General features: G+C 65.8%; 63 protein-coding genes, 5 tRNA genes and 1 pseudogene (1 of these 69 only partly in view). 34 read left to right on the forward strand and 35 right to left on the reverse strand.

Annotation, left to right across the window (positions count from 1 at the left end):
• Positions 1–2 precede the first annotated feature (2 nt).
• The 4 genes from HWX25_RS09120 to HWX25_RS09135 all read right to left on the reverse strand — a co-directional run bounded on the left by HWX25_RS09120 (position 3) and on the right by HWX25_RS09135 (position 4,286).
• Positions 3–1,040 carry a ribose ABC transporter permease gene (locus tag HWX25_RS09120; protein ID WP_175908287.1) on the reverse strand — a complete coding sequence of 346 codons (1,038 nt, stop codon included), beginning with the start codon at positions 1,038–1,040 and terminating at the stop codon, positions 3–5.
• A 40-nt stretch (positions 1,041–1,080) separates the two neighbouring features.
• Positions 1,081–2,634: a sugar ABC transporter ATP-binding protein gene (locus HWX25_RS09125; protein WP_059818103.1), complete on the reverse strand. Its 1,554-nt coding sequence runs from the start codon at positions 2,632–2,634 to the stop codon at positions 1,081–1,083.
• Positions 2,621–3,868, reverse strand: coding sequence for an ROK family protein (locus HWX25_RS09130; RefSeq protein WP_059818284.1), 1,248 nt, complete (start codon positions 3,866–3,868; stop codon positions 2,621–2,623). Before HWX25_RS09130 ends, HWX25_RS09125 begins: the two co-directional genes overlap by 14 nt.
• Before the next feature lie 331 nt (positions 3,869–4,199).
• A tRNA-Leu gene (locus tag HWX25_RS09135) sits at positions 4,200–4,286 on the reverse strand.
• A 417-nt stretch (positions 4,287–4,703) separates the two neighbouring features.
• Here HWX25_RS09135 and HWX25_RS09140 point away from each other — a divergent pair.
• Positions 4,704–5,267, forward strand: coding sequence for a flavodoxin family protein (locus tag HWX25_RS09140; RefSeq protein ID WP_059532936.1), 564 nt, complete (start codon positions 4,704–4,706; stop codon positions 5,265–5,267).
• Between the two features lie 132 nt (positions 5,268–5,399).
• Here HWX25_RS09140 and HWX25_RS09145 read toward each other — a convergent pair.
• A tRNA-Leu gene (locus HWX25_RS09145) sits at positions 5,400–5,486 on the reverse strand.
• A gap of 110 nt (positions 5,487–5,596) precedes the next feature.
• Positions 5,597–5,737: pseudogene (locus HWX25_RS33890) on the reverse strand (aliphatic sulfonate ABC transporter substrate-binding protein); the annotation flags it as partial.
• Between HWX25_RS33890 and HWX25_RS09150 the strand changes: the two are divergent.
• The gene (locus HWX25_RS09150; protein WP_175908289.1) at positions 5,669–5,992 is read left to right on the forward strand and encodes a hypothetical protein; all 324 of its coding nucleotides are present in this window, start codon (positions 5,669–5,671) and stop codon (positions 5,990–5,992) included. The pseudogene HWX25_RS33890 and the gene HWX25_RS09150 overlap by 69 nt on opposite strands.
• Before the next feature lie 55 nt (positions 5,993–6,047).
• Here the strand turns inward: HWX25_RS09150 and HWX25_RS09155 are convergent.
• Positions 6,048–6,134: transfer RNA gene (locus tag HWX25_RS09155), tRNA-Leu, on the reverse strand.
• Positions 6,135–6,383: 249 nt separating this feature from the next.
• Here HWX25_RS09155 and rnr point away from each other — a divergent pair.
• From rnr to HWX25_RS09185, 6 genes are all read left to right on the forward strand, one after another.
• Positions 6,384–8,846, forward strand: coding sequence for a ribonuclease R (gene rnr, locus HWX25_RS09160; RefSeq protein ID WP_059691787.1), 2,463 nt, complete (start codon positions 6,384–6,386; stop codon positions 8,844–8,846).
• Between the two features lie 151 nt (positions 8,847–8,997).
• Positions 8,998–9,741, forward strand: a complete 744-nt coding sequence (rlmB, locus tag HWX25_RS09165) for a 23S rRNA (guanosine(2251)-2'-O)-methyltransferase RlmB (protein ID WP_059818106.1) — start codon at positions 8,998–9,000, stop codon at positions 9,739–9,741.
• A gap of 103 nt (positions 9,742–9,844) precedes the next feature.
• Entirely contained in the window at positions 9,845–10,717 is an 873-nt protein-coding gene (locus HWX25_RS09170) for an N-acetylmuramoyl-L-alanine amidase (RefSeq protein ID WP_175908291.1), read from the forward strand.
• A gap of 107 nt (positions 10,718–10,824) precedes the next feature.
• Complete coding sequence (rpiA, locus tag HWX25_RS09175; RefSeq protein ID WP_175908293.1) at positions 10,825–11,517, forward strand: ribose-5-phosphate isomerase RpiA; 693 nt, start codon at positions 10,825–10,827, stop codon at positions 11,515–11,517.
• A gap of 283 nt (positions 11,518–11,800) precedes the next feature.
• Positions 11,801–12,517, forward strand: a complete 717-nt coding sequence (locus HWX25_RS09180; RefSeq protein WP_059691784.1) for a FadR/GntR family transcriptional regulator — start codon at positions 11,801–11,803, stop codon at positions 12,515–12,517.
• 101 nt (positions 12,518–12,618) lie between these two features.
• Positions 12,619–13,605 carry a Gfo/Idh/MocA family oxidoreductase gene (locus HWX25_RS09185; protein WP_175908294.1) on the forward strand — a complete coding sequence of 329 codons (987 nt, stop codon included), beginning with the start codon at positions 12,619–12,621 and terminating at the stop codon, positions 13,603–13,605.
• A 62-nt stretch (positions 13,606–13,667) separates the two neighbouring features.
• Here the strand turns inward: HWX25_RS09185 and HWX25_RS09190 are convergent, their stop codons facing one another.
• From HWX25_RS09190 to HWX25_RS09220, 7 genes are all read right to left on the reverse strand, one after another.
• Entirely contained in the window at positions 13,668–14,360 is a 693-nt protein-coding gene (locus HWX25_RS09190) for an amino acid ABC transporter permease (RefSeq protein ID WP_175908295.1), read from the reverse strand.
• A gap of 122 nt (positions 14,361–14,482) precedes the next feature.
• On the reverse strand, positions 14,483–15,277 hold the full coding sequence (locus tag HWX25_RS09195; RefSeq protein ID WP_059691782.1) for a cystine ABC transporter substrate-binding protein: 795 nt from the start codon (positions 15,275–15,277) through the stop codon (positions 14,483–14,485).
• Positions 15,278–15,379: 102 nt separating this feature from the next.
• Positions 15,380–16,417 carry a quinone-dependent dihydroorotate dehydrogenase gene (locus HWX25_RS09200; RefSeq protein WP_059532916.1) on the reverse strand — a complete coding sequence of 346 codons (1,038 nt, stop codon included), beginning with the start codon at positions 16,415–16,417 and terminating at the stop codon, positions 15,380–15,382.
• Positions 16,418–16,595: 178 nt separating this feature from the next.
• The gene (locus HWX25_RS09205) at positions 16,596–17,426 is read right to left on the reverse strand and encodes an arginyltransferase (protein WP_059532913.1); all 831 of its coding nucleotides are present in this window, start codon (positions 17,424–17,426) and stop codon (positions 16,596–16,598) included.
• A 33-nt stretch (positions 17,427–17,459) separates the two neighbouring features.
• Complete coding sequence (aat, locus tag HWX25_RS09210) at positions 17,460–18,224, reverse strand: leucyl/phenylalanyl-tRNA--protein transferase (RefSeq protein WP_059532910.1); 765 nt, start codon at positions 18,222–18,224, stop codon at positions 17,460–17,462.
• An 11-nt stretch (positions 18,225–18,235) separates the two neighbouring features.
• Positions 18,236–18,781, reverse strand: a complete 546-nt coding sequence (locus HWX25_RS09215) for an NUDIX hydrolase (protein ID WP_059532907.1) — start codon at positions 18,779–18,781, stop codon at positions 18,236–18,238.
• A gap of 172 nt (positions 18,782–18,953) precedes the next feature.
• A tRNA-Met gene (locus tag HWX25_RS09220) sits at positions 18,954–19,030 on the reverse strand.
• A 215-nt stretch (positions 19,031–19,245) separates the two neighbouring features.
• Between HWX25_RS09220 and HWX25_RS09225 the strand changes: the two genes are divergently transcribed.
• The 3 genes from HWX25_RS09225 to HWX25_RS09235 are packed head-to-tail and all read left to right on the forward strand — an operon-like array spanning position 19,246 to position 21,265.
• Positions 19,246–19,743: a heme-degrading domain-containing protein gene (locus tag HWX25_RS09225; RefSeq protein ID WP_059524536.1), complete on the forward strand. Its 498-nt coding sequence runs from the start codon at positions 19,246–19,248 to the stop codon at positions 19,741–19,743.
• Between the two features lie 3 nt (positions 19,744–19,746).
• A complete protein-coding gene (locus HWX25_RS09230) occupies positions 19,747–20,085 on the forward strand; it encodes a multidrug efflux SMR transporter (RefSeq protein WP_034186989.1) in 339 nt (112 codons plus the stop codon).
• A 31-nt stretch (positions 20,086–20,116) separates the two neighbouring features.
• The gene (locus HWX25_RS09235) at positions 20,117–21,265 is read left to right on the forward strand and encodes an enoyl-CoA hydratase/isomerase family protein (RefSeq protein ID WP_175908296.1); all 1,149 of its coding nucleotides are present in this window, start codon (positions 20,117–20,119) and stop codon (positions 21,263–21,265) included.
• A gap of 125 nt (positions 21,266–21,390) precedes the next feature.
• On the opposite strand, the gene HWX25_RS09240 is transcribed toward HWX25_RS09235, so the two are convergent.
• Positions 21,391–21,819 carry a hypothetical protein gene (locus HWX25_RS09240; RefSeq protein ID WP_059524561.1) on the reverse strand — a complete coding sequence of 143 codons (429 nt, stop codon included), beginning with the start codon at positions 21,817–21,819 and terminating at the stop codon, positions 21,391–21,393.
• A 340-nt stretch (positions 21,820–22,159) separates the two neighbouring features.
• Here HWX25_RS09240 and ssuD point away from each other — a divergent pair, with 340 nt between their 5' ends.
• The 8 genes from ssuD to HWX25_RS09280 all read left to right on the forward strand — a co-directional run bounded on the left by ssuD (position 22,160) and on the right by HWX25_RS09280 (position 27,270).
• Entirely contained in the window at positions 22,160–23,317 is a 1,158-nt protein-coding gene (gene ssuD / locus HWX25_RS09245) for an FMNH2-dependent alkanesulfonate monooxygenase (RefSeq protein ID WP_059818122.1), read from the forward strand.
• A gap of 16 nt (positions 23,318–23,333) precedes the next feature.
• Entirely contained in the window at positions 23,334–24,146 is an 813-nt protein-coding gene (gene ssuC / locus HWX25_RS09250; protein WP_175908297.1) for an aliphatic sulfonate ABC transporter permease SsuC, read from the forward strand.
• On the forward strand, positions 24,143–25,102 hold the full coding sequence (locus HWX25_RS09255) for an ATP-binding cassette domain-containing protein (RefSeq protein ID WP_175908298.1): 960 nt from the start codon (positions 24,143–24,145) through the stop codon (positions 25,100–25,102). The genes ssuC and HWX25_RS09255 overlap by 4 nt, the downstream gene beginning before the upstream one ends.
• A gap of 57 nt (positions 25,103–25,159) precedes the next feature.
• Entirely contained in the window at positions 25,160–25,375 is a 216-nt protein-coding gene (locus HWX25_RS09260; protein WP_006400187.1) for a molybdopterin-binding protein, read from the forward strand.
• A 140-nt stretch (positions 25,376–25,515) separates the two neighbouring features.
• A complete protein-coding gene (locus HWX25_RS09265) occupies positions 25,516–25,713 on the forward strand; it encodes a hypothetical protein (protein ID WP_059467585.1) in 198 nt (65 codons plus the stop codon).
• Between the two features lie 54 nt (positions 25,714–25,767).
• The gene (locus HWX25_RS09270) at positions 25,768–26,022 is read left to right on the forward strand and encodes a hypothetical protein (RefSeq protein WP_059524526.1); all 255 of its coding nucleotides are present in this window, start codon (positions 25,768–25,770) and stop codon (positions 26,020–26,022) included.
• 126 nt (positions 26,023–26,148) lie between these two features.
• The gene (dusA, locus tag HWX25_RS09275; RefSeq protein ID WP_244135225.1) at positions 26,149–27,135 is read left to right on the forward strand and encodes a tRNA dihydrouridine(20/20a) synthase DusA; all 987 of its coding nucleotides are present in this window, start codon (positions 26,149–26,151) and stop codon (positions 27,133–27,135) included.
• Positions 27,136–27,194: 59 nt separating this feature from the next.
• Positions 27,195–27,270: transfer RNA gene (locus HWX25_RS09280), tRNA-His, on the forward strand.
• 87 nt (positions 27,271–27,357) lie between these two features.
• On the opposite strand, the gene HWX25_RS09285 is transcribed toward HWX25_RS09280, so the two are convergent.
• From HWX25_RS09285 to HWX25_RS09365, 17 genes are all read right to left on the reverse strand, one after another.
• The gene (locus tag HWX25_RS09285; protein WP_244138749.1) at positions 27,358–28,383 is read right to left on the reverse strand and encodes a tyrosine-type recombinase/integrase; all 1,026 of its coding nucleotides are present in this window, start codon (positions 28,381–28,383) and stop codon (positions 27,358–27,360) included.
• Positions 28,380–28,586 carry a DUF4224 domain-containing protein gene (locus HWX25_RS09290; RefSeq protein ID WP_175908303.1) on the reverse strand — a complete coding sequence of 69 codons (207 nt, stop codon included), beginning with the start codon at positions 28,584–28,586 and terminating at the stop codon, positions 28,380–28,382. The genes HWX25_RS09285 and HWX25_RS09290 overlap by 4 nt, the downstream gene beginning before the upstream one ends.
• Before the next feature lies 1 nt (position 28,587).
• Positions 28,588–29,235 (reverse strand): hypothetical protein, encoded by a 648-nt coding sequence (locus HWX25_RS09295; protein ID WP_175908305.1) that lies wholly within the window; start codon positions 29,233–29,235, stop codon positions 28,588–28,590.
• Positions 29,232–29,519, reverse strand: coding sequence for a hypothetical protein (locus HWX25_RS09300; RefSeq protein WP_175908307.1), 288 nt, complete (start codon positions 29,517–29,519; stop codon positions 29,232–29,234). The genes HWX25_RS09295 and HWX25_RS09300 overlap by 4 nt, the downstream gene beginning before the upstream one ends.
• A gap of 10 nt (positions 29,520–29,529) precedes the next feature.
• Positions 29,530–30,114, reverse strand: a complete 585-nt coding sequence (locus HWX25_RS33395) for a hypothetical protein (RefSeq protein WP_244138750.1) — start codon at positions 30,112–30,114, stop codon at positions 29,530–29,532.
• A gap of 13 nt (positions 30,115–30,127) precedes the next feature.
• Complete coding sequence (locus tag HWX25_RS09310; protein ID WP_175908309.1) at positions 30,128–31,807, reverse strand: DNA cytosine methyltransferase; 1,680 nt, start codon at positions 31,805–31,807, stop codon at positions 30,128–30,130.
• Positions 31,808–32,037: 230 nt separating this feature from the next.
• Positions 32,038–32,862 (reverse strand): DUF2303 family protein, encoded by an 825-nt coding sequence (locus tag HWX25_RS09315; protein ID WP_175908310.1) that lies wholly within the window; start codon positions 32,860–32,862, stop codon positions 32,038–32,040.
• 33 nt (positions 32,863–32,895) lie between these two features.
• Positions 32,896–33,219 (reverse strand): hypothetical protein, encoded by a 324-nt coding sequence (locus tag HWX25_RS09320; protein ID WP_089460785.1) that lies wholly within the window; start codon positions 33,217–33,219, stop codon positions 32,896–32,898.
• A gap of 140 nt (positions 33,220–33,359) precedes the next feature.
• The gene (locus tag HWX25_RS09325) at positions 33,360–33,926 is read right to left on the reverse strand and encodes a 1-pyrroline-5-carboxylate dehydrogenase (RefSeq protein WP_244138751.1); all 567 of its coding nucleotides are present in this window, start codon (positions 33,924–33,926) and stop codon (positions 33,360–33,362) included.
• A gap of 25 nt (positions 33,927–33,951) precedes the next feature.
• A complete protein-coding gene (locus tag HWX25_RS09330) occupies positions 33,952–35,751 on the reverse strand; it encodes an AAA family ATPase (RefSeq protein ID WP_175908312.1) in 1,800 nt (599 codons plus the stop codon).
• A 12-nt stretch (positions 35,752–35,763) separates the two neighbouring features.
• Positions 35,764–36,960, reverse strand: coding sequence for a hypothetical protein (locus HWX25_RS09335; RefSeq protein ID WP_175908313.1), 1,197 nt, complete (start codon positions 36,958–36,960; stop codon positions 35,764–35,766).
• A 14-nt stretch (positions 36,961–36,974) separates the two neighbouring features.
• Positions 36,975–37,784: a PD-(D/E)XK nuclease family protein gene (locus tag HWX25_RS09340; RefSeq protein WP_175908314.1), complete on the reverse strand. Its 810-nt coding sequence runs from the start codon at positions 37,782–37,784 to the stop codon at positions 36,975–36,977.
• Positions 37,781–37,924 (reverse strand): hypothetical protein, encoded by a 144-nt coding sequence (locus HWX25_RS09345; protein ID WP_175908315.1) that lies wholly within the window; start codon positions 37,922–37,924, stop codon positions 37,781–37,783. Before HWX25_RS09345 ends, HWX25_RS09340 begins: the two co-directional genes overlap by 4 nt.
• Positions 37,921–38,088 carry a hypothetical protein gene (locus HWX25_RS09350; protein WP_175908316.1) on the reverse strand — a complete coding sequence of 56 codons (168 nt, stop codon included), beginning with the start codon at positions 38,086–38,088 and terminating at the stop codon, positions 37,921–37,923. The genes HWX25_RS09345 and HWX25_RS09350 overlap by 4 nt, the downstream gene beginning before the upstream one ends.
• A 420-nt stretch (positions 38,089–38,508) precedes the next feature.
• Positions 38,509–38,835: a hypothetical protein gene (locus HWX25_RS09355; protein ID WP_175908317.1), complete on the reverse strand. Its 327-nt coding sequence runs from the start codon at positions 38,833–38,835 to the stop codon at positions 38,509–38,511.
• A 29-nt stretch (positions 38,836–38,864) separates the two neighbouring features.
• Positions 38,865–39,281, reverse strand: coding sequence for a hypothetical protein (locus HWX25_RS09360; protein ID WP_175908318.1), 417 nt, complete (start codon positions 39,279–39,281; stop codon positions 38,865–38,867).
• A gap of 825 nt (positions 39,282–40,106) precedes the next feature.
• A complete protein-coding gene (locus HWX25_RS09365; protein WP_175908319.1) occupies positions 40,107–40,451 on the reverse strand; it encodes a helix-turn-helix domain-containing protein in 345 nt (114 codons plus the stop codon).
• Positions 40,452–40,535: 84 nt separating this feature from the next.
• Between HWX25_RS09365 and HWX25_RS09370 the strand changes: the two genes are divergently transcribed.
• From HWX25_RS09370 to HWX25_RS09380, 3 genes are all read left to right on the forward strand, one after another.
• Positions 40,536–40,790, forward strand: a complete 255-nt coding sequence (locus HWX25_RS09370) for a YdaS family helix-turn-helix protein (RefSeq protein WP_175908320.1) — start codon at positions 40,536–40,538, stop codon at positions 40,788–40,790.
• Between the two features lie 72 nt (positions 40,791–40,862).
• Complete coding sequence (locus HWX25_RS09375; protein WP_244138752.1) at positions 40,863–41,057, forward strand: hypothetical protein; 195 nt, start codon at positions 40,863–40,865, stop codon at positions 41,055–41,057.
• The gene (locus tag HWX25_RS09380; protein WP_175908322.1) at positions 41,054–41,275 is read left to right on the forward strand and encodes a hypothetical protein; all 222 of its coding nucleotides are present in this window, start codon (positions 41,054–41,056) and stop codon (positions 41,273–41,275) included. Before HWX25_RS09375 ends, HWX25_RS09380 begins: the two co-directional genes overlap by 4 nt.
• A gap of 164 nt (positions 41,276–41,439) precedes the next feature.
• Here HWX25_RS09380 and HWX25_RS09385 read toward each other — a convergent pair whose 3' ends face one another.
• Complete coding sequence (locus HWX25_RS09385; RefSeq protein ID WP_175908323.1) at positions 41,440–41,940, reverse strand: hypothetical protein; 501 nt, start codon at positions 41,938–41,940, stop codon at positions 41,440–41,442.
• 92 nt (positions 41,941–42,032) lie between these two features.
• Between HWX25_RS09385 and HWX25_RS33400 the strand changes: the two genes are divergently transcribed.
• Genes HWX25_RS33400 through HWX25_RS09410 form a run of 4 tightly spaced genes read left to right on the forward strand, consistent with a single transcriptional unit; the run spans position 42,033 to position 44,376 of the window.
• Positions 42,033–43,136, forward strand: a complete 1,104-nt coding sequence (locus tag HWX25_RS33400; RefSeq protein ID WP_244138753.1) for a DUF1376 domain-containing protein — start codon at positions 42,033–42,035, stop codon at positions 43,134–43,136.
• The gene (locus tag HWX25_RS09400) at positions 43,133–43,609 is read left to right on the forward strand and encodes a RusA family crossover junction endodeoxyribonuclease (protein ID WP_175908324.1); all 477 of its coding nucleotides are present in this window, start codon (positions 43,133–43,135) and stop codon (positions 43,607–43,609) included. Before HWX25_RS33400 ends, HWX25_RS09400 begins: the two co-directional genes overlap by 4 nt.
• Positions 43,610–43,618: 9 nt before the next feature.
• Entirely contained in the window at positions 43,619–43,948 is a 330-nt protein-coding gene (locus HWX25_RS09405; protein ID WP_175908325.1) for a hypothetical protein, read from the forward strand.
• Positions 43,945–44,376, forward strand: coding sequence for a hypothetical protein (locus HWX25_RS09410; RefSeq protein WP_175908326.1), 432 nt, complete (start codon positions 43,945–43,947; stop codon positions 44,374–44,376). Before HWX25_RS09405 ends, HWX25_RS09410 begins: the two co-directional genes overlap by 4 nt.
• Positions 44,377–44,639: 263 nt before the next feature.
• On the opposite strand, the gene HWX25_RS09415 is transcribed toward HWX25_RS09410, so the two are convergent.
• Together HWX25_RS09415 and HWX25_RS09420 are read right to left on the reverse strand one after the other, a co-directional pair.
• Complete coding sequence (locus HWX25_RS09415) at positions 44,640–44,822, reverse strand: hypothetical protein (RefSeq protein WP_175908327.1); 183 nt, start codon at positions 44,820–44,822, stop codon at positions 44,640–44,642.
• Positions 44,823–44,884: 62 nt separating this feature from the next.
• The gene (locus HWX25_RS09420) at positions 44,885–45,169 is read right to left on the reverse strand and encodes a type V toxin-antitoxin system endoribonuclease antitoxin GhoS (RefSeq protein ID WP_175908328.1); all 285 of its coding nucleotides are present in this window, start codon (positions 45,167–45,169) and stop codon (positions 44,885–44,887) included.
• Between the two features lie 99 nt (positions 45,170–45,268).
• Between HWX25_RS09420 and HWX25_RS09425 the strand changes: the two genes are divergently transcribed.
• The 8 genes in view from HWX25_RS09425 to HWX25_RS09460 are tightly spaced (at most 18 nt apart) and all read left to right on the forward strand, a layout consistent with a single transcriptional unit that may run on beyond the window.
• Positions 45,269–45,925, forward strand: coding sequence for a putative metallopeptidase (locus HWX25_RS09425; RefSeq protein ID WP_175908329.1), 657 nt, complete (start codon positions 45,269–45,271; stop codon positions 45,923–45,925).
• 18 nt (positions 45,926–45,943) lie between these two features.
• Positions 45,944–46,423 carry a DUF2280 domain-containing protein gene (locus HWX25_RS09430; RefSeq protein WP_175908330.1) on the forward strand — a complete coding sequence of 160 codons (480 nt, stop codon included), beginning with the start codon at positions 45,944–45,946 and terminating at the stop codon, positions 46,421–46,423.
• A 1-nt stretch (position 46,424) separates the two neighbouring features.
• Positions 46,425–48,020 (forward strand): TerL protein, encoded by a 1,596-nt coding sequence (locus HWX25_RS09435; RefSeq protein WP_175908331.1) that lies wholly within the window; start codon positions 46,425–46,427, stop codon positions 48,018–48,020.
• Entirely contained in the window at positions 48,017–49,600 is a 1,584-nt protein-coding gene (locus HWX25_RS09440; RefSeq protein ID WP_175908332.1) for a DUF1073 domain-containing protein, read from the forward strand. The genes HWX25_RS09435 and HWX25_RS09440 overlap by 4 nt, the downstream gene beginning before the upstream one ends.
• Entirely contained in the window at positions 49,539–50,183 is a 645-nt protein-coding gene (locus HWX25_RS09445; RefSeq protein WP_244138754.1) for a phage minor head protein, read from the forward strand. Before HWX25_RS09440 ends, HWX25_RS09445 begins: the two co-directional genes overlap by 62 nt.
• Position 50,184: 1 nt before the next feature.
• The gene (locus HWX25_RS09450) at positions 50,185–51,465 is read left to right on the forward strand and encodes a DUF2213 domain-containing protein (RefSeq protein ID WP_175908334.1); all 1,281 of its coding nucleotides are present in this window, start codon (positions 50,185–50,187) and stop codon (positions 51,463–51,465) included.
• 13 nt (positions 51,466–51,478) lie between these two features.
• Positions 51,479–51,967 carry a hypothetical protein gene (locus HWX25_RS09455; RefSeq protein ID WP_175908335.1) on the forward strand — a complete coding sequence of 163 codons (489 nt, stop codon included), beginning with the start codon at positions 51,479–51,481 and terminating at the stop codon, positions 51,965–51,967.
• A gap of 10 nt (positions 51,968–51,977) precedes the next feature.
• Positions 51,978–52,952, forward strand: the 5' portion of a protein-coding gene (locus tag HWX25_RS09460) for a DUF2184 domain-containing protein (protein WP_175908336.1). It continues 63 nt past the right edge of the window; 975 of the gene's 1,038 nt are visible here — the first part of the coding sequence; the start codon lies at positions 51,978–51,980; its stop codon lies off the right edge, out of view.

A 52,952-nucleotide genomic window follows, 5' to 3' on the forward strand; every position in this document is an offset into this window, starting at 1 on the left:
TGTCAGGTACGGGCCGAGTCGCGCTGGCGATAGCGATCGAGCGCGACGGCGCCGATGATCACGAGCCCCTTGATGATGTATTGCCAGATGTCGGACACGCCGAGCAGCACGAGACCGTTGGTCAGAACCGCGATGATCAGCGCACCGATCAGCGTGCCGACGATCGAGCCGACGCCGCCGACGAAGCTCGTGCCGCCGAGGATCACCGCGGCGATCGCATCGAGTTCGTACGACTGGCCGAGCTGCAGGCCGTTGGCCGCATAGAGCCGCGCGGCCGACATCACCGCGCCGAGACCCGCGAGCAGACCCGACGCGGCATACACGAACAGCTGGATCGCCCGCACGTTGATGCCCGACAGGCGCGCGGCTTCAGGGTTGCCGCCGACCGAATAGATCCGCATCCCGAGCACCGTGCGACGCAGGATGAACCACGACAGCGCGATCACCGCGCACGCGATCACGACGAGCCACGGCACGCCGAAGATCGTGCCGTTGCCGATGAACGCGAACGGCAGTTGCGGATTGAAGATAGTCGTGTCGTTGCCGATCAGGCGGGCGACCCCGCGCACGGCCGTCATCGCGCCGAGCGTGACGATGAACGGCGGCAGGCGCAGGAACGAGATCAGGCCGCCGTTGATCGCGCCGAACACGAGGCCGACCGCGAGCGCGATCGGCACGCCGAGCCAGCCCCAGCCGGGGATGGTCGACGCGAGCAGCGCGGCGACGGCCGATGCGGCGAGCACCGAGCCGACCGACAGGTCGATGCCGCCCGTCAGGATCACGAAGGTCATGCCGGCGGCGAGCACGATGTTGATCGAGGCCTGCTGCGTGACGATCGACAGGTTCTGCAGCGTGAAGAAGCCGTCGGTCAGGAATCCGAAGCCGATGCACAGAACCAGCAGCACCGGCAGCATGCCGGCGGTGCGCATCAGCGATTGCATGCGCGCGCGATGATCGGCGCCGCGCATCAGCGGCGTACGGTTGGCCACCGGATGGGCCGTCGCGGAAGCGAGGTTCCGCTGCTTGGTCGGGTTGATCATGTCGGTACCTGGACGTAAGAGGGAGATGAAGGGGCCGTGGTCAGTGCGCGTCGGCGAGTTCGGCCTGCGAGCCGGTGGCGAGCGCGATGATCGCTTCCTGCGTGATGGGCGTGTGCATGTGGCCGCCGAGTTGGCCGGCGATCTCGCCTTCGCGCATCACGAGCACGCGATCGGCGACGCCGATGATTTCCGGCAGCTCGCTCGAGATCACGATCACGCCGACGCCCGCACGGGCCAGTTCGTTGATGATCCGGTAGATCTCGGATTTCGCGCCGATGTCGACGCCGCGCGTCGGTTCGTCGAGGATCAGCACGCGCGGCTTCGTCTCGAGCAGGCGCGACAGCAGCACTTTCTGCTGGTTGCCGCCCGACAGCGCGCCGACGTTCACGTTCGCGTTCGGCACGCGGATCGACAGCGAGGCGATCGCATCGCGCGCGCGTTCGGCGCCGCGTGCGAGATCGAGCGCGCCGAGCCGTGCGTCGCGGTTGCACACGGAGATGTTGATGTTGTCGCGCACGCTCATGTCCAGGAACAGGCCCTGGCGCTTGCGGTCCTCCGTCAGGTAGACGAGGCCCGCGTCGATCGCGTCGCGCGGCGAATGCGCGCCGAACGTCCGATCGCCCAGCTTCACGTCGCCGCGCGTGCGCGGTTCCGCGCCGAAGATCAGCCGCGCGAGCTCGGTGCGGCCCGCGCCGACGAGCCCGGCGATGCCGAGCACCTCGCCCGCATGCAGGTCGAGGCTGCAGCCGCGCACGCGGTCGCCGTCGGCGATGTCGCGTACCGACAGCAGCAGGTGGCCGGGGTCGTACGGCGCATGTTCCTTCTTGTAGAAGCCGGAGATGTCGCGGCCCACCATCATCGCGACGAGCCGCTCGGCCGACAGCGATTCGCGCTCGAGCGTGCCGACGTACGCTCCGTCGCGCAGCACCGACACGCGGTCGGACAATTCATAGATCTCGGCCATCCGGTGGCTGATGTAGATGATCGCGAGACCTTCCTCGCGCAACTGGCGGATCAGGCCGAACAGGTGCTCGGTCTCGCGCGACGACAGCGGTGTCGTCGGTTCGTCCATCACGAGGATGCGTGCGCGGGTGTGCACGGCGCGCGCGATTTCGACGAGTTGCTGCTCGGCGATCGACAGCGTGCCGACGAGCGTGTCGGGCCCGAACGGGGCGCCGAGACGCGTGAGCACGTCCTGGCAGCCGCGCGCCATCGCCGCGCGGTCGATGGTGCCCCAGCGCCGGTTGCCGCGCCGCAGTTCGCGGCCGACGTAGATGTTTTCCGCCACCGTCAGGTTCGGCGCGAGGCACAGCTCCTGGTAGATCACCGCGACGCCTGCATCGCGCGCGGCAAGCGGGCCGTCGACGTCGATGCGCTCGCCGTCGATCAGGATTTCGCCGCCGGCGTCGGCGCGGTACGCACCCGACAGGATCTTCATCAGCGTCGATTTGCCCGCGCCGTTCTCGCCCATCAGCGAGTGGATCTCGCCCGGATAGACGGTCAGGCTGACGTTGTCGAGCGCGCGCACGGCCGGGAACGTCTTGCTGATCCGGCGCATCTCGAGCAGCGGCCGGGGCGACTCAGAACGCGACATGGTTGACCTCCTGCGATTCGGTGCGGGCGCCCTTGAGGATGCCGGCCCGCGGGGAGAAGTTGAAGAACATCGGCAGCGTTGCGGCGCCGATCGCGCCGGCGTCGGCGCCGAACGTGCCGCGCACGAGCGTTGGCGTGCCGCGCGCTTCCGGCGCGGTGGCGACGAGCGCCGCGCGCAGGCGGGTCGTCAGCGCATCGAGCAGGCCGGCGTCGGTATCGGCATCGAGCACGACCACCGGCGCATCGACGACGCACAGCACCGCGCGCAACGCCGGGGCGAGTGCGTCGACGCAGTCGTCGATCCATTCGTCGACCGCCGGCAGGCCGCGCGCGATGCAGGCCTCGAGATCGGCGCGGTTCTCGACCGTCTCGCCGTGATGGCGCAGGTGGCGCACCAGCGCATGCAGCGATGCGCGGGCGAGCAGGATGTCCCACGGGCCGCGCGGCGGCGGCGCGGAGGCCAGCCGGCTCGGCGGAACGGGAATCACGGCGATGTCGCCGGCATTGCCGGTCACGCCGCGCAGGCAGTCGCCGTCGATCGCGATGCCGCCGCCGATCGCCGGACCGATGAACAGGTAGACGAAGTCGTCGCACTGCCGGCCGTACCCGTAGAACAGTTCGGCGATCGCGGCCGCGTTGCCGTCGTTTTCGCCGAACACGGGCAGCGACAGCGTGCGCCCGAGGTCGCTCGCGAAGTCGACGTCTTCCCATGCGCGGAACGTGTCGGGCGCGAGGCCGAGCTCGCGCATCCATGCGCCGAGGTTGTACGGTTGCGCGACGCCGACGCCCGCCAGGCGCGCGCGCTCATGCGCGGGAAGCAGATCCTGCATCGCATCGATGTCGCGTCGCACGATGTCGAGCACGTCGGCGGGCGGGGGGAGCAGCGTGTCGTGGGAGCGGCGGCCGAGCACGTCGCCCGCGAAATTGACGAGCGCCGTCTCGATGCGCATCCGGTCGAGATGAACGCCGATGCCGAACGCGCCGCGCGGATCGAGGCGGATTAGCGATGCCGGCTGGCCGCGCTGGCCTTCGGTGCGGCCGGCGAACGCAATCAGCTTCGCATCGGCGAGCGACGCGATGATGCTGCCGACCGCCGTGCCCGTCATGTTCGCGAGACGGGCGAGATCGGCCTTCGATGCGCTACCCGCACGGCGCAGCGTCTTCAACAGCAGGCGCTCGTTGTAACGGCGCACGTTGGCCGAGTTGCTTCCCTGGCCGATGTGCGGGCTTCTCATGGCGTCTCCTTCCATGGGCGCGTCGGTTGCGACGCATTAAATAAATCACGTTGATTTATTTAACCGCGTGAGCGGCGGCGTGTCAGCCTAGGGAAATCCCGGTTTTGCCTCTGGGGTGGGGATGGATGCTGGTGGGCAAGGCTGGGGGCGAATCACGGGTGGCGAAGTGATTGTCCCCGCGCACGAGGGCTGGCGTGGAGTCGGCACTCGGTGCGAGTGGCGGGCTGGGGTAAGTTGCGCTGCCGCGGTGAATGCGCAAGCGCGCCCGCAGGGATCCTGGAGCCGGAAATAAAAAAAGGCCGGCATAAAGCCGACCTTTTCAAAAAACAGATGGTGCCCAGGAGAGGACTCGAACCTCCACGATGTTGCCACCGCTAGGACCTGAACCTAGTGCGTCTACCAATTCCGCCACCTGGGCACGTTTCGCTTTGCTGCATCGCGAAAGACCGCAATTATAGCGTGACTGAAGGGCGTGTCAACAGATTTTTGCGCGATCGTTTGGACCGGTGAGAAAAAGGGCGCGCCTGATTCGACGCGTCTGAAGACATTGACCGGTCGATGCCGGTGCGAGGAATTACTGCGGGAAAGGATCGAGCGAATTTCCTGAATGCGCCTTCACGTCTGTCGCCGGAGAAATTATTGTCGACGGCATTCTGTCGTGCGCGCTGCCCCGCGGCTGCAGGATGCGATCGCAACGATCGCCCGTGTGCATCGCGCAACGCCGACACGCAATGGCGCGTGCGGCACCCGTGGGTGAAGTCGCTTGTATCGCGACTTTTTATGTTACCGTAACGGTAACGTTTATTGCGGAACGGTCCGCGTCAAGGAGTTCGTCATGTCTGAAATTGCAGTGGTTTTTCACAGCGGCTACGGCCACGCAGCCGTTATTGCGGACGCAGTTGCTCGCGGCGTCGAGAAAGTCGACGGCGCGTCGGTCAAGTTGATCCCCGTCGACGCGATCGACGAACACTGGGAGTACCTGGAGCGCGATGCGAAGGCGATCATCTTTGGCTCGCCGACGTACATGGGCAGTGCGTCCGCTCAGTTCAAGGGCTTCATGGATGCATCGTCGAAGCATTGGGGCAAGTGGCGTGACAAGCTGGCGGCCGGTTTCACGGTGTCGGCTTCGCAAAGCGGCGACAAGCTCTCGACGCTGCAGCAACTGGCGGTTTTCGCTGCCCAGCATCAGATGCTGTGGGTCAGCCTCGGCCTGATGCCCGGCAACAACAGCAGTGCGGGTTCGGTCAACGATCTGAATCGGCTCGGGTCGTTCCTCGGTGCGATGGCGCAGGCAAATGCGGACGAGGGCGGCGATGCGATTCTCGAGAGCGATCGCAAGACGGCGGAAGTGCTGGGCGAGCGTGTCGCGATTGCCGCGAAACGCTGGAACGGCGCCTGACGTCGACAGCCGGGCGGGTCTTGATGGGTCGTCCGTTTCTGGAAAGCGGAGGGGGTGCTTGGTAACGCGGGCGGTGCCCCCCGAGCCTGAAAAAGAAAAAGGCCGGCTAAAAGCCGGCCTTTCTTAAATAAGTGGTGCCCAGGAGAGGACTCGAACCTCCACGGTGTTGCCACCGCTAGGACCTGAACCTAGTGCGTCTACCAATTCCGCCACCTGGGCACGTTTCGCTTACTGCGATGCGAAGACCGCTATTCTAGCGTGTATTGAAAGCCTGTCAATACAATTTATGCGACGGCCATAAAAATTTCGCGTGTCGCATGTTCGGGGCGTCACGCGCGGATCGGATTCGCACGCGTTGCCGCGAAATTCCTGCGCAGCGCGTCAGCTGTGTCGACGCAGGTATGCAGCAAACCTGCTGCGCGAAACGTATCGGCGATCTTCTGCTGCTTACCGACGTTCTGAGGGACTACGGAATCCTCACGGCGGGATTCGCATCGACCGATGCGCAGCGTGTATGGCGAATTCTCGGCGTGCGCCGGGATGCCGGCGGCCGGCATCGCGCGTGCGAACGTGCGGCGGGTGCATCGACGTCATGGATCGCGTTCCTCGCTGGATTCGTTGAAAGCAAGACGGCTAACGTAGTACCAACGGGGAGGGCAATCGATCACCGATCAATTCTGCTATCGATCGGCGTGACGGGCATATGGCGTGGCCAGCGCGCGTAATGCGGGGCTTGAAATGAAAAAAGGCCGGCATAAAGCCGACCTTTTCAAAAACAGATGGTGCCCAGGAGAGGACTCGAACCTCCACGATGTTGCCACCGCTAGGACCTGAACCTAGTGCGTCTACCAATTCCGCCACCTGGGCACGTTTTGCAGTAGCTGCTTGCTGCAAAGAAGGAAAATTATAGCGCCCCAATTAATTGTGTCAACACTTTTTTGCGATGCACCGCAAACCGGCCGCTGCGGCGCCCGCACGCGGCATTCGCGTCATTTGGCGGCACAGGCGGGTGATAGAATGATCCGCCGCCGTCACTATAGAACTGTCTGACGGACACTTCTATGTTGATGCCGTGCACCATCAGTCAACGCAACGAGAACAATCATCGACAAACCCTTGAGCAAATATCCGTACCCCATTCCGAGCCGTGAAGAAATTCTCGGCGTGCTGCGTACGAGCGACGCGCCGCTGGCAGCCAACGACATCGCCGAAGCGTTGTCGATCAAGCGCCAGGAGCGCGAAGGGTTCTTCCGGCGTGTCGCCGCGATGGAACGCGACGGCCAGATCCGCCTCGACAAGCGCGGCCACTATCAGCTTACCCATCCGTCGAATTTCGTCGCCGGCCGCGTGCAGGGACATCGCGACGGCTACGGGTTCGTGATCCGCGACGACGGCCAGGACGACCTGTTCCTGCCGAACGGCGAAATGCAGAAGGTCATGCACAACGACCGCGTGCTCGCGCGAATCGTCGGCTACGATCGCCGCGGCCGCCCGGAAGGCCATGTCGTCGAAGTCACCGAGCGCGCGAACAAGCGCGTGATCGGCCGCCTGCTCAACGAGAACGGCGCGCTGATCGTCGCACCCGAAGACAAGCGCATCGGCCACGACATCCTGATCACGCAGAACGTGAAGAAGGCAAAGGTCGGGCAGGTCGTCGTCGTCGAATTGACCGATTTCCCGAGCCGCCATTCGCAACCGCTCGGCCGTGTCGTCGAAGTGCTCGGCGACATCGACGATCCGGGCATGGAAATCGAGATCGCGGTGCGCAAGTACGGCGTGCCGCATGAGTTCAGCCAGCCGGCGCTCGATGAAGCCGCCGCGCTGCCCGACAAGGTGCGGCCGGCCGACCTGCGGTTCCGCGTCGATCTGCGCGACGTGCCGCTCGTGACGATCGACGGCGAGGACGCCCGCGACTTCGACGATGCCGTCTACTGCGAGCCGACCAAGGTCGGTCGCGGCGACGGCTACCGCCTGATCGTCGCGATCGCCGACGTGTCGCACTACGTGCAGCCGGGCAACGGCCTCGATGCCGACGCACTGGAACGCAGCACGTCGGTCTATTTCCCGCGCCGCGTGATCCCGATGCTGCCGGAGAAGCTGTCGAACGGGCTGTGCTCGCTGAATCCGCAGGTCGACCGCTGCGTGCTCGCGTGCGACATGGTGATTACGGCGCGCGGCGAGATCAAGGCGTATCAGTTCTACCCGGCCGTGATCCATTCGGCGGCGCGCTTGACGTACACCGAAGTCGCCGCCGTGCTGTCGAACACGAAGGGGCCGGAGGCCGCGCGCCGCGCGGACCTGCTGCCGCACCTGCAGGATCTGTACGGCGTCTACAAGGCGCTGTTCGCCGCCCGCCAGAAGCGCGGCGCGATCGACTTCGACACGACCGAGACGTACATCGTCTGCAACTCGCAGGGCAAGATCGAACAGATCGTGCCGCGTCAGCGCAACGATGCGCACAAGCTGATCGAGGAATGCATGCTGGCCGCGAACGTCTGCGCGGCCGACTTCCTGAAGCGCAACAAGCACCCGGGCCTGTATCGCGTGCACGCAGGCCCGACGCCGGAGAAGCTCGAGAACCTGCGCGCGTTCCTGCGCGGCATGGGCCTGTCGCTCGGCGGCGGCGAAAAGCCGCATGCGAGCGACTACGCCGCGCTGATGGCGCAGATCCGCGACCGGCCCGACGCGCAGATGCTGCAGCCGATGCTGCTGCGCTCGATGCAGCAGGCCGTCTACAGTCCGGACAACATTGGTCACTTCGGTCTCGCGTATGAGGCGTACGCGCACTTCACGAGTCCGATCCGCCGCTATCCCGACCTGCTCACGCACCGCGCGATCTACTCGATCCTGTCGGGCAAGAAGTACGTGCCGAAGGCACCGGAAGGCTTTGAGCTGAACACCGCGCTGTCGCCGCGCGCCCGCGCGATGCAGCAGGCCGACGACGAAGCACGCGGCCGTTCGCGATCGAACACCGCGATCTGGGAAGAACTCGGCCTGCACTGCTCGGCGAACGAGCGGCGTGCCGACGAAGCGTCGCGCGACGTCGAGGCCTGGCTCAAGTGCTACTTCATGCGCGACAAGCTCGGCGAGGAGTACGGCGGGATGGTGAACGGCGTCACGTCGTTCGGCATCTTCGTGCAGCTCGATACGCTGTTCATCGAAGGGCTCGTGCACGTCACGGAACTCGGCTCGGATTACTTCCAGTACGACGAGATCAAGAACGAGCTGCGCGGCGAGCGTACGGGCATCCGCTATCGCCTCTCCGATCGTGTGCGCGTGCAGGTGAGCCGCGTCGATCTCGACGCGCGCAAGATCGATTTCCGCCTCGTGCGCGACACGCCGGTGAAGGCGCCGCGTACGGTACCGGCACCGGCTGTCGCCGGTAACGGTAACGATCGCGGCGGCCCGCGCGTGCGCTCGTTGCCGCCGGTGGAGGAAGCCGCGCCGCGTCGCAAGAAGGCGGCGAGCGCGCCGACCGTCGCGGTGAAGGAGGCGCGTGCCGCGCGTGCCGCGAAGAAGAAGGGCGGCGTGGCGGCGAAGACGGCCGCGAAGAAGGTACACGCCCGCAAGAAGTATTGAGCGTTCGGGGCGGTGCATGCACACGCCCCTGCAGTATCGAGAGACGCCGCGTTCTACCGGTCACCGGCCGGCAACGCGGCGCTTTCCTTTTCCATGGATCGCGGCTGCGCCCATCGCGCGGCCGCACGTTTGATCGAAGGTTGTTCCAGTCATGTCACGTCTGAAGGTTCTTTACGGTTTTCATGCGGTGACCGCACGTTTGCGGCACGATGCGTCGACGGTTGCGGAGGTGCTGTACGACCAGACGCGTCGCGACCGCCGCATGCAGGACTTCCTGCACACCGCGAAGGAAGCGGGCGTGCGGCTGATCGCAGCCGACGAAACCCGCCTGTGGGGCCTCGCGCATACCGAGCGCCACCAGGGCGTCGTCGCGCGCGTCGAGGACGTTCCGCTCGCGCAGAACCTGTCCGAGCTGCTCGACGGCATCCAGGGCCCGGCGCTGCTGCTGGTGCTCGACGGCGTCACCGATCCGCACAACCTCGGCGCATGCCTGCGCGTCGCCGATTCGGCCGGCGCGCATGCGGTGATCGCGCCGCGTGACCGCGCGGTCGGCCTGAATGCGACCGCGGCGAAGGTCGCGAGCGGCGCGGCCGACACGGTGCCGTACATCACGGTGACGAACCTCGCCCGTGCGCTGCGCGAGCTGAAGGAGGCAGGCGTGTGGATCATCGGCACGTCGGACGAGGCGCCGGGGACGCTGTACGACACGAAGCTCGACGGCCCTGTCGCCATCGTCATGGGTGCGGAGGGCGAAGGCATGCGCCGGCTCACGCGCGACACCTGCGACGAAGTGATGAGCATCCCGATGGCCGGCAGCGTCGAAAGCCTGAACGTGTCGGTGGCGAGCGGTGTGTGCCTGTACGAAGCGGTGCGGCAGCGGCGCGTGAAGGGCTGACACGGGCTGACGCACGCGGCCTCGCGCGATGCGCGGGCCGTCACGACCCGAACGACGCGTGCCGCGATTGCGCGCGGCACGCGGCTCCCGGAACTCGCGGACCATGACCCTGTTTCGCATCGGCGCATCGTGCGCCATCCTCGGCCTGCTGGCCGCCTGCACATCGCCGTCGCTGGTCGGGCGCGGCACCTACTACGCCGATACGAGCCTGCAAGCGCGCGGCGCCGATTCGCGGATCCGCTTTCTCGTGATGCATTACACCGAAAGCGACGAAGCGAAATCGCTGCGCACGCTGACGGGCGACTCGGTCAGCGCGCACTATGTCGTGCCGCCGCAACCACGCATCGAACACGGGATGCCGGTCGTCTACCAGCTCGTTCCCGAATCGAAACGCGCTTGGCATGCGGGTATCAGCGAATGGCAGGGCACGACCGAGCTCAACGCGGCGTCGATCGGCATCGAGAACGTGAATCGCGGCCCGCTCGATCCGCAAAACCGCACGTGGCAGCCGTATCCGCCCGAACAGGTCGATGCGCTGATCCGCCTGTCGAAGGACATCGTCGCGCGCTACGGAATTCCGCCGACGCGCGTGGTCGGGCACAGCGACATCGCGCCACAACGCAAGATCGATCCGGGGTCGCTGTTCCCGTGGCATGCGCTCGCGCAAGCCGGCGTCGGCGCGTGGCCCGACGATGCGACCGTGGCCGCGCGGCTGGGCGGCCGCGATCCGCACGCGCTCGTCGACGTGCGGGAATTGCAGCTGAAGCTTGCACGCTACGGCTACGACGTGCCGACCGACGGCGTGCTCGACGCGCGCACGCAACGTGTATTCGCGGCGTTTCAGATGCATTTCCGGCCATCCGACTATGCGGGCAACCCGGACGCCGGGACCGATGCGATCGCGCAAGCGTTGCTCGACAAGTATTTTCCCGGCACGCCGCCGGCCGAGGACGGAGCCGCAACCGGCGCGCCCTGACGATCGATCGGCGCGCGAGGCGCCGCAATACGCGCCGAAAAAGCCCGGGTCGTCATCCGAGTCCGGTAAACTGCCGGTTTTCCGCAATCCCGCTGTATTCCCACCCCATGACTCAAGACGAACTCAAACGCCTGGTCGGCCAGGCAGCCGCCGATTATGTGATCCAGAACGTGCCGGAAGGCGCCGTGATCGGCGTCGGCACCGGCTCGACCGCGAACTGCTTCATCGACGCGCTCGCGGCCGTCAAATCGCGCTACCGCGGCGCCGTGTCGAGCTCCATCGCGACGACCGAACGCCTCAAGTCCCACGGCATCAAGGTGTTCGACCTGAACGAGGTCGAATCGCTGCAGGTGTACGTCGACGGTGCCGATGAGATCGACGCAAGCGGCGCGATGATCAAGGGCGGCGGCGGTGCGCTGACGCGCGAGAAGATCGTCGCGTCGGTGGCCGATACGTTCGTCTGCATCGCGGATGGCAGCAAGCGCGTGCCGGTGCTCGGCGCATTCCCGCTGCCGATCGAAGTCGTGCCGATGGCGCGCACGGCGATCGGCCGGCGCCTGACCGCGCTGGGCGGCGTGCCGGTGCTGCGCGTGACGAAGGACGGCACGCCGTACATCACCGACAACGGCAACGAAATCATCGACGTGAAGGGGCTGCAGATCGTCGATCCGCGCGGTTTCGAAGCGCAGGTGAACGCATGGCCGGGCGTCGTGACGGTTGGCCTGTTCGCCGAGCGCGGCGCGAATCTGTGTCTGCTCGGCACGGCAAACGGCGTTGAGACGATCGTTTATCCCGATTAATCGAAACTGAATGAGAAGCAGTCCGTAATGGCGTCAGGATGCCGTAATGGATTGCATGTTTAAATTCGACCGAAAGCCCGGCCCGGCAAGCGCAGCGCGCTTCCCGGGCTTTTTTTGAAGCCTTATAAATCACCACGTCAAAAAGAGGGATAACCCTGTCAGGTGTTTACCAGATAGCGAAATATCCCCGAACTCATCAACTTATAGATCATAAGAACAGTCGTAACCAGGGCCGGCGGAACTGCGGAGCAGGTGTTCGCAAATCGACGCACGGGGAGGTGTCATGGAGCAGGGCAAAGACCGGTCACTGGTCGCCAAAGTGATGGATGGGCTTGTCGCGGGTATCGTCGAGGACAAGTACGGCGGCATTTTGCCGCCGCAGGACGTGCTGTCGAAAGAGTTCGACGTGAGCCGTACGGTGATGCGCGAAGCATTGTCGATGTTGCTTGCGCGCGACATGCTCGACGTGCGTCCGAAAGTCGGTACGCGCGTTCGACCGATGCGCGACTGGCGCATGATCGATGAAGACGTGGTGAGCTGGCGGTTTCGTGCGAAGCCGGATCCGCAGTTCATGCGCGACGTCATCGAATTCCGGATGCTGATCGAACCGCGCGCGACCGCGCAGGCGGCCGTTCGTGCGACGGCGGTCGACATCGCGGGCATTCGCGAGGCATTCGAAGCGTTCAAGGTGTTGCAACCGGGCGACCCCGGATACGACACGGCGGACGAGCTGCTGCACACGCGGATCGTTCAGGCGAGCGGCAACCAGTTCTTCCAGCAGATGGCGGCCATCGTGCGCGGTGCGGTGCGTCTCGTGAATCCGCGCGTCGCGCAGAAGGACGGTGCGCACGACGTCGCGGTGAAGGCGCATGCGCGCGTCGTCGACGCGATCGAACGCCGCGATCCGCGCGAAGCCGAAGCGGCATCGCTGGCGCTGATCGATTTCAGCGCCGACGAGATTTCGCGCGATTTCTCCGTCGACGTGCCCGTGCGAGCCTGAATCGGCGCGCGTCGCTTATCCGTGCGCCGGCGAGCCGTTTATCATGACGGCCGGCCGGCAGCGTGCCGGCCCCCGTCATACGACCGACACGGAAGATCCGGATGAACGACCTCGACAACCGCCCGGTGCGCTTCGGCATCGTCGGCGCAGGCAGCATCGCACGCCGATTCGCGCAAAGCCTCGCTCACGTGCCGGGCGCCACGCTCGCCGGCGTATGGGCACGCCGCGCCGACGCGGCAACCGCCTTCAGCGACAGCTGCGGCGGCACGCCTGCCGCCAGCCTCGACGCGCTCCTCGCGAGCGACATCGACGCGATCTATATCGCGACGCTCCACGACAGTCACGCGCACTACGCGCAAGCGGCGCTCGCCGCCGGCAAGGCCGTGCTGTGCGAAAAGCCCGCGACGTTGAACGCGACGCAACTCGACGCCGTGCTGGATGCGGCACGCGCTGCCGGACGGCTCTTCATGGAAGCGATGAAGCCACCGTTCTTTCCGCTGTATCGTCAGTTGCGCGCGCACCTGCACGACGACCCGATCGGCGAAATCCGGCTCGTGCGCGCGGGCTGCGCATCGTCGTCGGTGCCGGACGATCATTCTGTCTATCGACTCGACCGCGCCGGCGGCGCGCTGCTCGACATCGGGATCTACGAAGCGTTTCTCGCGGTCGACTGGCTCGGCGCCGCAGTCGACGTGCAGACGCTTGGCCGCATCGGTGCGACGGGTGTCGACGTGTTCGCGAGCCTGAACAGCCGTCACGCGAACGGCGGCATCGCGCAGCTCTTTTGCGGGCTCGACGTGATGGGACGCGGTGACGCGCTGATCGCCGCCGCAGGCGGGCACGTGACGATTCACGAGAAGTGGTGGAACCCCGCACGGGCGACGATCCGCTATGCGGACGGCCGCACGGTCGAACTCGACGCACCGGTCGACGGCGGTGGCCTGAACTACGAGACCGAGCATTTCTGCGACTTGTTGCGCGCGGGCGAACTCGAGAGCCCGATCATGACGCACGACCACTCGCGCCGGATGATCGCGATGACCGACGCGGCACGTGCGGCACTCGGCGTGCGCTATTCGGGCGAGTAGGCGGGAAGGAAGGGAAGGCGGGAGCCGGGCGCGCGATCGCGGCCCGGCGAGAGATTCCGTGCTCAGTGCCGCGCGGGCAGCGACAGGCGCTTTTCGTACCAGCGCTGGACCCATTCGAGGATCTGGCACAGCACCCAGTAGACAGCGGCGGCGGCCAGGTACAGCGGCAGCGGCTGGTAGGTCGCCGCGATCACTTCCTGCGCGCTGCGCAGCAGTTCGGTCACGGTGATCACCGACACGAGCGACGTGTCCTTGATCAGGCTGATCAGGCTGTTCGACAGGCTCGGCACCGCAATGCGCAATGCCTGCGGTCCGATCACGTAGCGCAGCGTCTGCCCCCAAGACAGCCCGAGGCTGTATGCGGCCAGCCATTGGCCGCGGGCAATCCCGTTGATCGCGCCGCGCATGCTTTCCGACATGTAGGCGGCGACGTTCGCCGACAGCGCGATCACGCCGGCGGGCGTCGGATCGAGCGAGATGCCGAGGCTCGGCAGCCCGTAATAGATGACGAAGATCTGCACGAGCAGCGGCGTGCCGCGCATCAGGCTCACGTATGCGCGTGCGAGCCACGCGAGTGCGTTGACCCAGATGCGTTCGAAGCCTTCGAGCGCCTCGCTTTGCCGGATGCTCATCATCGCGAGCACGACGGCGCCGAGCAGGCCGAACACCATCGACAGCACGGCGAACTTGACGGTCAGCACGGCACCCTGGGCGAGCACTGGCAGCGATTGGACGAGCAGGGACGTTGTCGACATGGAATACGAAGCGAATGCGTGCGCGAAAGCGCAATCATAAACCGGACCGATAAAACAAAGGGCGGCATCGTTTCGGATGCCGCCCTTTCCGGCCCGCCGTCAGGCGGGAAACAGAGGCATGCTTACTTGATCGGCTTGGTCACGTCGATGCCGAACCACTTGTCCGAGATCTTCGTGAACGTGCCGTCGGCTGCGAGTTGCGTCATCGCGTCGTCGATCGCCTTCTGGAACTTCGGGTTGCCCTTCTTGAACGGGATGCCCGACGGGTTCGCCGAGCCGACGTTTGCGCCCGGGCGCAGCGGCAGCTGCGAGTTCTTCGTCAGGTACGCGAGCATCAGGCGGTCGTTCAGCGCTGCGTCGAGACGGCCGGCCGCGAGGTCGCGCAGGTACTCGGGCGCGCCCGGGTACGTCTTCACGTCGACGCCGGGCACCGACTTCGCCATGTCCATGTAGTTCGTGCCGAGCGCGACGCCGAGCTTCTTGCCCTTCAGGTCCTCGAGCGACTTGAACTCGCGCGTGTCGTCCTTGCGCTGGATCAGCTGCGCGGACGAATACGTGTATGCGGGCGAGAAGTCGAGCGTTTCCTTGCGCTTGTCGGTGATGCCGACCTGGTTGGCGATCACGTCGAATTTGCCGGCCTGCAGGCCCGCGATGATGCCGCTCCATTCGGTCGTGACGAACTCGGCCTTCACGCCGAGCTTCGCGGCGACGGCCTTCGCGATGTCGACGTCGAAGCCGACGAGTTCGCCTTGCGGGTTCTTCGAGTTGAACGGCGGGAACGTACCTTCGAGGCCGACGCGCAGCGTGCCGCGTTGCTTCACCTGGTCGAGGAGGTCGGCCGCATGCGCGGTGGCGGCAGCGAACGACGTACCGATCAGGCCGGCGACCAGCAGCTTCTTCAGCAGCGAAATTTTCATCGTGTGGGCTTCCTTGCCCCAGCGGGGCGCTTGATTCTGAATGTGAGGCCGATCATAGCAAAAATACAATCGTCCGCTAAATATCGTTTGTTTATGGCTATATTACGCGGCGCGATCGCGTGCGATCGCCTTCACGCATTCGGCGACGAGCGCGGGGCCGCGATAGATGAAGCCCGTGTACAGCTGGACGAGCGACGCGCCGGCCGCGAGCTTCGCGCGTGCGTCCTCGCCCGAGAAGATGCCGCCGACGCCGATGATCGGCACCGCGCTGCCGACTTCGGCATGCAGCTTGCGGATCACTTCGTTCGATGCGTCGAACACCGGGCGGCCGGACAGGCCGCCGGCCTCGTCGGCGTGCGGCAGGCCCTGCACGGCTGCGCGCGACAACGTCGTGTTGGTGGCGATGACCGCTTCGATCTTGTGGCGCAGCAGCGTGTCGGCGATTTCCTTGACCTGCTCGTCGTCGAGATCGGGCGCGATCTTCAGCGCGAGCGGCACGAGCTTGCCGTGCAGGTCGGCGAGGCGCTGCTGCTTGTCCTTCAGCGCGGCGAGCAGCGCATCGAGCTCGCCCGCGCCCTGCAACTGGCGCAGGTTCTTCGTGTTCGGCGACGAAATATTGATCGTCACGTAGCTCGCGAACGGATACACACGCTCGAGGCAGTAGAGATAGTCTTCCGCCGCGCGTTCGATCGGCGTGTCGGCATTCTTGCCGATGTTCAGGCCGAGGATGCCGCGATAGCGGGCCGCCTGGACGTTCTTCACGAACTGGTCGACGCCGTGGTTGTTGAAGCCCATCCGGTTGATCAGCGCTTCCGCCTGCGGCAGACGGAACATCCGCGGGCGCGGGTTGCCCGGCTGCGGCCGCGGCGTGACCGTGCCGACCTCGATGAAGCCGAAGCCGAGCGCCGCGAGGCCGTCGATGGCCGCGCCGTCCTTGTCGAGGCCGGCGGCGAGGCCGACCGGATTGCGGAACGTGAGCCCCATCACGGTGCGCGGCGCATCGGGCACGCGGGACGACAGCGCGCAGGCGAGGCCCGTACGGCCGGCCGCGCCGAGCGCGCGCAGCGTGAGGTGGTGAGCGTCTTCCGCATCCATCTTGAACAGGGATGCGCGGGCCAGCGGATAGAGGGAACTGAACACGGGAATTGGGCGGACAGCCGGAATGAATGACAACCCGCTATTTTACCGGGAGTTGCGCGGCACGGGCGGGCTTCGCTTCGTAGCGGCCCGCGGCGACGGTTGCCGCGCCGCGCGCCAGCCGCTTCATGACCGGGACGGGCGCTCGCCGCTCGCGAGCAACCACGCGGTGACGTTTACGTCAGCCCGACCCGGAATGTCCACCGGGCAGCGGCGCGCGGGCGAGTGCCGCGTCGACCGGCGGCAGGTCGACCCGATCCGGATCGAGTACTTTCCAGCGGCCGTCGAGCAACCCTTCCAGCGGATGGAAGTTTGCCTTGTAGGCCATCTTCGGGCTCTCGCGGATCCAGTAGCCGAGATACACGTACGGCAGGCCGAGGCTTTTCGCCTGCTCGATCTGCCACAGGATGTTGTACGTGCCGTAGCTCGTGTGCTGCTCGTCCGGCTCGAAGAACGTGTAGACCGACGACAGCCCGTCGCCGAGGATGTCGATCATGCTGACCATGCGCAGCTTGCCGGGCTCGCCGCCCGGCGCGTCGAGATCGCGGAATTCGACGAGGCGCGAATTGATTCGGCTCTGCAGCAGGAACTGCTCGTACTGGTCGCGGCTGTCGCGATCCATGCCGCCGCCGGCGTGGCGCGCCGACTGGTAGCGCATGTAGAGCGCGTAGTGCTCCTCGTCGTAGTGCAGCGGCGAGACCGTCGCGACGAGCGCGCGGTGCCGCTTCCACATTCGGCGTTGCGTGCGCGACGGCGTGAACGCGCCGACCGGCACGCGCACCGGCACGCAGGCTCGGCAACCGTCGCAGTATGGACGATAGGTGAACACGCCCGAGCGCCGGAAGCCGGCCTTCACGAGTTCGGTATAGATGTCGGAATTGATCAGGTGGCTCGGCGTCGCGACTTGCGAGCGCGCGACGCGGCCGTCCAGATAGCTGCACGGATAGGGCGCCGTTGCATAGAATTGCAGCGCCGAAAGCGGTGAAAGCGGCAGCTCAGTCGGGTGAGTCATGGGCAGCTCTCGATGCAGGGAGGGAGTGCCGCGCTAGCGCTCGATCCCGGAGGGGGCGGCCGGTTCTGCAGGGCCCGTCAGCGCGGCGAGCGCGCGCTTGTCGAACTGCCACGGAATCGGCGGTTCGGCTACCGCGCGGCGCACGTGAGCGACAAAGGCCTTGCGTGCGATCTCGCGGCCGCCGAGCGACGCTAGATGCGACGTATTCTGCTGGCAGTCTATCATCTCCAGCCCCTGCTCGCGAAGATGGGCGACGAGCGTCGCCAGTGCGATCTTCGACGCATCGGTGGCATCCGCGTACATCGATTCGCCGAAGAACATTCGTCCGAACGCGACGCCGTAGAGGCCGCCGACGCGGCGCCCGTCATGCCACGTCTCGATGCTGTGCGCGTTGCCGGAACGATAGAGCGACGTATACGCGTCGATGATTTCGGCCGTGATCCAGGTGCCGCGCTGCCCGCGACGCGGCGCCTGCGCGCACGCGCGCATCACGCCCGGAAAGTCGTGGTCGACGCGCACTTCCCATGCGGGGTCGCGCAGCACGCGCCGGAGCGTCTTGCGCAGCGACGGGGACACCTTGAATTCGGCTGGCACGAGGACCATCCGCGGGTCGGGGCTCCACCACAGCACGGGTTGACCGTCCGAATACCACGGGAAGATGCCGCGCAGGTAGGCCTCGATCAGTCGCGACGGCAGCAGGTCGGCGCTCGCGGCGAGCAGCCCCGGCGCGCCGGTCGCCGGACCGAGCGCGCGTTCGATGGGCGGAAACGGATCGTCCGGGCCGAGCCAGGGGACCATGGGGCGCGGGCTCAGCCGTTGCGCAGCGAGCGGAAGATATCGCCGGTATGGACGCCGTAGTCGCCGGCGGCGCGATCGGCGAAAAAGAAGCGCAGCGTCTGGCTGACGGTCGGGAACGCGATTTCGTCCCACGGAATGTCGGCTTCGTCGAACAGCTTGACTTCAAGGCTTTCCTCGCCGGCCTCGTAAGCCGGATCGGTGAGCCGCGCCAGATAGAACAGGTGGACCTGGTGCACGTGCGGCACGTTCAGCAGCGTGAACAGGTTCTGCACCTCGACGCGTGCGCCGGCCTCCTCGAGCGTTTCTCGCGCGGCGGCCTCGGCCGTCGTTTCGCCCATCTCCATGAAGCCCGCCGGCAGCGTCCAGAAGCCGTAGCGCGGTTCGATCGCGCGGCGGCACAGCAGCACCTGATCGCCCCAGACCGGCACCGTGCCGACCACGTTACGCGGATTCTGGTAATGGATCGTGCCGCAGTGATCGCAGACGAAGCGCTCACGGTTGTCGCCCTGAGGAATGCGCGCGATGACTTCGTGACCGCAGACGGAGCAGAATTTCATGTCGAGTGGAAGGGACGAGGTGATGCGAGTGTATCACCGGGGCGGGGCATTCTTGAACGCGCGCGCATGCGTGCGGCGTGCGGCGCGTAGCGCAACGTGCGATGCGCGGAATCGGGCGCCGAAAAACAAAAAGCCCGGCGTTGAGCCGGGCTTTTTGCATGAATCGGGACGTTGGTTGCGGGGGTAGGATTTGAACCTACGACCTTCGGGTTATGAGCCCGACGAGCTGCCAGACTGCTCCACCCCGCGTCCGTCGAAGAAATGAATTATATGGACTAACCAGAATGCTTGCAAGCACTTTCTGACAATCGCGTCGCAATCGCCGGCGGGGCGCTTGCAGGGCCGGTACGGCAGGCGCGTGAGCTAGAATCGAGCGGTTTGCTTGTGTCGTTCATTCCTGCAGCGGAGTCGCGCGCGAATTGCGTCGGTGCCGTTGCAACACTCACTACTGCATCGACGGATTCATGGACATCGCTCACGATCTGCAATCGATCGGCGCGCAGGAACAGGCGCTCGTGTTTCCCCATTTCGACCCGGCTCGTGCCTGGGCGCTCGGCAACCGGATGCATGCGCTCGCGACGTCGCGCGGCCATGCGATCGCGATCGACATCGTCACGTTCGGCCAGCCGCTGTTCTATGCGGCGCTCGCCGGTGCGACGCCCGACAACGCCGACTGGGTGCGCCGCAAGCGCAACGTCGTCGCGCATTTCCGCCGCAGCTCGTATGCGATCGGCCTGCGCATGCAGCAGGCCGGCGCCACGCTCGCCGACAAGCACGGACTGCCGATCTCGGAATATTCGCCGCACGGCGGCGCGTTTCCGCTGACCGTCGCGGGGGCCGGCGTGATCGGATCGATCACCGCATCGGGCCTGCCGCAGCGCGCGGATCACGAGTTCGTCGTCGAAGCGCTGTGCGCCGAGCTTGGGCAGAACTATGCCGTGCTGGCACTTGCAAGGAGCTGAGCGATGCAGCTTCCGGGTTACGCATGGCTCGCGATCGCGATCGTCGCGGAAGTGGTCGGCACGTCCGCGCTGCGCGCGGCGGACGGCTTCACGCGCTTCTGGCCGTCGGCGCTCGTCGTGGCCGGTTACGGCATCGCGTTCTACTGTCTGTCCCTCACGTTGCGCACGATGCCCGTCGGCATCATCTATGCCGTGTGGTCGGGTGCCGGCATCGTGCTGATCACGCTCGTCGCGATGCTGCTCTATCGCCAGGTGCCGGACCTGCCGGCCGTGATCGGCCTCGGGCTGATCATCTCGGGCGTCGTGGTGCTGAACCTGTTCTCGAAGATGCAGGCGCACTGAGCGTGCGCCCGCGATGCGCCGGATGGCTCACATGACCGATTCCATTTCCGCTTCCGCGGAATCCGCCCAGCCCGACGTTCGCGCGTATGTCGCGAACCGCATCGGCTATCTCGAACTGAACCGGCCGAAGGCGCTGAATGCGCTGTCGGTGGGAATGATCCGGCTGATGCAGCAGGCGCTCGATGCCTGGCGCGACGCCGCCGACGTGGTCGCCGTCGTCGTGCACAGCCCGCATCCTCGCGCGTTCTGCGCGGGTGGCGACGTGCGCTTCTTCCACGACGCGTGGCAGCGCGGTGACCGCGATGTGGTCGACACGTTCTTCATCGAGGAATACACGCTCAACCATACGATCTTCACCTATCCGAAACCGTACATTGCGCTGATGCACGGTGTCGTGATGGGTGGCGGCATGGGCATTTCGCAGGCGGCACGGCATACGGGCGGCCTGCGTGTGGTCACCGACTCGACGAAGATGGCGATGCCCGAAACGCGCATCGGCCTGTTTCCCGATGTCGGGATGGGCTGGTTCCTCGCGCGCACGCCGGGTGCAATCGGCCGCTATCTCGCGGTGACCGGCGCGACGCTCGACGCGGCCGGCGCACTGTATGCACAGCTCGCCGACGTGTACCTGCCCGATGCCGCGCTGCCGGCGCTGTTCGATACGCTGCGCAGCGCGCGCATCGACAGCGGTGCGCAGGCCGTCGCGTGCGTGGCCGACGCGGCCGCGTCGCACAAGGTCGTGCCGACGCCTGACACGTCGGCGCTGGCCGACGCGCGCGTCGGGATCGATCGTCATTTCGCGCGAGCCGATATCGGCGCGATCCTCGCATCGCTCGACGCGGAGCAGGATTGCGCCGCGGTCGACGGATGGGTCGAGAAGGCGACCCATGCGATGCGCAGCCAGCTGTCGCCGCTGTCGATGGCCGTGTCGCTCGAAGTCGTCGAACGGGCGCGCGGGGCGACGATGGCCGATTGCCTGCGGCGCGACCTCGACCTCACGCGTTCGACGTTCGCGCACGGCGATGTGATCGAGGGCGTGCGCGCGCTGATCGTCGACAAGGACCATCAGCCGGCCTGGCGCTTCAAGTCGATCGCCGATATCGACCGCGCCGACGTGCTCGCGATGTTCGACAGCCCGTGGACGCCCGACACGCATCCGCTGCGCAATTTGAAGGACTGACGCACCGCGGTTTCGACGCGAAAAGCAAAAAGGCCGCCTGCATTGTGTGCAGGCGGCCTTTTCATTCGAGGATGCCGATCCGGCTCGGCGGGCAGTGGGCCGGGGGCCTCGCGGCAAGACGTGCGTTATTCGTCGCCGGCGTCGTCCGACATGAACGCGCGCATGAACACGAGCGCGCCGAAGCCCCAGACCGCGTTCGCTGCGAAACCGGCGGCGAGCACCGGCATCATGTTGCCCGACGGCCAGATCCCGCGCAGCGGATCGATCGCGAACACGCGGGCGGCCGTCAGCACGATGCCGCCGAACACCAGCGCGCCGATCCACGGCGCCTCACGGTCCGGCGTCACGCGCAGCAGCCACGCCATCGGAATTGCGCAGCACGCGCTGATCAATGCGTTCGCAACAAATTCAGGAATGCCGAGCGGCGCGAACGGTTGTGTGGAGAAGCCGGCGGCGGCGATCAGGTCGGCCGTATGCAGGAGCGCGAGCGTCGCTTCGCGAAAGAAGAGGGCGGCCAGGAAGCCGGACAGGAACGGCAGGATGACTTTCTGCATCGATGAGTGCATTGCAGGCGCGGCCGGCGGGGCCGTCCGCGCGAAGTTATTCGGATAGGTGCGTCATTATAGGGCCCGGCCGACGCGATATTCGCTGGAGCGTCGTGCTAATCACGAAAGCGGAAAACCTAAGCTCAAAAAAATCGTTCCAAAGCCCTGCAGCGATCCATAGACTGATTTCCCAGAAACAGCCGTGCAATCGCGTACTCGCCCGCGGCACGGCCTGACCGGCGAGCCATCCCGATTCGAACGCACACCATGCATGCGTCGCTCATTCGCGACGCGAGCAGGGCCTCGTTTTGTCCAGATTCCGGCAAGAACAGTCAAGCAGGAGCAGCAGATGAACGTTTTCTGGTTTATTCCCACGCACGGCGACAGCCGTTACCTCGGCACCGCTGAAGGCGCGCGCGCCGCGGATTACGATTATTTCAAGCAGATCGCCGTCGCGGCCGACACGCTCGGCTATGAAGGCGTGCTGCTGCCGACCGGCCGTTCCTGCGAGGATGCGTGGGTCGTCGCGTCGAGCCTGATTCCGGCGACGCAGCGCCTGAAGTTCCTGGTCGCCGTGCGTCCCGGCATCGCATCGCCCGGCCTCGCGGCGCGGATGGCCGCGACGTTCGACCGTCTGTCGGGCGGGCGTCTGCTGATCAACGTCGTGACCGGTGGCGATGCCGCCGAGCTCGAAGGCGACGGACTGTTCGCCGACCACGACACGCGCTACGAAATCACCGACGACTTCCTGAACATCTGGCGCGGGCTGCTGTCCGCGTCGCACGACAACGGCGGGTTCGACTACATCGGCAAGCACCTTCAATCGAAGGGCGGCAAGGCGCTGTATCCGCCCGTGCAGCGCCCGCATCCGCCGTTGTGGTTCGGCGGATCGTCGCCGGCCGCGCACGCGATCGCCGCCGATCACATCGACACCTATCTGACCTGGGGCGAGCCGCCCGAGGCCGTCGCGAAGAAGATCGCCGACATTCGCGCCCGCGCCGAGGCGCGCGGCCGCAAGATCAAGTTCGGCATCCGCCTGCACGTGATCGTGCGCGAGACCGAGGACGAAGCCTGGCGCGATGCCGAGCGCCTGATCAGCCGTCTCGACGACGAGACGATCGCGCGTGCGCAGAAGGCATTCGCGAACATGGATTCGGAAGGCCAGCGCCGGATGGCCGCGCTGCACGGCGGCAAGCGCGGCGGCCGTGAGGCGCTCGAGGTGTATCCCAACCTGTGGGCCGGTGTCGGTCTCGTGCGCGGCGGCGCGGGTACCGCGCTCGTCGGCAACCCCGAGCAGGTCGCGGAACGCATGCGCGAATACGCGGATCTCGGCATCGAGACGTTCATCCTGTCCGGCTATCCGCACCTCGAGGAGTCGTACCGTTTCGCCGAGCTCGTGTTCCCGCTGATCAAGGGCAAGGGTGCGGCGCGGGCGTCCGGTCCGCTGTCGGGTCCGTTCGGCGAGATCGTCGGCAACAACTACCTGCCGAAGGCGAGCCAGAGCTGAACGAAGGAGGTGTGTGATGACAACGAAAACGTCGACGACCGGCGCGGCCGTGGCCGCCCGCACCTGGCGCGGCATCGCGCCGTGGCTCGTGCCGCTCGCGCTGCTGGCCGCATGGGAGGTCGGCGCGCGCGTCGGCTGGCTGTCGACCCGCGTGCTGCCCGAGCCGGTGGCGGTCGTGCGTGCCGCGTGGTCGCTCGTGACGTCGGGCGAGATGTGGGCGAACGTCAAGGTCAGTACCTGGCGCGCGCTGTTCGGCTTTGCGATCGGCGGAGGCGTCGGCCTGGCGCTCGGGCTCGCGACCGGCTTGTCGAAAGCAGCGGAGGTCGCGCTTGATTCGACGATCCAGATGATCCGCAACATCCCCGCGCTCGCGATGATTCCGCTCGTGATCCTGTGGTTCGGCATCGACGAGAAGGCGAAGCTGTTTCTCGTCGCGCTCGGCGTGTTCTTTCCGGTCTACATCAACACGTATCACGGGATCCGCTCGGTCGACGCGAACCTGATCGAGATGGCGAAGAGTTACGGCGTGCGCGGCTTCGCGCTGTATCGCGACGTGATCCTGCCCGGCGCATTGCCGTCGATTCTCGTCGGCGTGCGCTTCGCGCTCGGGCTGATGTGGGTGATGCTGATCGTCGCGGAAACGATCTCCGCGCAGTCGGGCATCGGCTACATGACGATGAACGCGCGCGAATTCCTGCAAACCGATGTGGTGGTGGTCGGCATCCTGCTGTATGCGGTGCTCGGCAAGCTGGCCGACGTGCTGGCGAAATGGATCGAGCGCGTGACGCTGCGCTGGCACCCCGCTTATCAATCTGGAGCAAAAGCATGAATGCGACGACTTCGGCGGCTGCCTACGGCCCGCTCGCCGGCGCAGACCTCGAGGTCGAACTGGCGCAGGCACGCGTGACGGACGACGACGCACGTCATGCGGCGATCGTCGATCGGGACGGCGGCGCATCCGTCGTTCCGCTTGCCCGGCGGCGCACGGGCGGCCCGATACAGGACGACGCGGTGACGCTGTCGGGCGTCAGCAAGCGCTTCGGCACGCGCACCGTGCTCGACAACGTCGAACTCGGCATCGCGCGCGGCAGCTTCGTCGCGATCGTCGGCCGCAGCGGCTGCGGGAAATCCACGCTGCTGCGCCTCGTCGCGGGACTTGAGGCGCCGAGCAGCGGTGCGCTCGTGACGCGCGGCGAGGGGGGCGGCACGCTCGACACGCGAATCATGTACCAGGATGCGCGATTGCTGCCGTGGAAGACCGTGCTGCAGAACGTGATGCTGGGCCTGGGTCGCGGGGCACGCGATCGGGCGCGCGCGGTGCTCGACGAAGTCGGGCTCCTTGAGCGCGCGAACGACTGGCCCGCGCAGTTGTCGGGCGGCCAGCGGCAGCGCGTCGCGCTCGCCCGAGCGCTCGTGCACCGACCGCAACTGCTGCTGCTCGACGAGCCGCTCGGCGCGCTCGACGCGCTGACCCGTATCGAGATGCATGCGCTGATCGAGCGTTTGTGGCGCGAGCACCGGTTCACCGCGCTGCTCGTCACGCACGACGTGCAGGAAGCCGTCGCCCTCGGCGACCGGATCCTGTTGATCGAGCAAGGTCGCGTCGCTCTCGATCAGCCGGTGCCGCTCGACCGGCCGCGTGCACGCGCGTCGGCCGCGTTCGCGGCGCTCGAAGATCGCGTACTGCAACGCGTGCTCGCCGGCGGGCAAGGTGGTGCCGAGCAGGGCGCGGCACATGAGGTCGATCACGTACGACCGGTCGGGCAGATTCGCTGGGCCGTTTAAATCCGGGCGGCACCGGCCGCCCGCTCTCAGACTTTTTTCTTCGGAGCGATCAACCCGATGAGCATCACTGCAATCAACGTGCGTAACCAGTTCAAAGGCAAGGTGAAGGAGATCATTCGCGGGCCCGTGGTCTCCGAGGTCGACGTCGAGACGCCGTTCGGCATCGTCACGTCGGTGATCACGACGCGTTCGGTCGACGAACTTGAACTGAAGGTGGGCGCGGAAGTCGTCGCGCTCGTGAAATCCACTGAAGTGTCGATCGCGCGCCTCTGAGCGTGTCTTCGATGCCGGGCGCCGCGGATGAGCCATCCGGCCATCCGTCGCGCCCGGCATTTTCGTCGCGCGTTTGCCTCGGTATTCGCCGTCCGGACGAAGTGCTAGGATGGAACGACACCGACGCCGGAGGCCAACGCATGACCCCCATCCTTTCTCCCGAAGCCATCGAGGCGCTGAAGTGGATCGACCAGTTCGGCGACACCCGGCCGGTTCCCGCCGCGTTCGACGATGTCGTCTATGCGTTGCTGAACGAAGGGCTGATCTATCAGGCGGCGGCCGACCGCGTCGACCTGACCGCCGACGGCAAATCCGTTTTGTCTAACGAATACGATTGAGCGCACGGCGCCGGCTGCCGAGGCGGCCCGGCGTGCGTCGCCACGGAGCGAGCGATGGAACCGAGAGGCAGCGATCTCGGCGATTTCAGCGAGCCGTACCGCGGCTATGAGATCGAAGTGAAGACCGAGCAGGTGTGGGACGGCGAGCATGCGCACTACCGCGTGCTGCAGGGCGCGGCCGTGCGGATTGACTGGCGGCTCGTGAAAGTCGACGGGATGCTGCTGACCGAACGCCGCGTGATCGAGCGCGTACTCGAGGAGGCTCGGCGGGCCGTCGACGCCGAACTGGGCGAGGGCGGCCCGGTCTAGTCAGGCTGCCGGGCCGGCCTGGTCGCGTTGCGGTAAAATGTCGGGTTGTTTCCCGCGCCGCTTGCTGCCCCGAATTCCATGTCCGCTTCGTCCTCGCTTCCTCCCCGCCGAGTTTCCGTGGCGCCCATGCTCGACTGGACCGACCGTCATTGCCGGTCGTTCCATCGCACGCTGACGCGCGACACGTGGCTGTATACGGAAATGATCACGACGGGCGCGCTGCTGTTCGGCGACGCCCAGCGGCATCTCGCGTTCACGCCGAACGAATCGCCGGTCGCGCTGCAGTTGGGCGGCAGCGAACGGGACGATCTCGCGCGTGCCGCGAAACTCGGCGAGCAGTGGGGCTATGACGAGATCAACCTGAATTGCGGCTGTCCGTCCGAGCGCGTGCAGCGCGGCGCGTTCGGCGCGTGCCTGATGAACGAGCCGCAACTCGTTGCCGATTGCGTGAAGGCGATGCGCGATGTGGTGTCGGTGCCGGTCACGGTCAAGCATCGGATCGGGGTCGACGCGGTCGAGGACTATGCGTTCGTGCGGGACTTCGTCGGCACGGTGGCTGAGGCCGGCTGCGAGACGTTCGTCGTGCACGCGCGCAACGCGATCCTGAAGGGGCTGTCTCCGAAGGAGAACCGCGAGATCCCGCCGCTCAAGTACGACTATGCGTATCAGCTGAAGCGCGATTTCCCATCGCTGGAGATCGTGATCAATGGCGGGATCAAGACGCTCGACGAAGTCGCGCAGCATCTCGAACATGTGGACGGCGTGATGCTCGGCCGCGAGGCATATCACAACCCGTACGTGCTCGCGGGCGTCGATGCGCGCTTCTATGGGTCGAGTGCGGCGATGCCGACGCGCGAGGAGGCCGAGGCGAAACTGATCGAATACTGTGCGGCGGAACTGAAGCGCGGCACGTATCTCGGCGCGATCGTCCGGCACGCACTCGGGCTGTATCGCGGCGTCGCGGGTGCACGCGGCTGGCGTCGCGTGCTGTCGGACAACAAGAAGCTCGCGCGCGGCGATCTGGCCGTGTTCGACGAGGCGCGCACGCATCTGAACGACGCTCTCGAAAATTTTGAAAAAAATGCTTTGCAAGACGGAAAAGTCTTCGTATAATCTTGTTCTTCGCTGCTGAACACGAAACGAAACAGCGAAGAAACAAAGCAGTAACAGTGGTGGCTGTAGCTCAGTTGGTAGAGTCCAGGATTGTGATTCCTGTTGTCGTGGGTTCGAGTCCCATCAGCCACCCCAAAGAATTCCTAGCGGTATCAAGTAGTTAGAAACGGCACTGTTCAAAAAGACAGTGCCGTTTTTGTTTTGTAATTCCCAAATTGGGAATTACATGCTTCGACGCTTCACGATTTTCGTTCGATCGTAGACACGTGCAGTCGTCGCCGGATTGGCATGCAGATCCGGCAATGCGCCGCGTTCCGCCTTGTATCGGGTGACGTAATAGGCCCGCAGGTCGTGGAACGTGAAGCGCTTCGCCATTACCTTTTCCTTCAGCGCATCGGTCATCAGCTTCGACCACATCGCCTTGAATCCGGCCGGCGTGTAGTGAGTCGCGTAGCGGTTCGAGAACACGTACAGGCAGTCATCCTTCCGCACGGCGCGCAGGCGGCCGATCAGTTCAGTGAGCGCCGGCGTGATTTCGATCTGCTCGATCACCTCGCCGCGCTTCTTCCCACGCTGCTTCGCGCGCTTGATGCGGATCGTGCCGGCCACCTCGTCGATCTGCGGCCATGCCAGGTCGAGAAATTCAACCTTCCGATTGCCGGCGAGCGCCGCGTATTCGGCCGCCATGCCGATCACAGCCTTCTGGCCGCCGAGCGATGCGACCCAGGTAGCGAACGCCTGGAAGTCTTCCGGCTCTGGCGCCTCGGTGCGCGGCTGCTCCTCATTCCGTCGAACCTCGCGGCAGGGGTTGTGCTTCGCCTCGCCGCGGTCGATCGCAAGGCCGATCAGGTTGGAGAGCAGGGCAACCTCGCGGTTCGCGCGCACTGGTGCGGTGGCGCGCTCGATGCGTAGATAGCGCGATACGTGCGTCGCGTCGATGTCGGCGGCGCGCATGTCGCCGAACGTCTCGAGCAGTGGGCCGCTGCATTGCTTGTAGTCGGTGCGCGTGTACTGCGAGTAGCGCGACCAGCCGGGCGTCTCCTGGAACTGCTCCCACAGGCGCGCGATCGTGCCGACGTCGTCGCCGGCGCCGAGGATGTCGAGCACCTTCCGGATCGCGAGCAGCCGGTCCTGGCCGAGGTTGATCGGCTTCTTGCCGACCGGGTGATAGCGGTAGGTGAAGCCTTCTTTTCGTTTCCGCGCCTCCATGCGCGGCAGGAGGCCGTCACGTTCCCGGTGCTTCTTCATGCTGCGACTCTCCATTTCGGCTGCGCGCGCGGCGCGGCGCCGGCGCGCGGCTGGTTCACCTGTTCCCACGTCAGCATGGGATGGCCGTCAGCCTTGCGCGGCGCGTCGATGCCCAGTGCTTTCTTGATCCAACGCGCCTGCGCTGCGCCTTGCTTCAGGCCGCCCGTCAGTTCGACGAGTTCTTCGTTCGTCACGATCGGCATATCACTCTCCCGCGCCGAGGCGCTTGAATTCAACGACCCAGACCCACGGGTTCACGTCCCAGCCGTGCCCGCGCGCGGCGTTCAGGCTGTCCCACAGGTCATGGAAGGCGCGGATGCTCGGCGGCCGGTAGGCGCCGGCGCAGTAACCGCGCATGTGGCGGTCCTCGATCGTCACGCCTTCGGCGCGCGCGTCGGACTCGCTGATGGACTGCAGACGCTCGGCGCGCACGCTGGTGATTTCGAGCGAAATGCGCGACGCCCAGCGCGGCATGTGGATCGACGGTTTCCAGGTGATATCGTCTGCGGGCGGCAAGTTTTCGAAATCAGGAGGCACGCACGCGGGATAGTCGGCTCGATAGACAGTCGGGCCCGGGTCGAGCGTTGTCGGTTGTGACCAGGTCTCGCGCACCCACAGGCGATCGCCGAGTTTGCCGTAAGGGCAGCGGATATGTTCGCTGATCACGCGTTCGGCGCGGCACCACGCCCATTCGCCGGTCGGTTCGTCAGTGCCGCGCGCTTCCTCCCTGCCGCGAAACTGGAAGATGTGATGCGCGCCGGTAGGCTTCACGATGCGCCGTGTCTGCGTCTTGCGGCCTTCGAGGATGGCGCGCACCATAGGTCCGTTGAACAGAATTGGATGTTCTTTCACGATTGCTTCCTTAATGCCGACGGGAGGTGAAAATGGCGCGCGAACTCATCGACGCTGACGAACTGCTGCAGATCATCAACGACCACATGGAAGGACTGCATGCATGCCGAAATCTGCACGTGTCCGGCGTTGTTGCCGATCCCGTCAGATCCCACGGGGGAAACTGGACGACCAGTGGAATCCGCCGGTCGGGTGGCGACCACGATGAGGTTGAATGTGGCGCAGCTATCCGAGCCTTCATGGAAGACCTGCAGGCGCGATACGATATCCGGTAGCACGCTCATCGGCGCGCCGTCACGCAAAGGTCGCTGTTACGGCGTACGGGCCGTCTTCGCTGTCGCCAATCTCGATCAACCACCATCCCGGCTCGGGCTCGGGGTTCCAGAGCGAGATGCCTTCGCCGCGCTCCCAGTACGCCAGTACGGCCGGATGATCTTCGGGCTCGGATTCGAGGTAGTAGATCGACGTCTTGATACCGGCCTGCGCTTCGAGCGCGGTCCACTGTTCCTTCGAGCAGTGCTCGGCACCATCCATCGTCACGGTCCAGAAATAACGCAGATCGGGATGGATGAAGTAGCCGTCCTGGTCGCGCGCGACGGGAATCTTCTGGAGCATGGGAACTGTTCTCACTTTCGGATTCGTCTCATTGCCGGCGGCGGTGTTCGCGCCGAAAATGCATTCAGCGGTCGGGTTCTCCGTACTCGGCCGCTGAGCTGTCGCCTCGCTCGCCTGTTTGGGAGCGGGGCACCTTTCCTCGCTAAGGTTATTAGCGGCCGTGCCGTTATCTGCTGGGAACAGTTCGCGTGCCTCGGGTTCTGTTCTGTTTTTTTGCCCGCTCTCGGTCTGCGTGAGCGGGCTATTTTCGTTTTGGGTGGTCATAGTCGGTCCTCGGTTACGCCGCGACGTGCGCGAGCTGTTGTTCGTGGGAGAAGTTCGCGCGGATCAGCGCGGTCGCGACATCGGGGCACACGCTGTTGCCGATCATGCGGACCTGTGCCGACTTCGATAGCGGCTTTCCGTTCACGACGGGATCCAGCACGTAGCTGTCCGGGAAACCCTGCGCGCGGGCGAGCTCGCGCGGCGTGAGCATCCGCATGCCGATGTCGACGATCGCGTAGTCCTCGCCGTGGATCGTGACCAGGCCGATGCGATCACGCGTCGGGATCGTGTGCATCGGCTCGCGCGCGTCCTGCCACTGGCCGCCCTCGCCGTAGTACTTGATCAGGAACGCTCGCACCTCGGCGTGATGCGTGCCGCCGGCGCTGATCGTGTGCAGCGGCTCGTCGGTGCGCTGGCCGTCGCGACTCGTGCCGCGGAGCTTCACGAGGTTCGACGTCACAACTGCGTGATGGTCGGTCGTTGTCACGGTGCCGGCTGGCACGTCGATACGCGTTCCCGTGACGCCGCCGTAGTGCTTCGCGAGGAACGCTGTCACGGCCGCGTGCTTGATGCCCTGCGCGACGACGGTACCGAGCGGCTTGTCGAGGCCTGGCACGCGCGGCGCCTGGCCGGGCCGCTCGCCGTAGCTGGTCTGGATCAGCGTCGCGGCGACCAGACCCATCGCATGCGCAGCTCCGGCCGGCCGCGCGCAGTCGCCGCCGGCGGTCACGGTATGCAGCGGCGCGTCGGCGGCGCTCCCGATGCTGTTCGCGCGGAACTTCGTCACGTGCGGCACGCAGACGGCGAATCGGTTCGCGGTCGTCGTCGTGCCGAGCGGTTCGTCCAGCGGCGCGTCGCGGAAGCGCGTTTCGTCGCTGTAGTACGACACGATAAACGGATCTGAGCTGTTCACGACGAACTTCATGATGCCGCGCGCGATGCGGCGCAGCGTCGCGTCCTTCAACGGGCGCTCGCGCTCGAAGATCGACGGACAGGGGATCGACCAGTCGATGCAGTCGGCCGCGGTGCGCCACGGCTGCTGCGCACCGGCGCGCACGGCTGCGCTTTTCGGGTCGCCATGCGTCGGCGTCGGCCAGACGATCGGTAGCCCGTCGCGCCGGGCGACGAGGAACAGGCGCTTGCGGATCGTCGGCGCGCCGAAGTCGCACGCGCGCAGCTCGCGGTGCTCGACGCGGTATCCGTGGCGCGCGAGCGCGTTCACAAATGAGCGGAACGTGCGGCCGCGGTTCTTCGGGCAGGGCCGGCCGTCGGCGCCGAGTGGCCCCCACGTCACGAATTCTTCGACGTTCTCGAGCATGATCACGCGCGGCTTGACCGTCGCGGCCCAGCGCAGCGCGATCCACGCGAGACCGCGGATCTTCTTCGACACCGGCTTGCCGCCCTTCGCCTTGCTGAAGTGCTTGCAGTCAGGTGACAGCCACACGAGGCCGACCGGCTGGTTTCCCGTGATGGCCGCGGGCTTCACGTCGAACACGCTTTCGCAGTAGTGCGCCGTATGCGGATGGTTCGCCAGGTGCATCGCGATCGCTTCCGCATCGTGGTTAATCGCGACGTCGACCGGCCGGCCGAAGGCACGTTCAAGGCCTGTGCTGGCACCGCCGCCTCCAGCGAAGTTGTCGACGATCAATTCACTGCCGAGGTCGAGCGGCAGGGTCATCTGGTCACGCTTCACGCGAGATCTCCGTTCGATGGTCAGGCTTCAGGGGTGGGTGCTCGGCTAGCATGTGGCAGCTGGTTAGCATGAAAGCGCCGCGCTGCAGTACGTGTTGGCGTTGTGACGGCGCCCACCCGTCACTCCGAGCACCCACCGTTGAAGCCGGTGGAAAAAAGCGGGGTGAGACTTCCACCCCGGAAAGTGCCGCGCGCTACGAGGGCGCGCGCAGCAGGCCACGGGGGATTCGGTTATTCGGGGGAGCCGAGCAGGATCTTTGTCTCGGTCTGTGCTTCGATGTCCGACCAGATCGCGCGGAAGGCGTCTTCGAGCACCTTGTGCGGGCGGATGAGTTCGTACCAGATCGTCAGCGCGCCATCCTTCACGCGGTACTTCAGGCGGGCGGCGAGCGGGTACTTCGCGCCGTTTTCGAAGACAGGGATTTCGAGCGCGATTTCGGTCGGCATCTTCACCTTGTTGCCCGTCGCGTTCACGTCCTCGCGCCACACGAAATCGACGCTGCCATCCTGCAGGCGGGTCGCGGACACGAAGTTGCCGCCCTTGCTCGCTTCGAAGTTCAGCGCGATCGACAGCATGTCGCTACCCGACGGGGTGACGATGTCCGGCAGGTTGTCTTCGATGAGCTCCGCGAACTCGAGCTGCGTCGTCGGCTTGCGGTCACGCGCCGTCCAGGTCTTCCACTCACGCGATGCCGGCACAGCGAACTGAACGCGGTACTCGCGCCAGTTCGCGCCACCGTTGTCGAGCGCGTCGCTCGCCGGGAAGTGATCATCGATGACGCCGAGGATGTGCGCCGGGTCTAGCGACGCGTAGATCATGCTGTTGCCGTTCTTCTGGCGGTTGAAGTAGGCGATGAAGCTCGCAGCGTCCCGAAGCTTCACGGTGCCGATCGGGCGATGCGGAACTTCGTCGCGCTCGTTGATGGTGCGCACCTCGTAGCCGGACGGCACAACAACGAACGGCCGGCCGTCGGCGAGCGGGGATTTCTTCGGATCGGCGAGGGCCGTGCCGGCGTTGAGGGCAGCACTGATATCGGGTGCGTCGTGGTCGGACATGTGAATCTCCTGATGGTGAGGTGGATGCGGTGATTACCGGCCGGTGCCGGTGTCGGCGAGCTGGATGCCCGGCAGATCGGGCTGCCGCTCGCTGTTGCGGGAGAGGTTGTTTTCGACGGTCGGGAAGAACACCTCGGCGGCGCGCTTCTCCTTCGGCAGAGTGGTCGAAACCTCGCCGGACACTTCGAGCGCGTCCGCGACCTTGGCGAACGGCTTGATCTCGATCGTCACGCTGATCTTCCCGGCCTTGCCGGTGTCGCGGACGAGGGCGACGAGCTGATTGAGCTGCTCGGTGGCTTCCTCGACGAGCATGCCGCCGCGGATGTCGACGAGCGTCGACGTGTAGGACTTCATCATGGCTGGCTCCTATGGGTCAGTCGTTGTCGTTGGCGGCGCGGTACTTCGCGTCGCGGAAAAAGGAAGGGCGCCGAAAGAATCCGGCGCCCCTCGAATGCCGCGCGGACCGAGGTAAGCCGCGCGGGTTATGCTCTGTTGGGTCAGCGTGGCATCCACTCCGTGCCGCGCACGATCCGGCCGACCGGCTCGAGCACGAGCACCTCGGATTCCTTCTCGCTGCGCACGAGCGCGCGGCCGCGGCGCTTTGCCTTCTCCAGCGATTCATGGCGTTGCGGTTTGCAGTTGCGGCCGACCGTGACGAACAGTGGGGCGCGCGCGCCGACCGGGCCGAGCGTCAGCTCGTCGATGCGCGCCTCGAGCGCCGCGGCGTTCGCGCGCCAGGTGTCGGACTTCACCTGCGCGGCATCGCGCTCGGCGGTGAGCCGCTCGATGTCGGAGCGCAGGCCCGCGATGATCTGCGCGACGTCGATGACGCCGGCGTTCGGTTCCAGCGACTTCTCGACGAGGCCGACCGATACCAGCGTCGGCGCCGCATCCGGCTGCGGCGTGTCGCCGGCGAGCGCCGTCGGCCGCGCTGCGCGCGCGAGCCAGTACACATACTCGTTGCCGCCACCCGCGCGCTTCTCGCGTTCGACCAGCCCGTCGCCGAGCATACGGTTCAGCTCCTTCGTCACGTCGAGCTGCGGAAGCCCCGTGCCAGTCGCCACGGCTTTCGCCGTGGCCTCCGACGTTTCAGCTAGATACCGCTCGATGTCCTCTCTCACGCTGCCTCCCGTATGCTGCGCGGCGCGGCGCGGCGACCGCGACCTGTCCATCCTCAATCCAGAATGCCTCGATGCCGTCCGGCAGCCCCGCGGGCGGCGTCTTGAGACTCATGAACACGAGCGCCGTGTCGATCTGCTCGGTGTAAGCGAGGTCGTCGAGCCAGTAGAGCAGCCGGTCGCGTTCGGGGCCGACCAGGACGTCGGCACGATCTAGCACGAGCAGCTTCAGGCCCGAGAAGTGGCTGATCGCGGCGGCGATGTGCGCGTCGACGCGCCAGCGCTCCGATTCCGACAGCAGGGCGTACACGCGACCGTTCGCGAGGATCTCCATGTCCGGCGTGATGGTCACGTCGGCCCATTCGGACAGCTCGGCGAGCGCGGTCAGGCGCTCGTTCATCGGGGTGAGCGCCTCGCGCAGCAGATCGGCGGGAATGCCGCTCGGCGCGAGCGCGTCGGCGATCGCTTCCCACGCGGCGACGTCCTGATACAGCGCAAACGCCTTGCCCGTGATCTCGATTGCGGCGGCGGCGCGGCGCTCAGCGTCCCGCGCGGCTGCGATATCCGTGTCGAGCTGCTTGCGGCGTTGCATCAGCGAGCCGAGCTCGCGGCGCGTCGCGTCGATCGCTTCGCTCGACGAATGGCCGCCGTCGGCGTTCGTTTCATTCTCGATTTCCTTCAGCTGCTTCGCGGCTGCGTCGGCTGCCTCGAGTTCCGTGCGGCGATTTCGTGCGGCGTTCTGCAGAACCGTGAGGCTGCGCTCGTACTCGGGCAGCTTCGCGATCGCTTCTTCGTCGCGCGCGCCAGCAGCGGCGGCCGCCGCGAGCGCGCCGTTCAGGAAGCGCAGTAGCGCGCCGCACTCGGGGCAGGAGCATTCAATTCCGGCCGGCGCGGTGCCGGCGCGTACGCGCAGCGCTTCGACCTTCGGCAGGAACTCTGCGACCTGGCCGTCGGCGAGCTGCGCCAGCTCGGCCGCCTTCGCGTAGCCTGCCGCCTTGTCGCGCTGCGCGGCGATCTTCGAAGCGCGGGCGCGCGCTGTGGCTTCGCCGGCCTCGGCCGCGCCGATCTGGCGTTGCAGCTCGCCGATCTCGCCCTCGAGCGACTCACGTTCGCCTTCCAGCGTGCGCAGCGCCGCCGCGTCAAAGCTGACGGCGGCGGGGCGCCAATCCGCAGCCTTCTGGCTACCGTACGTTTCGCCGGTCGTCGCGCGCCACGCCTGCTTCGCGCCGCGGGCACGATCGGCGGCTTCCTTCTGCGCGGCTTCGAAGCCCGCGCGCAGCATCGGCGTGATCGCCTCGAGCTGCGTATCGACGGCGAGCTTGATCACGCGAGCCGGGGACGTCAGCTTGTCGATGAGCCGTGCGCGGATTTCCTGCGCGCCGATCTTCACACCCATCAGCTCGTACAGGAACGCGCGGCGCGCGGCGTCGTCGAGCTGTGCGAACCGCTGCGCGTCGAGCACCAGTGGCAGCCGCGGATCTTCGGCGAGATCGCGCTTGATCTTCCCGCCGGGCAGCATGACGCTGTTCGCCTGCTCGCCACACGCAACCACGATTTGGCCGGCCTCCGAACCCTCGGTGACGAGCGAGCCGTATTCCTTTTTCAGCGCGACGCGCACGGTGTTGCCGGTGAGCGCCATGCGCACGGCTTCCTGCAGGCTGCTCTTGCCGGCGCCATTCGGGCCGGCGAAGAGCGCGACGGGTTTCGACAGCCGCAGGTCCGCGGTGTGGATCCCGAGCACTTTCGAGACGTAGATGTCGGTGATCTTCATGTCAGATTCCGGTTAGTCGGCGCTGATCGGCGCGCGTGTGCGGCGAGCGGAACCGGCGCGGGGCTCTTGCTGCGCCTGTTCTGCCGCGGCTGTGATGGCGCGCATGCGCGCAGATGCCGCCGCGTTCAGGTCTGCCTTCGCTGCCTCGTCCGGCACGCCGGCGATCGCGCTGCGCGCGAGGTCGAGATCCTCGGCGGTCGCGGCGGACTCGATGTCTTCGCGGATGCCGCGGACCAGGCCGTCGACGTCGAACGCGAAGCCGCTCTGGCCGCGATCCTCGCGCGGTTCTCCCTGCTCGTCGGCCGGCCCCGGCTGATCAGCCGCCGCCGGCGCGCCATCCGCGCGCGACTCGGTCGCGGGGCCGGTTTCTACCGGCGGCGCTGCGCCGCGCGGAACTTCATCGGCCGGTTGCGGGCGTCCGGCCCGCAGCTCGTCGAGCGTGGCGCGGTTTACCGAGTAGCTGCCGTCGTCGTGCACGTCGACGATGTCGGCGGCTTCCTCGACGGTCGTGAGGCCCATCAGCAGCTCGGGCGCGTAGAGTTTTCCGAAGAACGACGCGCTGCGATACCGGAGCATCACTTCGGGCATCGTCTGCCACTTGCTGCCGTTCTTCGTGTACCAGCCTTCCTTCACAGCGAGCTCGATCGACACCGGCGGCGATTCGAGGCGCGTGTCGGTCCCGCGCTCGAGCGCCCATGCGATGCACTCGATGTCCTCGATCTCGACGTCCTGACGTTTCTCGGTGCGAGTACGGTTGCCGCTCGGGCCGCTCCATTCGAAGGTCACGTACGGCACGGTTTTGCGACCGAGCTTGCGGATGTCGAATCGCAGCGGTGAGAATCGGCCGCACCCGTTCACGGCCGCGATGATCCACTGCGAGGACCACGACGGCCGGCCCTCGACGATGTACAGGTTCTGCATCACCATCAGCGGATCAGCGCCCATGCGTTGCGCCATGTTCAGCGCGACGACGGCGTTTGCGAGCGCGTTCGGGTTCTCGCGCGATTCGGTGACCTCGCCGTAGCGGTTGGTCTTCTCGATCGTCTTGCGGTACGCGGCGGGCACGAGCGTCGACGATGCAAGCAGGTTCGCCGCGCGCTGCATCAGCTCGAACGACTGCAGCGAGCCGAAGCCGGGTGCGACGGCGGGCAGATTGGCCTCGCGCGGGAGCGGCGAGCGGACGGATTCCAAGGTGGTGGGCGTGGACATGGAGGTCTCGCGAGTTAGTCGTGGAACTGGCAGGTGCCGTGGCGCGGGCAGTACTTCTTGTCGCACAGCAGCGATTTCGGGTTGGGGTAGAAGCGGCCGGAGCGGAACATGTCCGCCGCGAACTGGATCAGCCCGGGCGTTTCCTCGGTGCCGATCATCACGCGCTTCGAGTTCGCGATCGGGGCGGCCGCGACTTCCGGCGTGCCCTTCGTTTTCAAGCCGATGATCTCGGCGGTATCCCCGATCTGTTCGCCGGTCGTGTGCTCGTACAGCAGCTCGTACGTGCCAATCTGCGGCCCGTGTCCCTTCGTGACGGCTGCGCCTTTCTGCACGGCCGACGAGCCGCTTTTCAGGTCTGCGATGCCGACGCCGGCTGCCGAGCGGCGCACGCGCGCTCGGTCCATCGTGCCGGTCAGGCGAACGATCACGCCGCCGCCGCAGTCGATCTCGAGCGGCTTCGTTTCCATCTCAACGGCGATGAAGTCGTAGCGCGGCGCGACCTCGAGGCAGTACTTCGTCGTCAGTGACAGGCCGATGCGCTCGGCGTCGGACATGCTGAGGTCGTCGCGCTCCGGATCAAATTCGTTCTCCGGGTCGCGCAGCTTGTCGACGAACGCGCCGGCCGCGTCGTCGACGGTCAGGCCCGAGCCGTCGAGACGCGCCTGGTCGAACACGGCGGTGCCGGCGTGGATCGCGGTGCCGAGGGCGGCACGCAGGCCGACCACGTTGCGCATGTTCAGGAGGTGGATGCCTTCCCAGCGGTAGGCGCAGTCGAAGAGCGCGCCCCAGCTGGACGCGCGAACGGTATAGACGGATGGGTTCACAGGAATCCCCAATGCTTGGTGAGGCTGTCTACGGCGACAGCGAGAAGGGCGACCGCGACGAGGATCGCGATGACGAGTGCGCGCGCGGCGCGCGGGTGCCGGCGCTCGAAGAGGTCAGCGTGGTCGGTGAAGCGGCTCATGCAGGCCTCGTGACGAAGGCGGCGATGGCCGTGCCGTCCGCGTTGAGCCGAGCAAGCACGATCGTGCACACCGCGGCGATCGTGAGCGCGACGAGGTAACCAGCTATGGGATTCCATTCGAAGAGCCAGTCGAGCAGCGCGCCAAGGTAGTCGAAGGGCGTCATCCGAGGCTCCGCAGGTAGGGCCCGGCCAGATCAGCGCCGAACCAGAGTGCACCGATCGCGACGCCGTATGCGAACGCCCATGCTGATCCTTCGATCACGTACCGCAGGCGCGATACAGGCGCTCGTTTGTAATCGCGCAATACAGGCGATAGGCTGTTGAGCGAGCTGCGCATCATGAACTCACCTTTGCAGGTGCACGCCGTCGGGCGTTCTCTTCGTCTCTGAGACGAGTTAGTTCGGCGAGGTTCATATCGGCGACGAGCTCGTGATGCGTATCGCAGAGCAGAAAGCACTCGTCGTCGCCGCGGAACCAGTTGACCTGAAACTCGACCTGCCAACGCGCCTTCGTGCTGCAGCAGTTGCAGAGCTTTGCACCCGTTCGCTGCCTGTCCATCCCGACGCGTGGGTAATCTCGTCGGCTCATCGATCCACCCCAGCGATCGTGATGTGCCGCACCTCTTTCAGCGCGCAGCGCGGCAGGAAACAGTTTTCGAGCTTGCCGGTGCGCCTGTTGATGTGCAGTTGAATTCCTCCTACGTCGTGCGCGAGCGTGAAATCGTCGGCCGCGTTCAGGCGTTCCCAGTCCATCGGACATCCGTTCGCGTGGCACGCGACCAGGTCCATGTCGAGCTCGAGCGAATCGACAGCCGGCAGCCCCTTGGCCGCGAGCAAGGTCTGGTAGCGTGCCGCGACGAGGCGGATCCCCGCGCTGACCTCGCGCGAAACTTCGAACGAAACGTTGTTCATCGTCTTTATCCTGTAACGGGAGCGGTTGATCAGTCGTCGAGCGCGCGACGAACGGTGTGGTCGGTGCAGCGGGAGTACCCGGCGTTGCCCGGGCCGAACTTCTGGCCGCACGACGAGCAGTAGACGTTGGCGAATCGCGGCGCGGCGGCGGCGAGATCGGCGTCCGCGATGCGCTGCGCGACCTCCGCGTCGAGCACTGCCTTGCACACGTTCCAGACCTCGTACACGTCCTCGATCCGCCCGCGGCGCAGTGCGGCGTCGAGCACGGCGATCTGCTCGATCGAGAACGGCAGCACGTCGAACGTCACGCCGTCGGCGATCGCTTCGTTGCGCTCGTCGCGCACCAGAGCTTCGTCGTCCGCCGCGGCTTGTAGCTGGTCGGCGTGTCGGTCGACCAGCGCGGGCAGGGCGCGCGCATTGCCGTGGTGGATTCGAGGAATGTGCATCGCACCCTCCGCATGAAAGTAGGATTACTAAATGAATTGAAGTCTTGAACGACGATACTGCGCGTTACGTGCAGTGCTCACCGGCGACGCCTCGGGAGTACGAACCGCCGCCGGTCAGAACTGCATCACTCGCGCGCCCGACTACTCCCGGCCGTGCCGGCTCCGGGCCGCGCGAGGTTTGTGCCGATTACGACGCCATCGGTCACGTGTTGCTGGCTGTCTTGCATCAGGTTCGCTCGGCGCGCCGCGGTCTTCCGCAGCGTCCGTCCTGACTCACGACGCAGATCGCGCCGGCCGGTTGCTCCGCGTGTGCGGTCCCGGCATACCTTCGGTTGTTAGAGAGCGTTCCGCCGGAGGCGGTGGCGCGGCGACGGTGCCGCGTTGAGATGAATTATAACTAAGGTTATCGACGTGTCAACAACCAAAGTTATCGTGTGGAGCGGAAATTTGTAACAGCGCGGCCCGCGTGCCGTTTGTTAAGCGTCTGCTGACGGCAGTTGAAAGACTTCCGAAACTGCGGCTAAACTACTGTACATTCATACAGTATCGCGGCGAACCGAAGACGAGGGCGGCCAGTGGAAGAAGAAACGAAGACACGCCTGCGCTGCAGGCCGGGGGATTTGGCGAAGGTGGTGACGAGCAGAAACCCAGCGCTGATCGGCACGATCGTGACGATTCAGCGGCTGCGGTCTGACGGTCGATGGGATGTGCTGCTCGAAAATCCGGCGTTCGGCTTCACAGGGAAAATGAAGCGCCCGGTCGTGACGCGCGAGTTTGCATTCTGGGATGCGTCGTTGGAGCCGCTTCCACAAGAGGCATGGCGGGTCAGTCGCCGAACGGCCTGTCCTCGTCCTGAGCAGGTGAATGTTGCGGAACTGACTGGGCTAGCAGCCCACTGATATACGCCTCGACTTTGGCGCGACCGATCTCATCCAGCCGATCGTAGCCTGGCGGAACCGGCTGAGCCTCGTCGCCGAATTCGAGCCACTCCAGTGTGGTTTGCAGCGCGCGCGCGAGTGCGAACCCATTCGTGGTCGTGGTGCTGCCGCCTCGTTCAACCTTGGCGATCGCTGGCTGCGATACGCCGACAAGTTCCGCGACGTACTTCTGGGAGAGACCCAGTGCCTCGCGACGTTCCTTTGCCCGGCGCCCGAATTCAGGATTTTCCATAGCGGGCATCCTATAACCTTGGTTGTAAGCCGGCAAATAACCAAAGTTCTTGCGGTTGAATAACTTTGGTTATAGCATTGCGGCATGAAACCGACCAATTGCTCCGTCCCTGCGCTGCAGCGTGCGATCGATAAAGCCGGCTCCCAGTCGGCGCTGGCGCGCCTGATCGGCAAGAAGCAGCCGCACATCCACAAATGGCTGCACTCGCCCAATGCGATGCGTCCCGAGAACTGCGTTCTCGTCGGGGCGGCCGTCGGGATCCCTTACCGCGACTTCCGGCCCGACGACTGGAAGCTGATCTGGCCTGAGCTGGCCGAGCCGGTGCAGGAGGAGCAGTGAAGAACATCAACATCCTTTCTCGATAAGTACGGGGTGATCGTCATGTCAAGACGCGCCGAATTCCGAAACGAAGTGAAAACGCGCCTGCGCGATCGCGTCTACGACGCGCTCCAGTTCTACAAGCAGCTGCACGGTATCGACTCCGACTCCGCCGCGCTCAACCGCATCGCAGAAGTGGCGCTGTTCGGCGTTGTCGGCACTTTGCCTGTTCAGCTCGCGAGCATCAGTGCCGACATGGGACAGTCCGGCCCGAAGGTGAATGCATGACTGCTCGCCGCGTGGAGCAGGCTGTCCTGCTGCCGGTGGCCGAAGCAGCTGATCTGGCAATGCAAGCGGCGGCGCAAGGCGTCGCGATCACCGATTTCCTCGGCATCCAGGTGCTGCGCGGCGCGTACGGCGCCATGCATCCGCTCGTCATCGAGTTCGAGATGCGGCCCAAAGTGGGACAAGCGGGGACGAAAGGCGGGGAGGAGGGCGAGTGCTGACCCGTCTGTTCGAATTCGCGGCATCTTGCGCAGGGTCGTGCGATCCGCACTCCCGTATTCCAGATGACGGCAACTGGTTCACCCACAGTGCGCACGCATGCCTTCAGCGGCGATCGGACTGCGGTTGGGCTGAGGCGGACAAATCGCGCGACGCGGGCGGGAGACTACTTGCCTTCCGAAACGGTGCGTTTGCAAACGGAGCACGACCACCAAGGTGCTACTCGATAAGCACCCTTGACCCCCACATTGAAGTCGAGCACCACTTTGCGACGTTCAGGGCCGTCGAAACATGGCTGGCAGATGTAGTGCCGAGGCTCGCCGCTCACCGTAATTCCGGCCGCTTCTTCTTTCAATGCGTACACGAACGAACCGTGACCGATTCCTTCGAGGACATATTTTTCACGTTCGGACTGCGCGCGCTCGAGTTCTGCAATCGAGGCTTTCGCCGCACGAAGCGCCTCCTTGAGCTCGTCGATTTCGTCGCGCGTCTCTGCCTGTTTTTCTTGAAGTGCGAGCGCTGCGTTTTGCACGTCGATCACTCGGTCGTTGATCGATTGCTGCATCTCGGCAAGCTTCAACTCGTCGCGCGCGGCGACTGCGGCCTTTGCAAGATCGATCGTATTTTTCAGTCCGGCAATGGCTGCCGTTACGGTCATGATCGCCATGTGGTTCTCCGTCTTGTGGTCGGTCGCATGTCGGCGCGACTGAGCAATCTTAGCGCAATGGACGTCGCCGCCTGCGGAACTGTGGAGGGCGAATGAACGAACTCCCGAATCCTCTCACCGCCGCGGACTGCGATCTGCGCGACTTCCCGTTCATGCCGCTCGACGTCGTGCGCTTGCGCGACAGCGACATCGCGGCGTTGTCGACCGCCGACGAGTTCCGCGCCGCAGTGCTGCTGTGGTGCGCGGCGTGGCACCAGGTACCGGCCGCGTCACTGCCCGACGACGATCGCGTGCTCGCGCAGCTGGCCGGCTACGGCCGCGTCGTCACCGAATGGAAGAAGGTGCGCGACGGCGCATTGCGCGGCTGGGTGAAGTGCTCCGACGGCCGCCTGTATCACCCTGTCGTCGCCGAGAAGGCCCGCGACGCGTGGGCTGCGAAGCACGAGCAGCGCTACAAGACCGAGTGCGCGCGCATCAAGAAGCACAACCAGCGCCACGGGACAGACATCGAATTCCCGACATTCGAGGAATTTTTGTCCCCGGACTATCGCGATCCTGTCCCGAGGGACAAACGCAAAGTGTCCCCGGGGACAACGGGCCAATGTCCCCCGGGACAAGCCGGTGGTGTCCCCCCAACTGTCCCTCGGGAAACAGCATCCAAGGGACAGGGAGAGGGAGAAGTAAACCTAAAGACAAGCGGCGGCGGCACAGCACAGGCAGTAGCGGGCGATGCGCCGAATGCCGCCGCCGCCTTCGTCGAGATCCTGCGCTCGAGCGGCGTCGGCTTCGCCGCGAGCGACGAGCGAGTGCTGACCTGGTCGACGCGCGGCGTCACGCCGGACGACCTGCGTGCAGCTGTCGCCACGGGCCGCAGGCGCCGTGAGCGCGAGGGCAGCGGGCAACCGCTCAACGTCGGCCTGCTCGACCTGATCCTCGGCGACCTGCTGTCCGCGCGCACCGCGAAGCCCGCGACGGGGACACTCACGGTCGGCGACTGGTGGCGCTCGTGGACCGGCATCGTCGAGCACGGGCGAACGCTCGGGACGGAGCAGGGGACCAACGAGCAGCCGTTCGACTTCAAGCTGCGTGTGTTCAACGCGGCCGGCGACGGACCGTGGTGGGACGACCACAACCGCGCATTCCGCAACACTGCCGGTCCCGTGGCGGCCGGCGCGATCCTGGAGAACTGCCGATGAGCCACGAGCAACAGACCCTGATCGCCGCGCCGGTCATCGCGCGCCGCGTCGTCTTCGTCGTCCCTGGCAAGCCGGTCGCGAAGGGGCGGCCGCGCTTCGCGCGCCACGGCGCACACGTCCGCACGTTCACGCCCGAGGCGACCGAGCGCTACGAGAACCTCGTGAAGATGGCCGCGCGCGCGGCGATGCGCGACGACGAGCCGTACGCGGGCCCGGTGCGCCTGATCGTGGACATTGGCGTGCCGATTCCGGCCAGCTGGTCGCAGCGGCGTCAACGCGAGGCCGCAGCCGGCGTGATCGGCGCGACGAAGAAGCCGGACGCCGACAACGTTGTCAAGGCGTTGAAGGACGGCATGAACGGGGTGGTCTACGGCGACGACGGCCAGGTCGTCGACCTCTGGGTGTCGAAGCGCTACGCGGCGACGCCGGGCGTGCGCATTGAAGCAATCGAACTGAACCTGCAGCGAGCATAGGAGGGCCCTTTGAAAACGAAACCCACGAAAATCACCCTCGACACGGTGCTGTCGGTCATGAAGCCCGGGCAGCGCTACACGGCGCACGATCTCGCGCGCAGCTCGGGCGCGCCGCTATCGACCGTGCGGCATCTGCTGGCGAGTGATCGCGCGGCGACGCGCGTCGACACGAAGGGGGGCGAGCGGCGCGGCCGCATGTTCTCGCTGGCCGGCACGTGCGGCGGCAGCGGCCATGTCGACACGCGCATCCGCCCGGACTTCACGAGCCATCTCGCGGGCTACGCTGGCTGGCTCGGCAGCGTGCAGGCGCTCGCGATGACGACGCGGGGTGCACGATGAGCGGTTTCGAGAGCATCGAAGAGCGGCTGGACAACTGGGGGGCAACGGTGCGCTCGCCGCGCTTCAAGCCCGAGGTCTGTGCGCAGTGGGCGCGCCTGCACGTCGCGCTGCGCGACAAGGCGCTCGCGGAGATGACGATTCCGCCAGAGCAGAAGGACGGGTGGCTCGTCGAGGCGGCCTGGTCGACGATGCCGAACCATGTCGCGAAGTGGGTGTTGAAGTACACCTACGTCTGGCGCATGGCGCCCGACCAGGTGCAGACGCGGATGCGGAAGGCGCACGGCGCGGTGCTGCGCGGCCGGCGCTTCGAGCTCGTGCTCGCCGACGCGCACCGCGCGATCTCGCAGAGCATCGTGAAGCTGACCGCGGACTCGGTCATCAGAAAAATCGCGTCGGCCGGTTGTAAACCGCCGCAATCTGTTCTATGATCCTTGGCAGATTACTGATTCCGCCTCGTGCGTGAGCTTTTGCTTCCCAGTCGGGAGGCAGGCGCGCGAGTAGAGAAGCCCGCGAAAGCGGGCTTTTTTGTTTCGCTGCCGCCGCGCTATACTGTCCGTGGCCTCAGTTGCGCCGGCGGGAAAGACGCAGCGAGGTGATCAGCCAGCGCGCCGAAAGGTGCAGACGGGTTTCCGCCGCCCCGCTGGCACCAGACATATCGAGCCCGCTGAGCGCAAGCCAGCGGGCTTTTTCGTTACAGGTTTTCGAGTTCGTTCGTTGCTGCCTTGACCGCTGCGGCAATTAGCTTACCGAGCGCTTCCCCGTGCTTCTCAGGATCACTGAGCCAAGTATTTGGCATGACCGGATTGAAAATTCCAGCGTCGAGAACAGCCTTCACGAGTTCCGTAGCTCGATTTTTCGCTTCTGCAGATGCCATCGATTTCACTCCCGTAGCGTATGCCGGCAGACTCCGGCTCGACGATTCTACGATACATACCGTTATGCCCGGGGCAGACCGGCAAACCACACATCGGACGAGTGCGAGACGACGAACTCCCCCGTCAAGCCTATTGACGATGCGACGTTTTGAATGACGCCCAAAACTGTCCGCGTATCAAACTCTGTTTCGATGTAATAGGTTCCGGTCGGCAGGTGGTGGCGGGCACCGTCTGTAGCGAAGACAGTTCTTGAGAATCCCAGAATTGCAAGGCCTTCATGCAATCGCTTATACATCTCGGCCGATGTAGCGTGATGCACTTCGATGCGTGCGATATATGAACTCATTGTCTTTCCCCGATATGTGAGTGATTCTAATTTTCCGCAACCGCAGACAGCCTGCGATCCAACACTGAGTATAGGAAAACTCACGGGGTAGCCAAGAAGATGTCAGGTCACAAGGAGGTTAGAGATATTCACGCGCCGCGTCCGCTGCCACCTGATGTGCTCTTCGACGGCTCGAACTGGTTTTGCTATCTCGCGCCGGCCGACGGCGTCAACGACTGGGTGCACCACACGTTTCTGCGCGACGGTGCACCGCTGTACAACGAGGACCACGCGCACCTGATCGACGCTGACGTTGCTTACCTCTGGGCGGCCGTCGAGAACGTGCGCCAGATGCGGCGCGTTGTCGGCCAGTGCGAAGAGGTGATGATCCGCGCCGGCGGCTGGCAGCGCGCCAGGCAGGAGCAGCAGCTCTGCGAGTGGTTCGGCCGCGTGCCGGCGTTCCTGATCACGCTCGACGCGCACTACGCGCGTGAGTGCAGCGATCTGGAGTGGTGCGCGCTGGTCGAGCACGAGCTGTATCACATCGGCCAGCGCACTGACGAGTTCGGCGCGCCGGCTTTCTCGAAGGACGGCATGCCGAAGCTTGGCATCCGCGGGCACGACGTCGAGGAATTCGTCGGCATCGTCCGGCGCTACGGCGCGGGCGGCGGCGCCGGCGACACCGCGAAGTTGGTCGACGCCGCCCGCCGCGCGCCCGAGGTCGGCCACGTCGACATCGCGCGCGCCTGCGGCACCTGCATCCTGCGGGCCGCGTAACCTGAACGTTTTCCCGCTATGGCAGCACTTCCCGAGCACATCAAGCTGTATGTCGTGCAGTCGCTCGCATGCTTCGACACGGTCTCGCGCGTCGCGAAGGCCGTCCGCGAGGAATTCGGCGTCGAGGTGTCGCCGCAGCAGTGCGAGCGGTACGACCCGACGAAGCGCGCCGGCTCGACGCTCAGCAAGAAGTATCGGGAGATCTTCGAGCGTACGCGCGAGGAATTCCTGCAGGACACGTCGCGCATCGGGGTTGCACACCGCTCCGTGCGTCTTCGCAAACTCGACCGCGCCGTCGGCCTTGCCGAGGATCGCGGAAACCTACCGCTCATGGCCCAACTGCTCGAACAAGCCGCGAAGGAAGCCGGCGACGCGTTCACGAACCGTCACCGGCTCGAGCACATGGGCAAGGGGGGCGGCCCGATCACCGCGATCTCGACTGTGACGAACGACCCACAGGAGGCGGCGAAGATCTACGCCACGCTGATGAACCCGTAGCATGCCCATCCCGTTCCCGTTCGACTTCCGCGCACCGGACTACGTGCAGGTGTTCGAATGGCGAGCGGAGCGGTTGAAGCGCGTTCGCGCGAACCCGGGCGTGCTGCCGGCGCTGCGCACGTTCTACCGCGACAACCCGGCCCAGTTCATCATCGACTGGGGCATGACGTTCGATCCGCGCAACGTCGAGCGCGGGCTGCCTGCGACGATCCCGTTCCTGCTGTTCCCGAAACAGGAGGAATGGTGCCAGTGGTTCATGGAGCGTTGGAAGGCGCAGCAGCCGGGCATCACCGAGAAGACCCGCGACATGGGTATGTCGTGGCTGACGGTCGGGTTGGCCGACACGATCTGCCTGTTCCACGAGGGTGTCGCGGCCGGCTTCGGCTCGCGCAAGGAAGAGTACGTCGACAAGATCGGCTCACCGAAGAGCCTGTTCTGGAAGGCACGCGAGTTTTTGCGGCTGCTGCCGGCCGAGTTCCGCGGTTCGTGGGACATCGGAACGCACGCGCCGCACATGCGGATCATCTTTCCTGACACCGGGTCGGTGATCACCGGCGAGTCCGGCGACGGCATCGGCCGCGGAGACCGCGCCAGCTTCTATATTGTCGACGAGTCGGCGTTCCTCGAGCGGCCGCAGCTGGTCGACGCATCGCTGTCTGCGACGACGAACTGCCGCCAGGACATCTCCACGCCGAACGGCATGGGGAACTCGTTCGCGCAGCGCCGGCACAGCGGCAAGGTGCGTGTCTTCACGTTCCACTGGCGCGACGATCCGCGCAAGGACGACGCCTGGTATGCGAAGCAGTGTGCTGAGCTCGACCCGGTCGTCGTCGCGCAGGAAATCGACATCAACTACGCGGCGTCCGTCGAGGGCGTCGTGATCCCGTCCGCATGGGTACAGGCGGCGATCGGCGCACACGTGAAGCTCGGCATCGAGCCGAGCGGCACGCGCCGCGGCGGCCTGGACGTCGCCGACGAGGGCAAGGACAAGAACGCGTTCGCGGGCCGCTACGGCTTCCTGCTGAACTTCGTGCGATCTTGGTCGGGCCAAGGCGGCGACATCTACGAGACGGTCGAGAAGACGTTCGGCATCTGCGACGAGCTGGGCTACGAGTCGTTCGACTACGACGCCGACGGTCTCGGCGCCGGCGTCCGCGGCGACGCGCGCGTGATCAACGAGCAGCGCATCGCGATCGGCAAGCGGCCGATCAACGACGAGCCGTTCCGCGGGTCGGGCCCGGTGCATGACCCGGAAGGCGAGATGGTTCCGGAGCGCAAGAACAAGGACTACTTCGCCAACCTCAAGGCGCAGTCCTGGTGGGCGCTGCGGCTGCGCTTCCAGGCGACGTACCGTGCGGTTGTCGAGGGCAAGCCGTACAACCCCGACGACATCATTTCCATCGATCCGGCGCTGGTCGAGCTGTCCGCACTGACGATGGAGCTCGCGCAGCCGACGTACACGGTCAACGGCGTCGGGAAGATCGTGATCGACAAGGCGCCGGAAGGCACGAAATCACCGAACCTGGCTGACGCGGTCATGATCGCGTACCAGCCGGCCGGGCAGGTTCTGGACATCTGGACAAGGTTGGCAGGATGAATCGAAAGCAACGCAAAGCCGAGCAGCGGCAATACCGCGCGATGGCTGCGGATTCCGCCAACGCTAAGCGCTGGATGACGCCGGACAGCTTCCAGAACTTCGAGGCGCGCGTCGGGCTCGGCACGCCGAACCAGTCGTCGGCCTACCAGTACGGGTTCGACTTCATCTCGCGCAACCGCGTGCAGATGGAGGCGATGTACCGGTCGTCGTGGATCGTCGGCCAGGCCGTCGACGTCGTCGCGGAGGACATGACGCGCATGGGCGTCGAGATCGGCTCCGACATCGCGCCCGAGGACAAGGACAAGCTGAACCAGGAGTTCGAGAACCTGGCGGTCTGGGACAGCCTGTGCGACACGATCAAGTGGGCGCGGCTGTACGGCGGCGCGCTCGCGGTGATGATGATCGACGGGCAGGACGCGTCGCAGCCGCTGCGGATGGACACGATCGCCGAAGGCCAGTTCAAGGGCATTTGCGTGCTGGACCGCTGGCTCGTTCAGCCGACACTGAACGACCTGGTCACCGAAGCTGGCCCGGATCTCGGCATGCCGAAGTTCTACGACGTCGTCGCGGACTCGATGGCGCTCCCGCGCCAGCGGATTCACTACAGCCGCGTGCTGCGGTTCGACGGCGTCACGCTGCCGTACTGGCAGCGTATCGCCGAGAACCTCTGGGGCCAGTCCGTCATCGAGCGCCTGATCGACCGCCTCGTCGCGTTCGACAGCACGACGATGGGCGCTGCCCAGCTCGTGTTCAAGGCGCACCTGCGCACGATGAAGGTCAAGGACCTGCGCAAGATCATCGCTATGGGCGGCCCGGCGCTCGAGGCGCTGTTGAAGAACGTCGACTTCATCCGTCGGTTCCAGTCCAACGAAGGGCTGTCGCTGATCGACGCTGACGACGAGATGCAGATCGACCAGTACGGATTTACCGGACTGGACGCGGTGCTGCTGCAGTTCGCGCAGCAGCTCGCCGGCGCGCTGCAGATCCCGCTCGTTCGTCTGCTCGGCCAATCGCCGGCCGGCCTGAACGCGACCGGCGAGTCGGACCTGCGCACCTACTACGACAACATCAAGCAGCAGCAGGAGCGCCGGCTGCGCCGCGCGCTGAACCAGCTGTTCGAGGTGATGTTCCGCTCGGTGCTCGGCACGAAGCCGCCCGAGGGATTCTCGTACGACTTCCGCGCGCTCTGGCAGATGACGGACGAGCAGAAGGCGACGACGGCCAACACGATCGCCGACGCAGTGACGAAGGCGGTCGACGCGGGCCTGATGACGCCCGCCGGCGGCATGAAGGAACTGCGCGCATCGAGCCATCGCACTGGCGTGTTCTCGTCGATCACCGACGAGGAAATCAAACAGGCTGAGGACGAGCCGCCGCCGGCGGCCGAAACGGAGCTTCCCCCTGATGCTGATGACCCGAACGACGGACCGCAAGCGACGCCGCAATCCGGTGCGCCTGGCAGGCCCCGAGCGTCAGCTAAGGACGCAGCTCCGCAAGATCGCCGAGCAGGTGGGCGCGTTGGTCGATGGATTTCCGCCTGGCGATCCCGCGTACGCCCCGACGATCGAGCAGCTGCTTAGGCGGTACGCCGAGGCGCTCACACCGTGGGCCGAGGCGACCGCCGCGAAGATGCTCGACGACCTTAATCGGCGCGACGAGCAGGCGTGGATGCAGCAGGCCGCGGACATGTCGCGCGCACTGCGCGACGAGCTGCGACGCGCGCCGACCGGCGAGACGATGCGTGCGCTGATGGCCGAGCAAGTCGGCCTGATCAAGTCGATCCCGTTGGAGGCCGCCGAGCGCGTGCACCGGCTCACGATCGAGGCGCTTGAGGACAGCACGCGCGCCGCGGCGATCTCCAAAGCAATTCAGGAATCTGGAGAGGTGGCGAAGAGCCGCGCCGATTTGATCGCGCGCACCGAGGTATCGCGCGCAGCGACGTCGCTCACCGAGGCCCGGGCGCGCGCTGTCGGCAGCACGCACTACATCTGGCGCACCAGCGGTGACAGCGATGTGCGTGCCGGCCACAAGGCGATGGAAGGCAAGGTGTGTTCGTGGGCTGAGCCGCCCGATGTCGACGAGAACGGCCGAATCATGAACTTCCACCCCGGACAGATATGGAACTGCCGGTGCTGGGCCGAACCGATCATTTCCGAGGACTGACATGCGCTTCTACACGATCCAGAAGCTCGGGCCGAAGCGTTCGCTCACGCCCGAGGGTTTCCTGCTGTGCGAGGACGTTCCAGTCGCACGCACCGGCGAGATGCTGTACGCCGCCGGCGAGGTGCCGATCGAGGCCGGGCCGGATGGACTGATCCGGATCAGCCGCACGTCGGAGGAGGTCTTCCGCGACGCGACGATGGCCAGCTGCATGGGCAAGGACGTCACGCTCGACCATCCCGACGACTTCGTGCAGCCGTCGAATTACGCGGGCCTCACGCAGGGCGTGATGCTCAACCCGCGACGCAGCACGTCGGAGCCCGACCTGCTGGTGGCGGACCTGCTCATCAAGCACCCCGACACCATCGAGGCGGTGCAGGACGAAGAAATCGAAGAGGTCAGTCTCGGTTACGAGGCCGACTACGAACAGGTATCACCCGGCCGCGGGGTACAGCGGAACATCGTTGTCAACCACGTAGCCATTGTCCCTCGCGGCCGCTGCGGCCCGCGCTGCGCGATCGGCGATAAGGAACCCGAGATGAAGACGAAAGACAGCAAGACGAAGAAGCGCACGTGGCTGGATCGTGTGCGCACCGCGTTCAAGGCGCAGGATGCCGAGGCGCTCGAGGAGGCGCTCGAGGAAGGCCAAACCGGCGACGCCGAGGAAGAAGAGCGCGACGACGACAAGGACGGCAAGACGGCCGACGCGATCGCCGCGCTCACGAAGACGGTGAAAGCGCTCGACCGCAAGGTCAACCGCCTCGCCGCGCGCGACGCCGAGCGCGAACGCGAAACCGAAGATGAGGACGAGGAGGACGACGACACGGACGAGACGACCGACACGGTCATCGAGGCCGAGCCGTCGCGCCGCGTCAGCGAAGAAGGCGTCGACCTGTACACGGGCGATTCCGCGCGCCTCATCGCCGCGCGCGCCGAGATCCTCGCGCCGGGCGTGAAGCTGCCGACGCTCGACGGCCTCAAGACGAAAGATCGCGCGGCTGCACTCTGCAAGTGCCAGCGCCGCGCGCTCGACCAGGCGTACGAAACCGACACGGGCCGCGCAGCGATCGCGCCGTTCCTCGGCCGTCGCGCGCCCGACTTCGACACCATGCCGGCGCAGGTGGTCGATTCGATCTTCACCGGCGCCGCCGAACTGATGCGCGCGAAAAACAACGCCGGCTCGTCGAGCGGCAAGGTCAACACGCGCGATTTCGGCAAGGTCAAGACCATCGCCGACATCAACGAGCAAAACCGCAAGTTCTGGGCCGGTCAGTCCAGCCAATAAAGGAGAACGCCTCATGGGCAACGCAATTCTGTATCGCATGCCGTCGGGCATCCCCGGCGATGTGACCCGGCCGTCGCAGTCGACGATCGAGCCGGCCCCCCTCGATCCGACCGCGCCGTTCCCGGCGTATGGCCTGTTCGGGAAGATCGCGAACGGCAAGTTCGTGCCGATCGGCGCGGGCGATGTTGCCACGGCGGTCTACGGCCTGCTCGTGCGCCCGTACCCGACGCAGAGCTCGCAGGATCCGCTCGGCACGTCGACGCCGCCGACGAAGGGCATCGCAGATGTGCTGCGCCGCGGCTACCAGACGGTTCTGTTGAACGCAGGCGTAGCTGCGCTCGACGGCCAGGTGTACGTGCGCGTCGCTACGCCGGCCGCCGGCAAGCCGATCGGCGGCATCGAGGCGGCGGCCGACGGCACGAACACGATCGCCATCACCGGCGCGACGTTCATGGCCGGCGCCGACGCAGCTGGCAACGTCGAAATCGCCTACAACATCTAAGGGAGCCGACATGACGACTCACAACAAGTCGCTGCTCGCCCGCGCGGCGGGCATCGCAATCGCTGGCGCACCGGCGATCATCCGCGCGCGCACGCGCGACAGCATGATGACGTTCGACGCGCGCACGATCGACAGCTCTGGCGCGTTCCTGGTCGGCGAGCTCGAACGCCTCGACCAAGAGCTGCACATGCCGCTCGCGTCGGTCACCTGGTCGCGCGACATCGATCTCCGCGAGGACGTGTCGATCGCCGACGAGGTGTCCTCGTTCACGAACTCGATGTTCGCCGCAGCGGGCGGCCCGTCGCCGGCCGGCAAGTCGTGGGTGGGTAAGGACGCGAACGCGATCCAGAGCCTCGGCCTGGACATCGGCAAGACGCCGAACCCGCTGACGCTGTGGGGCATGCAGATCGGCTGGACGATCCCGGAACTCGAATCTGCGCAGAAGCTCGGCCGCCCGGTCGACCAGCAGAAGTTCGAGGGCATGCAGCTGAAGCACAACATGGACGTCGACGAGCAGGTGTACATCGGAGATACCGTGATCGGCGTGACCGGCCTCGTGAACAGCACGGCGGTCGAGAACGTCTCGAACGCGCAGACGGGCAGCTGGGCGACGGCGATGCCGGACCAGATGCTCGACGACGTGAACGAGCTGCTGAACAGCGCGTGGGCGGCAGCCGGCTACGCGGTGTGCCCGGGCCGCCTGCTGCTCGACCCGAAGAGCTTCTCGCTGCTCGTCCAGCGCAAGGTCAGCGACGCCGGCAACATCAGCGTGCTGCGCTACCTGCAGGACAACAGCCTCGCGAACCAGCTCAACGGCCGGCCGCTCGAGATTTACCCGTCGAAGTGGCTCACCGGCCGCGGCGCTGCGGGCAAGAACCGCATGGTCGCGTACACGAAGGACAAGGGCCGCGTACGCTTCCCGCTGGTGCCGCTGCAGCGCACGCCGCTCGAGTACCGCGACCTGCGCCAGCTGGTGACGTATTTC

This window comes from Burkholderia sp. BCC1640 (assembly GCF_902833125.1).
GTDB lineage: Bacteria > Pseudomonadota > Gammaproteobacteria > Burkholderiales > Burkholderiaceae > Burkholderia > Burkholderia diffusa.

What these genes read in the sequence shown, in the direction of transcription:
- rlmB (WP_059818106.1), top strand. Translation starts at nt 8,998, where the DNA reads ATGTCACGTCTGAAGGTTCTTTACGGTTTTCATGCGGTGACCGCACGT.
- dusA (WP_244135225.1), top strand. Translation starts at nt 26,149, where the DNA reads ATGCTCGACTGGACCGACCGTCATTGCCGGTCGTTCCATCGCACGCTG.
- HWX25_RS09435 (WP_175908331.1), top strand. Translation starts at nt 46,425, where the DNA reads ATGCCCATCCCGTTCCCGTTCGACTTCCGCGCACCGGACTACGTGCAG.
- HWX25_RS09185 (WP_175908294.1), top strand. Translation starts at nt 12,619, where the DNA reads ATGAACGACCTCGACAACCGCCCGGTGCGCTTCGGCATCGTCGGCGCA.
- HWX25_RS09350 (WP_175908316.1), bottom strand. Translation starts at nt 38,088, where the DNA reads ATGACGCCCTTCGACTACCTTGGCGCGCTGCTCGACTGGCTCTTCGAA.
- HWX25_RS09420 (WP_175908328.1), bottom strand. Translation starts at nt 45,169, where the DNA reads ATGAGTTCATATATCGCACGCATCGAAGTGCATCACGCTACATCGGCC.
- HWX25_RS09235 (WP_175908296.1), top strand. Translation starts at nt 20,117, where the DNA reads ATGACCGATTCCATTTCCGCTTCCGCGGAATCCGCCCAGCCCGACGTT.
- HWX25_RS09455 (WP_175908335.1), top strand. Translation starts at nt 51,479, where the DNA reads ATGGGCAACGCAATTCTGTATCGCATGCCGTCGGGCATCCCCGGCGAT.
- HWX25_RS09230 (WP_034186989.1), top strand. Translation starts at nt 19,747, where the DNA reads ATGCAGCTTCCGGGTTACGCATGGCTCGCGATCGCGATCGTCGCGGAA.
- HWX25_RS09450 (WP_175908334.1), top strand. Translation starts at nt 50,185, where the DNA reads ATGCGCTTCTACACGATCCAGAAGCTCGGGCCGAAGCGTTCGCTCACG.
- HWX25_RS09225 (WP_059524536.1), top strand. Translation starts at nt 19,246, where the DNA reads ATGGACATCGCTCACGATCTGCAATCGATCGGCGCGCAGGAACAGGCG.
- ssuD (WP_059818122.1), top strand. Translation starts at nt 22,160, where the DNA reads ATGAACGTTTTCTGGTTTATTCCCACGCACGGCGACAGCCGTTACCTC.
- HWX25_RS09255 (WP_175908298.1), top strand. Translation starts at nt 24,143, where the DNA reads ATGAATGCGACGACTTCGGCGGCTGCCTACGGCCCGCTCGCCGGCGCA.
- HWX25_RS09330 (WP_175908312.1), bottom strand. Translation starts at nt 35,751, where the DNA reads ATGAAGATCACCGACATCTACGTCTCGAAAGTGCTCGGGATCCACACC.
- HWX25_RS09370 (WP_175908320.1), top strand. Translation starts at nt 40,536, where the DNA reads ATGAAACCGACCAATTGCTCCGTCCCTGCGCTGCAGCGTGCGATCGAT.
- HWX25_RS09410 (WP_175908326.1), top strand. Translation starts at nt 43,945, where the DNA reads ATGAGCGGTTTCGAGAGCATCGAAGAGCGGCTGGACAACTGGGGGGCA.
- rpiA (WP_175908293.1), top strand. Translation starts at nt 10,825, where the DNA reads ATGACTCAAGACGAACTCAAACGCCTGGTCGGCCAGGCAGCCGCCGAT.
- HWX25_RS09290 (WP_175908303.1), bottom strand. Translation starts at nt 28,586, where the DNA reads ATGCCGATCGTGACGAACGAAGAACTCGTCGAACTGACGGGCGGCCTG.
- HWX25_RS09170 (WP_175908291.1), top strand. Translation starts at nt 9,845, where the DNA reads ATGACCCTGTTTCGCATCGGCGCATCGTGCGCCATCCTCGGCCTGCTG.
- HWX25_RS09125 (WP_059818103.1), bottom strand. Translation starts at nt 2,634, where the DNA reads ATGTCGCGTTCTGAGTCGCCCCGGCCGCTGCTCGAGATGCGCCGGATC.
- HWX25_RS09335 (WP_175908313.1), bottom strand. Translation starts at nt 36,960, where the DNA reads ATGTCCACGCCCACCACCTTGGAATCCGTCCGCTCGCCGCTCCCGCGC.
- HWX25_RS33395 (WP_244138750.1), bottom strand. Translation starts at nt 30,114, where the DNA reads ATGACCACCCAAAACGAAAATAGCCCGCTCACGCAGACCGAGAGCGGG.
- HWX25_RS09400 (WP_175908324.1), top strand. Translation starts at nt 43,133, where the DNA reads ATGAGCCACGAGCAACAGACCCTGATCGCCGCGCCGGTCATCGCGCGC.
- HWX25_RS09320 (WP_089460785.1), bottom strand. Translation starts at nt 33,219, where the DNA reads ATGATGAAGTCCTACACGTCGACGCTCGTCGACATCCGCGGCGGCATG.
- HWX25_RS09215 (WP_059532907.1), bottom strand. Translation starts at nt 18,781, where the DNA reads ATGAAATTCTGCTCCGTCTGCGGTCACGAAGTCATCGCGCGCATTCCT.
- HWX25_RS09360 (WP_175908318.1), bottom strand. Translation starts at nt 39,281, where the DNA reads ATGCACATTCCTCGAATCCACCACGGCAATGCGCGCGCCCTGCCCGCG.
- HWX25_RS09425 (WP_175908329.1), top strand. Translation starts at nt 45,269, where the DNA reads ATGTCAGGTCACAAGGAGGTTAGAGATATTCACGCGCCGCGTCCGCTG.
- HWX25_RS09205 (WP_059532913.1), bottom strand. Translation starts at nt 17,426, where the DNA reads ATGACTCACCCGACTGAGCTGCCGCTTTCACCGCTTTCGGCGCTGCAA.
- HWX25_RS09285 (WP_244138749.1), bottom strand. Translation starts at nt 28,383, where the DNA reads ATGAAGAAGCACCGGGAACGTGACGGCCTCCTGCCGCGCATGGAGGCG.
- HWX25_RS09180 (WP_059691784.1), top strand. Translation starts at nt 11,801, where the DNA reads ATGGAGCAGGGCAAAGACCGGTCACTGGTCGCCAAAGTGATGGATGGG.
- HWX25_RS09430 (WP_175908330.1), top strand. Translation starts at nt 45,944, where the DNA reads ATGGCAGCACTTCCCGAGCACATCAAGCTGTATGTCGTGCAGTCGCTC.
- HWX25_RS09345 (WP_175908315.1), bottom strand. Translation starts at nt 37,924, where the DNA reads ATGAGCCGCTTCACCGACCACGCTGACCTCTTCGAGCGCCGGCACCCG.
- HWX25_RS09240 (WP_059524561.1), bottom strand. Translation starts at nt 21,819, where the DNA reads ATGCAGAAAGTCATCCTGCCGTTCCTGTCCGGCTTCCTGGCCGCCCTC.
- HWX25_RS09355 (WP_175908317.1), bottom strand. Translation starts at nt 38,835, where the DNA reads ATGAACAACGTTTCGTTCGAAGTTTCGCGCGAGGTCAGCGCGGGGATC.
- HWX25_RS09265 (WP_059467585.1), top strand. Translation starts at nt 25,516, where the DNA reads ATGACCCCCATCCTTTCTCCCGAAGCCATCGAGGCGCTGAAGTGGATC.
- HWX25_RS09315 (WP_175908310.1), bottom strand. Translation starts at nt 32,862, where the DNA reads ATGTCCGACCACGACGCACCCGATATCAGTGCTGCCCTCAACGCCGGC.
- HWX25_RS09365 (WP_175908319.1), bottom strand. Translation starts at nt 40,451, where the DNA reads ATGGAAAATCCTGAATTCGGGCGCCGGGCAAAGGAACGTCGCGAGGCA.
- HWX25_RS09140 (WP_059532936.1), top strand. Translation starts at nt 4,704, where the DNA reads ATGTCTGAAATTGCAGTGGTTTTTCACAGCGGCTACGGCCACGCAGCC.
- HWX25_RS09300 (WP_175908307.1), bottom strand. Translation starts at nt 29,519, where the DNA reads ATGAGCGTGCTACCGGATATCGTATCGCGCCTGCAGGTCTTCCATGAA.
- ssuC (WP_175908297.1), top strand. Translation starts at nt 23,334, where the DNA reads ATGACAACGAAAACGTCGACGACCGGCGCGGCCGTGGCCGCCCGCACC.
- HWX25_RS09260 (WP_006400187.1), top strand. Translation starts at nt 25,160, where the DNA reads ATGAGCATCACTGCAATCAACGTGCGTAACCAGTTCAAAGGCAAGGTG.
- HWX25_RS09120 (WP_175908287.1), bottom strand. Translation starts at nt 1,040, where the DNA reads ATGATCAACCCGACCAAGCAGCGGAACCTCGCTTCCGCGACGGCCCAT.
- HWX25_RS09270 (WP_059524526.1), top strand. Translation starts at nt 25,768, where the DNA reads ATGGAACCGAGAGGCAGCGATCTCGGCGATTTCAGCGAGCCGTACCGC.
- HWX25_RS33400 (WP_244138753.1), top strand. Translation starts at nt 42,033, where the DNA reads ATGAACGAACTCCCGAATCCTCTCACCGCCGCGGACTGCGATCTGCGC.
- HWX25_RS09190 (WP_175908295.1), bottom strand. Translation starts at nt 14,360, where the DNA reads ATGTCGACAACGTCCCTGCTCGTCCAATCGCTGCCAGTGCTCGCCCAG.
- HWX25_RS09440 (WP_175908332.1), top strand. Translation starts at nt 48,017, where the DNA reads ATGAATCGAAAGCAACGCAAAGCCGAGCAGCGGCAATACCGCGCGATG.
- HWX25_RS09150 (WP_175908289.1), top strand. Translation starts at nt 5,669, where the DNA reads ATGCAGCAAACCTGCTGCGCGAAACGTATCGGCGATCTTCTGCTGCTT.
- HWX25_RS09130 (WP_059818284.1), bottom strand. Translation starts at nt 3,868, where the DNA reads ATGAGAAGCCCGCACATCGGCCAGGGAAGCAACTCGGCCAACGTGCGC.
- HWX25_RS09385 (WP_175908323.1), bottom strand. Translation starts at nt 41,940, where the DNA reads ATGGCGATCATGACCGTAACGGCAGCCATTGCCGGACTGAAAAATACG.
- HWX25_RS09415 (WP_175908327.1), bottom strand. Translation starts at nt 44,822, where the DNA reads ATGGCATCTGCAGAAGCGAAAAATCGAGCTACGGAACTCGTGAAGGCT.
- HWX25_RS09195 (WP_059691782.1), bottom strand. Translation starts at nt 15,277, where the DNA reads ATGAAAATTTCGCTGCTGAAGAAGCTGCTGGTCGCCGGCCTGATCGGT.
- aat (WP_059532910.1), bottom strand. Translation starts at nt 18,224, where the DNA reads ATGGTCCCCTGGCTCGGCCCGGACGATCCGTTTCCGCCCATCGAACGC.
- HWX25_RS09380 (WP_175908322.1), top strand. Translation starts at nt 41,054, where the DNA reads ATGACTGCTCGCCGCGTGGAGCAGGCTGTCCTGCTGCCGGTGGCCGAA.